Annotated in this window: 48 protein-coding genes and 1 riboswitch (1 of these 49 cut by a window edge); of the genes, 25 read left to right on the top strand and 23 right to left on the bottom strand. The window is 68.5% G+C overall.

What is annotated here, in order from left to right:
* The 5 genes from D893_RS09385 to D893_RS09365 all read left to right on the top strand — a co-directional run.
* Positions 1 to 1259 carry the 3' portion of a pitrilysin family protein gene (locus D893_RS09385; RefSeq protein WP_110619642.1) on the top strand. The gene continues 139 nt to the left of window position 1, outside the view, so only the last 1259 of its 1398 coding nucleotides appear in the window; its start codon lies beyond the left edge, outside the window; its stop codon occupies positions 1257 to 1259.
* 53 nt (positions 1260 to 1312) lie between these two features.
* Positions 1313 to 2554: a pitrilysin family protein gene (locus D893_RS09380; RefSeq protein WP_246863904.1), complete on the top strand. Its 1242-nt coding sequence runs from the start codon at positions 1313 to 1315 to the stop codon at positions 2552 to 2554.
* Complete coding sequence (gene rsmD / locus D893_RS09375; protein ID WP_018947071.1) at positions 2538 to 3188, top strand: 16S rRNA (guanine(966)-N(2))-methyltransferase RsmD; 651 nt, start codon at positions 2538 to 2540, stop codon at positions 3186 to 3188. Before D893_RS09380 ends, rsmD begins: the two co-directional genes overlap by 17 nt.
* Before the next feature lie 96 nt (positions 3189 to 3284).
* A complete protein-coding gene (locus D893_RS09370) occupies positions 3285 to 4907 on the top strand; it encodes a BCCT family transporter (RefSeq protein WP_110619641.1) in 1623 nt (540 codons plus the stop codon).
* 9 nt (positions 4908 to 4916) lie between these two features.
* On the top strand, positions 4917 to 5795 hold the full coding sequence (locus tag D893_RS09365) for an NAD(P)-dependent oxidoreductase (RefSeq protein ID WP_110619640.1): 879 nt from the start codon (positions 4917 to 4919) through the stop codon (positions 5793 to 5795).
* Positions 5796 to 5801: 6 nt separating this feature from the next.
* Here D893_RS09365 and D893_RS09360 read toward each other — a convergent pair whose 3' ends face one another.
* Positions 5802 to 6707 carry a fructosamine kinase family protein gene (locus D893_RS09360; protein ID WP_110619639.1) on the bottom strand — a complete coding sequence of 302 codons (906 nt, stop codon included), beginning with the start codon at positions 6705 to 6707 and terminating at the stop codon, positions 5802 to 5804.
* 71 nt (positions 6708 to 6778) lie between these two features.
* Between D893_RS09360 and D893_RS09355 the strand changes: the two genes are divergently transcribed.
* Positions 6779 to 7162, top strand: a complete 384-nt coding sequence (locus tag D893_RS09355) for a group III truncated hemoglobin (protein WP_018869099.1) — start codon at positions 6779 to 6781, stop codon at positions 7160 to 7162.
* A 7-nt stretch (positions 7163 to 7169) separates the two neighbouring features.
* Here the strand turns inward: D893_RS09355 and D893_RS09350 are convergent, their stop codons facing one another.
* The 8 genes from D893_RS09350 to rpmE all read right to left on the bottom strand — a co-directional run bounded on the left by D893_RS09350 (position 7170) and on the right by rpmE (position 14980).
* Entirely contained in the window at positions 7170 to 9263 is a 2094-nt protein-coding gene (locus D893_RS09350) for a transglycosylase SLT domain-containing protein (protein WP_110619638.1), read from the bottom strand.
* 108 nt (positions 9264 to 9371) lie between these two features.
* Positions 9372 to 9914, bottom strand: coding sequence for a pseudouridine synthase (locus tag D893_RS09345; protein ID WP_110619637.1), 543 nt, complete (start codon positions 9912 to 9914; stop codon positions 9372 to 9374).
* 1 nt (position 9915) lies between these two features.
* A complete protein-coding gene (locus tag D893_RS09340) occupies positions 9916 to 10581 on the bottom strand; it encodes a DUF1007 family protein (RefSeq protein WP_024329233.1) in 666 nt (221 codons plus the stop codon).
* Positions 10578 to 11522, bottom strand: coding sequence for a 5'-3' exonuclease H3TH domain-containing protein (locus D893_RS09335; protein ID WP_110619636.1), 945 nt, complete (start codon positions 11520 to 11522; stop codon positions 10578 to 10580). The genes D893_RS09340 and D893_RS09335 overlap by 4 nt, the downstream gene beginning before the upstream one ends.
* Positions 11506 to 12429 (bottom strand): malate dehydrogenase, encoded by a 924-nt coding sequence (gene mdh / locus D893_RS09330; protein ID WP_018869104.1) that lies wholly within the window; start codon positions 12427 to 12429, stop codon positions 11506 to 11508. Before mdh ends, D893_RS09335 begins: the two co-directional genes overlap by 17 nt.
* A 25-nt stretch (positions 12430 to 12454) precedes the next feature.
* Positions 12455 to 13675 carry a malic enzyme-like NAD(P)-binding protein gene (locus D893_RS09325; protein ID WP_018947063.1) on the bottom strand — a complete coding sequence of 407 codons (1221 nt, stop codon included), beginning with the start codon at positions 13673 to 13675 and terminating at the stop codon, positions 12455 to 12457.
* Between the two features lie 32 nt (positions 13676 to 13707).
* On the bottom strand, positions 13708 to 14565 hold the full coding sequence (locus D893_RS09320) for a M48 family metallopeptidase (RefSeq protein WP_024329235.1): 858 nt from the start codon (positions 14563 to 14565) through the stop codon (positions 13708 to 13710).
* Positions 14566 to 14776: 211 nt separating this feature from the next.
* Complete coding sequence (rpmE, locus tag D893_RS09315) at positions 14777 to 14980, bottom strand: 50S ribosomal protein L31 (protein ID WP_018869107.1); 204 nt, start codon at positions 14978 to 14980, stop codon at positions 14777 to 14779.
* A gap of 359 nt (positions 14981 to 15339) precedes the next feature.
* Here rpmE and rimO point away from each other — a divergent pair, with 359 nt between their 5' ends.
* Positions 15340 to 16695 carry a 30S ribosomal protein S12 methylthiotransferase RimO gene (gene rimO, locus D893_RS09310; RefSeq protein WP_210434092.1) on the top strand — a complete coding sequence of 452 codons (1356 nt, stop codon included), beginning with the start codon at positions 15340 to 15342 and terminating at the stop codon, positions 16693 to 16695.
* Between the two features lie 15 nt (positions 16696 to 16710).
* Here rimO and D893_RS09305 read toward each other — a convergent pair whose 3' ends face one another.
* Genes D893_RS09305 through purH form a run of 3 tightly spaced genes read right to left on the bottom strand, consistent with a single transcriptional unit; the run spans position 16711 to position 22148 of the window.
* The gene (locus D893_RS09305; protein ID WP_110619634.1) at positions 16711 to 19200 is read right to left on the bottom strand and encodes a glycogen/starch/alpha-glucan phosphorylase; all 2490 of its coding nucleotides are present in this window, start codon (positions 19198 to 19200) and stop codon (positions 16711 to 16713) included.
* A 55-nt stretch (positions 19201 to 19255) separates the two neighbouring features.
* Positions 19256 to 20545 (bottom strand): phosphoribosylamine--glycine ligase, encoded by a 1290-nt coding sequence (gene purD, locus D893_RS09300; RefSeq protein ID WP_024329238.1) that lies wholly within the window; start codon positions 20543 to 20545, stop codon positions 19256 to 19258.
* Positions 20546 to 20582: 37 nt separating this feature from the next.
* On the bottom strand, positions 20583 to 22148 hold the full coding sequence (gene purH / locus D893_RS09295; RefSeq protein WP_024329239.1) for a bifunctional phosphoribosylaminoimidazolecarboxamide formyltransferase/IMP cyclohydrolase: 1566 nt from the start codon (positions 22146 to 22148) through the stop codon (positions 20583 to 20585).
* A gap of 489 nt (positions 22149 to 22637) precedes the next feature.
* Here purH and D893_RS09290 point away from each other — a divergent pair, with 489 nt between their 5' ends.
* The gene (locus D893_RS09290) at positions 22638 to 23456 is read left to right on the top strand and encodes a class I SAM-dependent methyltransferase (protein WP_018947057.1); all 819 of its coding nucleotides are present in this window, start codon (positions 22638 to 22640) and stop codon (positions 23454 to 23456) included.
* Complete coding sequence (locus D893_RS09285) at positions 23453 to 24298, top strand: methyltransferase domain-containing protein (protein WP_018947056.1); 846 nt, start codon at positions 23453 to 23455, stop codon at positions 24296 to 24298. The genes D893_RS09290 and D893_RS09285 overlap by 4 nt, the downstream gene beginning before the upstream one ends.
* Here the strand turns inward: D893_RS09285 and D893_RS09280 are convergent.
* On the bottom strand, positions 24295 to 25071 hold the full coding sequence (locus D893_RS09280) for an arginyltransferase (protein ID WP_110619633.1): 777 nt from the start codon (positions 25069 to 25071) through the stop codon (positions 24295 to 24297). The genes D893_RS09285 and D893_RS09280 overlap by 4 nt on opposite strands.
* Before the next feature lie 134 nt (positions 25072 to 25205).
* Between D893_RS09280 and metH the strand changes: the two genes are divergently transcribed.
* The 3 genes from metH to D893_RS09265 all read left to right on the top strand — a co-directional run bounded on the left by metH (position 25206) and on the right by D893_RS09265 (position 32175).
* Complete coding sequence (gene metH, locus D893_RS09275; RefSeq protein ID WP_026288984.1) at positions 25206 to 28997, top strand: methionine synthase; 3792 nt, start codon at positions 25206 to 25208, stop codon at positions 28995 to 28997.
* Positions 28998 to 29171: 174 nt separating this feature from the next.
* Positions 29172 to 30722, top strand: coding sequence for a bifunctional GNAT family N-acetyltransferase/carbon-nitrogen hydrolase family protein (locus D893_RS09270; RefSeq protein WP_018947053.1), 1551 nt, complete (start codon positions 29172 to 29174; stop codon positions 30720 to 30722).
* Between the two features lie 157 nt (positions 30723 to 30879).
* A complete protein-coding gene (locus D893_RS09265; RefSeq protein WP_110619632.1) occupies positions 30880 to 32175 on the top strand; it encodes a response regulator in 1296 nt (431 codons plus the stop codon).
* A 36-nt stretch (positions 32176 to 32211) separates the two neighbouring features.
* Here D893_RS09265 and D893_RS09260 read toward each other — a convergent pair whose 3' ends face one another.
* Complete coding sequence (locus D893_RS09260) at positions 32212 to 33009, bottom strand: dienelactone hydrolase family protein (protein WP_018947051.1); 798 nt, start codon at positions 33007 to 33009, stop codon at positions 32212 to 32214.
* A 156-nt stretch (positions 33010 to 33165) separates the two neighbouring features.
* Here D893_RS09260 and D893_RS09255 point away from each other — a divergent pair, with 156 nt between their 5' ends.
* The 4 genes from D893_RS09255 (at position 33166) to D893_RS09240 (ending at position 36323) form a co-directional block, all read left to right on the top strand.
* Entirely contained in the window at positions 33166 to 34059 is an 894-nt protein-coding gene (locus D893_RS09255; protein WP_018947050.1) for an HDOD domain-containing protein, read from the top strand.
* Positions 34060 to 34176: 117 nt separating this feature from the next.
* Positions 34177 to 34761: a Slp family lipoprotein gene (locus tag D893_RS09250; protein WP_281623685.1), complete on the top strand. Its 585-nt coding sequence runs from the start codon at positions 34177 to 34179 to the stop codon at positions 34759 to 34761.
* Positions 34762 to 34808: 47 nt separating this feature from the next.
* Positions 34809 to 35294, top strand: coding sequence for a Slp/YeaY family lipoprotein (locus D893_RS09245; protein ID WP_018947048.1), 486 nt, complete (start codon positions 34809 to 34811; stop codon positions 35292 to 35294).
* Positions 35295 to 35324: 30 nt separating this feature from the next.
* Positions 35325 to 36323 carry a zinc-binding dehydrogenase gene (locus D893_RS09240; RefSeq protein WP_018947047.1) on the top strand — a complete coding sequence of 333 codons (999 nt, stop codon included), beginning with the start codon at positions 35325 to 35327 and terminating at the stop codon, positions 36321 to 36323.
* A 42-nt stretch (positions 36324 to 36365) separates the two neighbouring features.
* Here D893_RS09240 and D893_RS09235 read toward each other — a convergent pair whose 3' ends face one another.
* The 4 genes from D893_RS09235 to D893_RS09220 form a co-directional block, all read right to left on the bottom strand.
* Complete coding sequence (locus D893_RS09235) at positions 36366 to 37580, bottom strand: TraB/GumN family protein (protein WP_110619631.1); 1215 nt, start codon at positions 37578 to 37580, stop codon at positions 36366 to 36368.
* Between the two features lie 64 nt (positions 37581 to 37644).
* Positions 37645 to 38721, bottom strand: coding sequence for a tetratricopeptide repeat protein (locus D893_RS09230; RefSeq protein ID WP_110619630.1), 1077 nt, complete (start codon positions 38719 to 38721; stop codon positions 37645 to 37647).
* The gene (locus D893_RS09225; protein ID WP_018947044.1) at positions 38718 to 40133 is read right to left on the bottom strand and encodes an adenylate/guanylate cyclase domain-containing protein; all 1416 of its coding nucleotides are present in this window, start codon (positions 40131 to 40133) and stop codon (positions 38718 to 38720) included. Before D893_RS09225 ends, D893_RS09230 begins: the two co-directional genes overlap by 4 nt.
* On the bottom strand, positions 40130 to 40963 hold the full coding sequence (locus D893_RS09220) for an inositol monophosphatase family protein (protein WP_018947043.1): 834 nt from the start codon (positions 40961 to 40963) through the stop codon (positions 40130 to 40132). Before D893_RS09220 ends, D893_RS09225 begins: the two co-directional genes overlap by 4 nt.
* Before the next feature lie 115 nt (positions 40964 to 41078).
* Here D893_RS09220 and D893_RS09215 point away from each other — a divergent pair, with 115 nt between their 5' ends.
* Positions 41079 to 41426: a DUF3301 domain-containing protein gene (locus D893_RS09215; protein ID WP_018947042.1), complete on the top strand. Its 348-nt coding sequence runs from the start codon at positions 41079 to 41081 to the stop codon at positions 41424 to 41426.
* Entirely contained in the window at positions 41413 to 42357 is a 945-nt protein-coding gene (locus tag D893_RS09210; RefSeq protein ID WP_018947041.1) for a hydrogen peroxide-inducible genes activator, read from the top strand. The genes D893_RS09215 and D893_RS09210 overlap by 14 nt, the downstream gene beginning before the upstream one ends.
* 15 nt (positions 42358 to 42372) lie before the next feature.
* On the opposite strand, the gene D893_RS09205 is transcribed toward D893_RS09210, so the two are convergent.
* The gene (locus tag D893_RS09205) at positions 42373 to 43290 is read right to left on the bottom strand and encodes a GGDEF domain-containing protein (protein ID WP_024329249.1); all 918 of its coding nucleotides are present in this window, start codon (positions 43288 to 43290) and stop codon (positions 42373 to 42375) included.
* A gap of 280 nt (positions 43291 to 43570) precedes the next feature.
* Between D893_RS09205 and D893_RS09200 the strand changes: the two genes are divergently transcribed.
* Positions 43571 to 45526 (top strand): ATP-binding cassette domain-containing protein, encoded by a 1956-nt coding sequence (locus tag D893_RS09200; RefSeq protein WP_110619629.1) that lies wholly within the window; start codon positions 43571 to 43573, stop codon positions 45524 to 45526.
* A gap of 74 nt (positions 45527 to 45600) precedes the next feature.
* Complete coding sequence (locus D893_RS09195) at positions 45601 to 45897, top strand: hypothetical protein (RefSeq protein ID WP_024329251.1); 297 nt, start codon at positions 45601 to 45603, stop codon at positions 45895 to 45897.
* 344 nt (positions 45898 to 46241) lie between these two features.
* Here D893_RS09195 and D893_RS09190 read toward each other — a convergent pair whose 3' ends face one another.
* The 4 genes from D893_RS09190 to gshA all read right to left on the bottom strand — a co-directional run bounded on the left by D893_RS09190 (position 46242) and on the right by gshA (position 50438).
* Positions 46242 to 46649, bottom strand: a complete 408-nt coding sequence (locus tag D893_RS09190) for a flagellar basal body-associated FliL family protein (protein ID WP_018947949.1) — start codon at positions 46647 to 46649, stop codon at positions 46242 to 46244.
* A gap of 11 nt (positions 46650 to 46660) precedes the next feature.
* Complete coding sequence (locus D893_RS09185; RefSeq protein WP_244263475.1) at positions 46661 to 47467, bottom strand: M90 family metallopeptidase; 807 nt, start codon at positions 47465 to 47467, stop codon at positions 46661 to 46663.
* Between the two features lie 136 nt (positions 47468 to 47603).
* Complete coding sequence (locus tag D893_RS09180; RefSeq protein WP_018947947.1) at positions 47604 to 48776, bottom strand: aminotransferase class I/II-fold pyridoxal phosphate-dependent enzyme; 1173 nt, start codon at positions 48774 to 48776, stop codon at positions 47604 to 47606.
* A gap of 75 nt (positions 48777 to 48851) precedes the next feature.
* Positions 48852 to 50438 carry a glutamate--cysteine ligase gene (gene gshA, locus D893_RS09175; RefSeq protein ID WP_018947946.1) on the bottom strand — a complete coding sequence of 529 codons (1587 nt, stop codon included), beginning with the start codon at positions 50436 to 50438 and terminating at the stop codon, positions 48852 to 48854.
* 151 nt (positions 50439 to 50589) lie between these two features.
* Here gshA and D893_RS09170 point away from each other — a divergent pair, with 151 nt between their 5' ends.
* From D893_RS09170 to D893_RS09150, 5 genes are all read left to right on the top strand, one after another.
* Positions 50590 to 50997, top strand: coding sequence for a hypothetical protein (locus D893_RS09170; protein WP_024329256.1), 408 nt, complete (start codon positions 50590 to 50592; stop codon positions 50995 to 50997).
* 83 nt (positions 50998 to 51080) lie between these two features.
* A riboswitch (yybP-ykoY riboswitch) is annotated at positions 51081 to 51198 on the top strand.
* 100 nt (positions 51199 to 51298) lie between these two features.
* A complete protein-coding gene (locus D893_RS09165; RefSeq protein ID WP_110619628.1) occupies positions 51299 to 51712 on the top strand; it encodes a TMEM165/GDT1 family protein in 414 nt (137 codons plus the stop codon).
* Positions 51713 to 51832: 120 nt separating this feature from the next.
* Positions 51833 to 52846 carry a glutathione S-transferase family protein gene (locus tag D893_RS09160; RefSeq protein WP_110619627.1) on the top strand — a complete coding sequence of 338 codons (1014 nt, stop codon included), beginning with the start codon at positions 51833 to 51835 and terminating at the stop codon, positions 52844 to 52846.
* Positions 52847 to 52927: 81 nt separating this feature from the next.
* Positions 52928 to 54001, top strand: a complete 1074-nt coding sequence (locus D893_RS09155; RefSeq protein ID WP_110619626.1) for an efflux RND transporter periplasmic adaptor subunit — start codon at positions 52928 to 52930, stop codon at positions 53999 to 54001.
* The gene (locus D893_RS09150; RefSeq protein WP_018947941.1) at positions 53998 to 57129 is read left to right on the top strand and encodes an efflux RND transporter permease subunit; all 3132 of its coding nucleotides are present in this window, start codon (positions 53998 to 54000) and stop codon (positions 57127 to 57129) included. The genes D893_RS09155 and D893_RS09150 overlap by 4 nt, the downstream gene beginning before the upstream one ends.
* The last annotated feature ends 145 nt before the right edge of the window (positions 57130 to 57274 follow it).

Raw genomic sequence — 57274 nt, 5'->3', positions numbered from 1 at the left:
TGGAGGATCGGCGGGCGCCGGTGGTTTCCACCCAGATCTGGTACCGCGTGGGCTCGGCCGACGAATACGGCGGGGTCACCGGCATCTCGCACATGCTGGAACACATGATGTTCCGCGGCTCCGAGGCCTTCGAGCCCGGTGAATTCTCGCGCGTCGTGTCGCGCCTGGGTGGTCGCGAGAACGCGTTCGTCGGGCGCGACTACACTGGCTATCACCAGCTGCTGGGCAGCGACCACTGGGAGACCCTGCTGGAGATGGAGGCCGAGCGCATGCAGCACCTGCGCCTGACCGAGGAGGAATTCCTGCCCGAACGCGAGGTGGTGCGCGAGGAACGCCGCCAGCGCGTGGACGACCGGCCCAACGCGCGTCTGCGCGAGGCGTTCATGGCCGCGGCCTTTCATGCCGATCCCTACGGCCAGCCGGTGATCGGCTGGATGAGCGACATCGACGAGTACAGCGTGGACGCCCTGCAGGACTGGTACGACACCTGGTACACCCCGGACAATGCGGTGGTCGCGGTGGTGGGTGACGTCGACGCCGAGGCGGTGGTGGCCGCCGCCGAACGCCATTTCGGCGATATCCCCGCCGGCCCCGGCGTGGAACGTCCGGCACGCAGTGAACCCCCGCAGACCGGTGAGCGCCGCATCACCGTGCAGGTGCCGGCCGAACTGCCCTACGTGATGATGGGCTGGAAGGCGCCGTCGCTGAACTCGCTGGAAGAGCCGGACGATGCCTATGCCCTGCTGGTGCTGGAGGGGGTGCTGTCCTCCGGCGAGGCCTCCCGGCTCGCCCGCGAGCTGGAGCGCGGGCGCGAGATCGCCGGCTCCGCCGCGGCCAGCTACAGCCCGTTCACCCGCCGTGACGGGCTGTTCATGCTGGGCGGGGTGCCGGCGGCGGACACCGATCCCGGGGAACTGGAGGCCGCCCTGCGCGAGCAGATCGAACGCCTGCGCGAGGAGCCGGTGGGCGAAGATGAGCTGGAGCGCGTGCAGGCACGGGTCGTGGCGTCCGAGGTCTACGGCCGCGACTCGGTGCATGCGCAGGCGTCGCAGCTGGCGATGCTGGAGACGGTCGGCATCGGCTGGCAGGAGCTGGGCGCCTTCGTCGAGCGGGTGCGCGCGGTCACCGCGGAGGATGTGCGCCGCGTCGCGCAGGAATACCTGGTGCCGGAGACCCTGACGGTGGGGATCCTGGATCCGCTGCCGCTGGACGAGCGCGAGTCGGAGGAACCGGCCGCCGAATATGGAGGTGAGCTGTGATTCGCTGGACAGGAGTGGTGCTGGCGGCGCTGTGCGCGGCGCCTGCGGCGGCGATGGAGATCGATCGCTGGGAAACCGACGAGGGCCTGCAGGTGTTGTTCGTCGAGGCCCCGGAATTGCCGATGGTGGACCTGCGCCTGACCTTTGATGCCGGTGCGGCGAGGGACGGCGAATTGCCGGGGCTGGCGCGCATGACCAGCCGGAGCCTGCGTCACGGCACGACGGCGATGGATGCCGATGCGCTGGCCGAGCGCTTCGAGTCCGTGGGTGCCCGTTTCAGTACCAGCTCGCAGCGGGACATGGCCGTGGTCTCGCTGCGCAGTCTCACCGAGACGGACTGGCTCGACACCGCGATGGAAACCCTGACCACGGTGCTCGCGGAACCCGCCTTCCCCGAGGGCGACTTCGACCGGGCGCGGCGCCAGGCCCTGCTGGGACTGCAGCGGGAGCGTCAGGAGCCGGACAGCGTGGCCGCGCGGCGTTTCCACGAGCTGGTTTACGCCGATCATCCGTACGCCAACTGGCCGGCGGGGGATCGCGAGAGCCTGGAGGCGATGAGCCCCGAGGACGCGCGCGGCTTCTTCGAGCGGTATTACACGGCGCGCAACGGCGTGCTGGCGATCACCGGCGGCGTGGATCGCCGGCAGGCCGAAGCTCTGGCGGCGCGGGTCTCGCAGGCCCTGCGGCCCGGTGAACCGGCCGAACCGCTGCCGCCGGTGCCGCCGCTGGAGGGTGCGGTGACGGAGCATGTCCCGTTCCCCTCGGAGCAGGCGCACATCCGCATCGGCGCACCGGCCCTGCGGCGTGGTGACGATGCCTATTACCCGCTGACCCTGGGCAACCACGTCCTGGGCGGAGGTGGCTTCACCTCGCGTCTGTTCCGCGAGCTGCGCAGCGAGCGCGGACTGGCCTATTCCGTCAGCAGCGGGTTCGGGTCGCGCGCCGCGGAGGGACCGTTCAGCGTCTCGATGCAGACCGGCACCGAGCAGACCGCCGAGGCGGTGGAAGCCCTGCACGAGCAGATCCGGCGCTGGCATGCCGAGGGCGTGGAGCCGGCCGAGCTGGAGGCCTCGCGCGCCAACGTGGTCAACGGTTTCCCGCTGCGCCTGGCCTCCAGCTCGGGGATCGTGTCGCATCTGGCCCTGATCGGTTTCTACGATCTCGGCGCGGACTATCTGACGCACTACCCCGCACGGATGGAAGCGGTGACGCTGGACGACGTGCAGCGGGCCATACGGGAACGGGTCGACCCGCAGGCCCTGGTCACGGTGATCGTCGGTGGCGAAGAACCGTAGGCGCGGGGCGGGTTCCGCGGGGCGGCGCGGCCACGAGTCCCGGGTCCGCATCATCGGCGGCGCGTGGCGGCGGCGCTGGCTGTCGGTGGCCGACGTGCAGGGCCTGCGTCCTACCGCCGACGCCCTGCGCGAGACCCTGTTCAACTGGCTGCAGCCGCATCTGCCCGGTGCGCGGGTGCTGGACCTGTACGCCGGTACCGGGGCCCTGGGGTTCGAGGCGGCCTCGCGCGGGGCGCAGTCGGTGTTGATGGTGGAGCGCGACCGGCGTGCCGTCGCGCTGCTGCAGCAGGCCGTCGAAGAGCTGGGCGCCAGCGGCGTGGAGGTGCGCTGTGCCGATGCGGCGCGTCTGCTGGAGGCGGGCCCGGACGTCGCCGCCCCGTTCCACGTGGTGTTCCTCGACCCGCCGTTCGAGCGCGACCTGCTCGCCCCGGCACTGCGCACCCTGGCGGGCGGGGGCTGGCTGGCGCCCGGGGGGCGCGTGTATGTCGAACTGGAAGCCCATCGCGACCCGGCGGAGGTGACGGGGGCGCAGTGGCACATCCTGCGCGAGCGCACCGCAGGGCAGGCCCGCGGGCTGCTGCTGGAGCCGGCGGAGCCGCTTTTTTGCAGTACCCCGGGGCATTCGCTACCGTAGGATCATCCGTTCAAGGCATTTCCATCCGCGTGCGGGGCCGGCGTCAGCGTCCCACGACCCGGCCGCCACGCTACCCATGCAAAAGGGGAGTCATCCATGGATGAATCATCCACTCCCGGTCTGTCCCAGACGCGCGTGCGCGGCTTCGGGGTCATCTGCAGTCCGGTCTTCATCATCGCCAGCATCATCATCGTGGCCTTCGTGCTTTTCGGGGCGGCGTTTTCCGAGACGGCCGAGGGCCTGTTCGTGCAGACGCGCGACGGCATCTCCCGTTACCTCGGCTGGTACTACATGCTGGTGGTGACGATCTTCCTGATCTTTGCCCTGTACCTGATGTTCAGCCGCTACGGCGGGGTGCGTCTGGGCGATCAGTTCGAGGCGCCGCGGTTCAGTTACGCGTCCTGGTTCGCGATGCTGTTCTCCGCCGGCATGGGCATCGGGCTGCTGTTCTTCTCCATCGCCGAGCCGATGTACCACTACATGTCGCCGCCGCATGCCGAGGGTGAATCCAGCGCGGCGGCGATGGAGGCGATGCGCTACACCTTCTTCCACTGGGGGCTGCACGCCTGGGCGATCTACATCATCGTGGGCCTGTCGCTGGCGTATTACGCCTACCGGCACAACCTGCCGCTGCTGATCCGCTCCTCGCTGTACCCGTTCATCGGCGACCGCATCTACGGCCCGTGGGGACACCTGGTCGACATCCTTGCGCTGTTCGGGACGATGTTCGGGGTCGCGACCTCGCTGGGCCTGGGGGTCATGCAGATCAACTCGGGCCTCAACTTCGTCTTCGGCATCGAAGAAAGCACGCTGAACCAGGTCGTGCTGGTCGCGATCATCACCCTGATCGCGGTGGGTTCCGTGGCCCTGGGCGTGGATCGCGGGATCAAGCGGCTGTCAAACTTCAACATCGGCCTGAGCGTGGTGCTGATCGCGCTGCTGCTGGTGCTCGGGCCCACGCTGTTCATCCTGCGGACCCTGGTGGAATCCACCGGCGTCTATGTCCAGAACCTGCCCGCGATGAGCCTGTGGGCCGATACCATCGAGGATTCCGGCTGGGCCACGACCTGGACCATCTTCTACTGGGGCTGGTGGATCTCCTGGGCGCCGTACGTCGGCATGTTCATCGCGCGGGTCTCGCGCGGGCGCACCATCCGCGAGTTCGTGACCGGCGTGCTGCTGGCCCCGACTGCGGCCGGGTTCGTCTGGCTGTCGGTGTTCGGCGGCACGGCCATGGGCTTCCAGCTCGAAGGCGTGGCCGACGTGGCCGGGCAGGTCTCGGAGCAGATGGAGACCGCACTGTTTCTGACCATCGAGGCCCTGCCGATGCTGGACTGGATGGCGATCGTGGTGATGACTGCGGCAACGCTGCTCATCGTCACCTTCTTCGTCACCTCCTCGGACTCCGGTTCGCTGGTGATCGACACCCTGGCCTCGGGTGACGTGCGCAATCCCACCGTGACCCAGCGCGTGTACTGGGCCGTGGCCGAAGGAATCGTGGCCTCGGTGCTGCTGGTGGCCGGGGGGCTGGGCGCGCTGCAGGCGGCGGCGATCAGTGTCGGCCTGCCGTTCTCCATCGTGATGCTGATCATGATGGTGGGGCTGTACCGCTCGCTGCAGCAGACCGAGGCGGTCACGCCCAGCCGCTACCAGCGCGAAGCGCCTCCCCCGCACACGTTGTTCGGCTACACCGAAGACCTCGACGACAAGATCCGCTAGGAGGCATCGATGTCACAGGTGGCACTGCTGGGCTGCGGGCTGATGGGAACCCCCATGGGCCTGCGGCTGCTGGACGCGGGGTTCCCGCTGCAGGCATACAATCGCACCCCGGCACGGGCCGAGGATCTGGCCCGCGCCGGGGCAACCGTGTATTCCACCCCGGACGCCGCGGTCCAGGGCGCGGACTGGGTGATTCTGATGCTCAGCGATGCCCGTGCCATCGAGTCCGTGCTCGCCGATCTGTCCCCGGGAACGCTCGACGGGCGCTGTTTCATCCAGATGGGCACCATCCTGCCGGCCGAGAGCCGGGCCCTGGGCGAGCGCGTGCGGACGGCCGGAGGGTGCTATGTCGAGGCCCCGGTGCTGGGGTCCATCCCGGAGGCCCGCGAGGGCCGGCTGCTGATCATGGCCGGTGCCGAGCATGAGGTGGACGTGGAGCGGGTCGCCCCGGTGCTGGAGGCGCTGGGCAGCACGGTCCGGCATGTGGGCGGCCCGGGGCAGGGCGCCGCGCTTAAACTGGCCTTCAACCAGCTGATCGCCAGCCTTACGGCGGCATTCTCCCTGAGCCTGGGACTGGTGCGGCGCGAGGGTGTGGAGGTCGACACCTTCATGGAGATCCTGCGCGAGAGCGCCCTCTACGCACCCACCTTCGACAAGAAGCTGGACAAGATGTGCACGGGGGACTTCGGCACCGCCAACTTCCCGGTCAAGCACCTGCTCAAGGACGTGCGCCTGACCCATCAGGCAGCCGCCGACGCGGGACTGTCCGACCCCTGGTTGCCATTGCTGGCGGATCTGCTCGAGCAGGCCGCCGATCGGGGGCTGGGCGATGCCGACTACTCGGCCATCTATTCGTCCATCGTGCCGGAGGCCGGCAACCGCGGCTGACCCGCGTCAGCGCACTTCGGCGAGCAGCTGCTGTGCCATGCGCTCGGCCTGCGAGCCGTAGCCGCCGCCGAACAGGTGGTCGTGGTTGAGGATGTGGTACAGGTTGTACAGCGTCCGGCGGGTGGCGTAGCCCGGATCCAGCGGCCGCTGTTCGGCGTAGGCGGCAAAGAAATCCTTCCCGGGGTGGCCGAACAGCTCCATCATCGCCAGGTCGGCCTCCGGGTCGCCGTAATAGGTGGCCGGATCGAACAGCGTCGGCCGCCCGTCGCCGAGGAAGTCCCAGTTGCCGCTCCACAGATCGCCGTGCAGCAGGGACGGCTGCGGGCGGTAGTCCGTAAAGAAGCCGTCCAGGCGTTCCTCCAGCTCGGCCAGCGTGTCCAGGCGCCCGCGCGGGGCCCCGCGGTCGCGGGCCAGGCGGCGCTGGAAGCCCAGGCGCTCCTCGCGATAGAAATCCACCCAGTCCGCATGCGGCCGATTGGACTGCGGCGTGGATCCGATGAAATTGTCCTCGTCGAGGCCGAAGCGGCTGGCGGTGTGCGAGTGCATGTCGGCAATGCCCCACGCCAGCGCGACCGCGTCGCGCGGGCCGCCCAGGTCCAGGTCCTCGATGATCAGGAAACGGGCGCCGGCGGCCTCGCCGGTGCCGATCACCGCGGGGATCTTCAGTACCTCGCAGCGCTGCAGTTCGGTCAGGCCACGGGCCTCGGCGGCGAACATGCCGGCGTGGTCGCCGCGGTTGAGCTTGACGAAGAAGCGGCGGCCGTCGGTGCCCTCCAGACGCAGGGCCTGGTTGATGGAGCCGCCGGAACGTGCGCTGCGGCCTGTCGCCTCGAACGGCACTCCGGTATGGTCCGTGATGCACCGGGCCAGGGCGGCGGTCAGGTCGTCGTCCCGTGCGCTGCTTCGCGTCATGTGTCTGTCTCCCGTGGCGGATGTGGCTGACAGGTTAACCACTACACACCCCGAACGTCAGGAGTCCCGAGATGGCCTTCCGCAAACTGGAACCACTATGCGACAAGATCGGGGCGGAGCAGATCCGCGCCGTGATCGACGAGTTTTACCGCCGGGTGTCGGCCGATCCCCGGATCGGACATCACTTCGAGCGCATCGAGGATTTCGAGGATCACGTGCGCCGGATCAGCGATTTCTGGTACCAGAACCTGGGCGGGCGTCTGGAACAGCCTCCGACCATCGACATGGTGGGCAAGCACGCGCCGCTGAAGCTGACCGAAGACGATCTTCAGGCCTGGATGGAGCACTTCCGCGCGACCACCGACGAGATGCTGGATCCGGCGCACGCGAAGGAATGGCAGCAGCTGGCCGAGGGTATCGCCAGCCGCATGCGTCAGGACATCCTGACCGGCTGAGGCGGCGTCAGCAGGGGTCCGCGCCGCCGCCGGGGAAGCCGCAGTAGCCGCGATTCAGGGCGATGTCGTCCCCGCCGTGCACCTCGCGCAGATGGGCCTGACGGGCCTCGGCCAGGTGCGATTCCGCGGTGACCGGATACAGCAGGCTGGCCATCGACGGCGGTTCCTGGCCGAGACGCACGGCGTACAGGATGCGGTAGGCGTACACCCGGCGGATGTACTTGCGGGTCTCGGAGAACGGGATCAGTTCCGCCCAGATGTCCGCATCCAGGGTCTCGCCGTCTTCCGGCAGCCATTGCCGGACCCGGTGGGCCCCGGCGTTGTAGGCGGCGGTGGACAGCAGCCCGTGGCCGCCGAAGCGCTCCTGATTGCGCCCGAGATAGTAGGTGCCCAGGCGGGCATTGTTCGCGGGCTCGAGGATGTCCCAGTCGGAATTCACCTGCACGCCCGCGGCCGAGGCGATGTTGCGCCCGGTGGCCGGCATGATCTGCATGATGCCCAGCGCGCCCGCGTGTGAACGCACGTCATGCAGGAAGGCGCTCTCCTGGCGTGCGACCGCCATGGCCCAGGCCGGATCAATGCCCTGATCGCGGGCGCCGGCAACGATCAGATCGTCGAAGGCCAGCGGGAAACGCAGTTCGACGTCGTCCCACTGGCGCGCGCGGGCCACGGTGAAGATCGCCCGGTCGTGCCAGCCCCATTCGGCGAACTCGTGTGCCGCGGCCACCCGCTCGTCGTTGTCCATGCGCGCGACCGCGTGCTGCCATTCGCGCCGCGCCTCGGTGTGGCGATCCAGCCGCAGCAGTTCGCGCATCCGCAGCATCGCGGGCTGGTTGCGCACGCGCACCCGCAGGCCGTTGTCCAGATCCGCGCGCCGATGTCCGATACGGTAGGGCTGCCCGATCCGGTCGGCGGCGAGAAACCCGTGGAAATTGCGTTCGGTGGCGGCCCGCTCGTAATGATCGCGGGCGCTGTCCGCATTGCCCAGGGCCTCTTCGGCGCGCGCGAACCAGTAGCGCCACTGGGCCTCTTCGCGGGTTTCGCGCGGCATGGCGCGGACCGCGTCGCGCACGGTTTCCCAGTCCCCCGCCCGCAGGGCCACGCGTACCTGCCACTGGCGCAGCTGGGCGTCGAAGACCTCTTCGTCCAGTCCGGCGAGGAACTCGGGGGCCTCGTCGCGGTAGCGCACCGCCAGGCGCAGGCCCAGGGCGTGGGCCACCGCGTTGCGGCCGTCGCTATCCAGGGTCGCCGGGCCGTTCGCGGCCCGCTCCTGCCAGGCGTCCAGGGCGGCGTCCAGGTCGGAGCGGATCCAGCGTTTCCAGGCGTCCTCGGCCATGGGGCCGGCCTGCGGGTGGTCGCCGGCGTCGAAGTCGGCCCGGGCGACCCGACGCGGCCGTTCCCGGAGGTTGAGCCAGCGCTCGGCCCAGGCTTCGTCGTCACGGTCGAGGTAGCGGCGCAGGTAGCGGGCCAGCCCGGTCTGGCCGGCGTCCATGGCGAGGGCGAAGCGCTGCATCGCCAGTTCACTGGTCAGGCCGTCGGCATCCCGCCAGGCGTCCAGAGCCGGGTCACAGGCCGAGGGCCGCGAATGGCCGTGCAGCCAGATCGACTCGATGTCCTCCAGCGCGGCGTCGTCCTCGCCTCGGTCCAGCAGGGCCTGGCGGCGATGGCAGTCCTGGGTCACCCTCATGGAACGCTGGTCGTCGACCATCTCCAGCAGGGTATCCCATTCGGATTCCTCGCCCAGATGGCGCAGGTAGTTGGCGTACAGGCGGTCGGCCAGCGGGGTATCGCCGTGATGCTCGAGGAATTCCCGCACCGCGTCGGGTTCTGCCCGCCCAAGGTCACGGGCGAGGCGGCGGTAGTCGAGATACGGTGCGAGGGGGTAATCGGCCAGGGTCTCGCGCGCGCGCTCGAACGCCTCGGTGTGGCCCCGGTTGAGCGCCCGTTCGGCGGTGACGAACAGGCCGCGCTCGAAGGCGTAGCGAGTTTCTTCCGCGCCGGAACCGGAGTCCGCGGCAGAAGGGCCGCCGACCAGCAGGGTCAGGGTCATGGCGAGGACCATGCCGGGGGTGCCGGCGATCAGCCGCTGACGAATGCGCATGCCTGTGTCTCCTGAGCCTCCGCGTATTCCACCATCATCCGTCAGGTCCGGCGGGCTGGCAATCCCCGTGCCCGTGTTTTGCGCGGCATGACGCGCAATGCCGCCCGATCAGCCGGAAAGCAGCAGGCTCTCGCCGCGGGCCAGCCCGTCGAGGGTCCAGGAGGCGACCCGGTAGCGCACCAGGCGCAGGGTCGGATGGCCGACCGCGGCGGTCATGCGCCGGACCTGGCGGTTGCGCCCTTCGTAAAGGGTGATCGCAAGCCAGCGGGTGGGGATGTGGCGGCGAAAGCGCACCGGCGGGTCGCGTTCCGGCAGGTCCGGCGGGTCCATACGGTCGACCTTCGCCGGCAGGGTGAGTCCGTCGCGCAGTTCGACCCCGGTGCGCAGGGCCTCCAGCGCGGCCTCGTCGGGCTCGCCTTCCACCTGCACCCAGTAGGTCTTGCCCGCGGAGTCGGGGTCGGGGCGGGTGATGCGGGCGTTCAGAGCGCCATCGTCGGTGAGCACCAGAAGGCCCTCGGAATCGCGGTCCAGACGTCCGGCCGGGTGCACGCCGGGCAGGTCGATGTAATCGGCCAGGGTGGGACGGCCCTCGCGGTCGGTGAACTGGCTGAGCACGCCCCAGGGCTTGTGGAGCAGCAGGATCCGGCTCATGTCAGTCGCAGCGCAGGGTCACCCGGTCGGCGAAATGGCGCCCGAGGTTCTCCTCGGGCTCCGCGCCATAGTCCAGGGCCATGGCGCGGGCGACCATCGCCGGGTCGGGCCGTGGCCGGTCGACCTCGACTTCGCATTCCGGTGCCCCGCGCACCTGCGGAGGGCGTTCGTCAGGGTGCAGGATCTCGATGAAATAGGTGGGATCAAAGACGCGGTAAGCCACCGGCGTCCGCGCCGGGTCGGGCGCACCCTCGAGCGCCAGGGTGAAGCGGTATTCCAGGGTGTCTCCGTCCTTTTCCATCCGCGCCTCGCCCTCCGGCCGCACCTCGATCGCGTGGCCTTCGGCCTCGAAGTGCGTGTACCAGTCGTATTCCTCCAGATTGTCGAGGATCTCGCGCGCCAGCGCGTTCAGGCGCTCGACGTCGCTGTCGCCCTCCTGGTGGGCCAGGGCGTCTTCGTGGAGGTATTCGGAGTACATCGGGTCGAATTGCCACAGGTGATGCATGCGCACCAGCTGGCCGGTGGCGTCGCGCTCGAAATCGACCTCGAGATCGATCCAGGCGTGCGGATGGGCGGCTGCGGTGCCGGGCAGGCCGGCCGTCGCGGCCAGCAGCAGGAATGCGGCAAGGCGCGTCGCCAGGCGCGGTTGAATGCGGACCGGGTTCATGCCGGGATGGCCTCCGGGGTCGGGGCGGCCACATGCAGCAGCCGCTCGTGGTAGTCGGGGTGCACGCCGAGGTCATGCAGCCGGGCGTGTATGTCACTGACCGGTCCGCGCGGCTGCAGTTCGGCGGGCAGATCGGAACCCCGGGGGAGTCCCGGGAGGTCGTTCACCAGACCGGTCAGCCGGCGCGACAGACGCAGGCGTTCGGGATCGGCGGCGATCGCCTGCGCGAGGGCGGTGGCGCGGCGCAGGTTGCAGCGGCGAACCGCGTCGGGATCGGCAAGTACGCTTTCCAGGTCGCCCAGGCGGCGCAGGATGCGGGCCGCTCCGCGGGGGCCCAGGCCGTGGATCCCCGGGATGTTGTCGCTGCGGTCGCCGGCCAGCGCCAGCAGGTCGGCCACCTGGTCGGGGCGCACGCGCAGGCGCTTCTCGAGGGCCCGGCGATCCATGGGCCGGCCGCGTTCCGGGTCGTGCAGGTGGTCCCGGTCGCCGAGGATGGTCTGTGCCAGATCCTTGTCGGCGCTCATCACCGCGACCGGCAGCCCCGCCGTGCGCGCGTTGCGGGCCAGGGTGGCGATCAGATCGTCGGCCTCGTATTCGGGGTGTGAGAAGCGGGCCAGCCCGAGGGCGTCCAGCAGCTCGCCGATCCGCTCGAACTGAGCCCGCAGTTCGGGGGGTGCCGGCGGACGATGGGCCTTGTACCCGGGGTCGAGGCGGTGGCGGAAACCGCGCCGCAGCGAGGTGTCGAAACAGAAGCCCAGCGGCCCCGGGGCACGCCGTGGCAACCACTGGCACAGGGAGTGGACGAAGCCGTGCAGCGCACCGCCGGGCCGGCCCTGCGGGTCGGGGTCGAGGCCGCGCGCGAACCAGGCACGGAACACGAAGATGCTGGTGTCCACGACCGTGCAGGTCGGGCACGGGGCGGGGTCACTGCAGGCGTTCAAGATCCTTCCGGATGCCGGCGATGGAACGCTCGAGATCCGCCTGTTCGTCGGCCTGGAGATCCAGTTCCACGATGCGTTCCATGCCCCCCTGGCCGAGGATGCAGGGGACGCCGGTGGCGACATCGCGCTGGCCGTATTCGCCGTCCAGCAGCGCGACCGTGGGCAGGACCCGGCGCCGGTCGAGGGCGATCGCCTCGACCATCTCGGCGATCGCCGCGGCCGGGGCCGCATAGGCGCTGGAGGTCTGCTTGAGGGCGAGGATCTCGGCGCCGCCGTGGCGGGTGCGCTCGACGATGGAGTCGAGGGTTTCGCGGTCGAGGAACCGGTCCAGCGGGATGCCGTTGACATGCGAGTAGCGCAGCAGCGGGACCATGGCATCGCCATGCCCGCCCAGCACCAAGGCCTGGATGTCGTGCACCGACAGGCCGGTCTCCAGCGCGATGAAGGCGGCCATGCGCGAGGTGTCCAGCACGCCCGCCTGGCCCATGATCCGGTCGCGGCTCCAGCCGGTCTGCTGCGCCGCGCGCCAGGTGAGCACGTCCACCGGATTGGAGACCACCAGCAGGCGACTGTCGGGGGCGTGGCGCCGGACCTGGTCGAGGATTTCGTCGAGGATCGCGACGTTCTTGTCGAGGACATCGGAGCGCGACATGCCCGGCTTGCGTGGCAGCCCGGCGGTGATGATCACCAGTTCCGCACCGGCGATGACGTCCGCCTCGTGGGAACCGGTCAGGCGGGTGTCGAAGCCCAGCAGGGGCGCGGTCTCCTGGATATCCAGTGCGGCCCCGGCGGCGGTCCCTTCATGGACATCCAGCAGCGCGATCTCGCGGGCGAGGTCACGGCGGGCAAGGAACTGCGCGGTGGATTCCCCCACCCGCCCGGCTCCGACGATGGCGATCTTCTGCATGGCCTGCGCTCCTCGGACTGTGTGTTCAGGTTCGCGCCACGCCGCTGTCGCGGGCCGCCCGGGCCACCGCCTCCGGGATGGTCTCGATCAGGCGCGGATCGAACGGCGTGGGCAGGATGTAGTCCGGTCCGAACTCCAGGTGGTCGCGGCCGTAGGCGTCCAGCACGCTCTGCGGCACCGGTTCGCGCGCCAGGTCGGCGATCGCGTGGGTGGCCGCGACCAGCATGGCGTCGTTGATGCGCCGGGCGCGCACGTCCAGCGCCCCGCGGAAGATGAACGGGAATCCGAGCACGTTGTTGACCTGGTTGGGGTAGTCGGAGCGGCCGGTCGCCATGATCAGGTCGTCCCGGGTCTCGCGGGCCAGGTCCGGCTGGATCTCCGGGTCCGGATTGGACAGGGCGAAGATCACCGGGTTCGGCGCCATGCTCCGCAGCATGTCCGGGGTCAGGATGTCCGGGCCGGACAGCCCGATGAACACGTCCGCGTCGCGGCAGGCGTCCTCCAGCGTGCGGTCCTCGGTGTCCACCGCGAAGATCTGCTTGTGTTCATTGAGGTCTTCACGGTGGCTGTGGATCACGCCATTGCGGTCGACCATGTGGATGAGGTGCTTGCTCGCACCCAGGCGCACCAGCAGCTGCATGGATGCGATGCCGGCAGCTCCCGCGCCCACGCAGACGATCCGGGCGTCGGCCAGGTTCTTGCCCTGGATGGACAGGGCGTTGAGCAGGCCGGCGGCGGTGATGATGGCCGTGCCGTGCTGGTCATCGTGGAACACCGGGATGTCCAGGCGTTCGCTCAGGCGGCGTTCGATCTCGAAACAGTGCGGCGCCGCGATGTCCTCGAGGTTGATGCCGCCGAAGCCGCCGGCGATGCGCGCCACGGTATTGATGAAGTCCTCGGGCTGGGCGGCGTCGACCTCGATGTCGAACACGTCGACCCCGGCGAAGGTCTTGAACAGCACGCCCTTGCCCTCCATCACTGGTTTGGAAGCCAGCGCGCCGGTGTTGCCCAGGCCGAGAACCGCGGTGCCGTCGGTGATCACGGCCACCAGGTTGCCCTTGCCGGTATAGCGGTAGACCTCGTCGGGGTTGTCGGCGATGGCGCGCACCGGGGCCGCCACGCCGGGCGAATACGCCAGCGACAGGTCGTCCTGCGTGGCGGTGGGCTTGGTGACGTGGATGGCCAGTTTCCCGGCCGGTTCGCGGGCGTGGTAGTCGAGGGCGCGCTGGTTGAAATCGTCGGACATGATTGCGAACGGGCCTTGTGCGGGCGGTGGGTTCAGTTGACCGGGTGGGTCGGCAGATCATTGCGGTCGCGGGCTGCCTCGTACAGCGGTCGTACCTCGTCGGCCAGCCGGGCGAGCTCGCGCTGGCGCCCTTCCGGCGCCGGGTGGGTGCTGAGGAACACCGGGTGGCGGCTGTCGCCGGACTGCTCGGCCATCTTGCGCCACAGCGCCGGGGCGGCGTCGGGGTCGTAGCCGGCGCGGGCCGCCAGTTCGATGCCGATCTCGTCGGCTTCGGTTTCCATGCGCCGGCTGTGGGGCAGCTGCACCGCCAGCACCGCGCCCAGCGCGGCGCCGGTCAGCGCCAGCTCGGAGCGGTCGCCGGTGATGGCGAAGCCGGTGACCGCCAGATTGGAGGCCATCGCCACCGACATCTTCTCGGCGCTGTGGGCGGACAGGGCATGGCCGATCTCGTGGCCGATGATCTGCGCCAGTTCGTCGTCGGTCAGTTCCAGCTGTTCGATGATGCCCGAGTAGATCGCCATCTTGCCGCCGGCCATGGCGAACGCGTTCAGGGTGTCCGGCGCCTCGATGACCGCGATCTCCCAGTCCCAGTCCGCGGTTTCGGGGCGGTACTCGATGGCCTGTGCCACGACCCGGCCGGTGATGCCGTGGACCCGTTCGGTCATCTCGGGATCGGTGTTGATCCGCCCCTCCTCGCGCGCGCCGGACAGCATTTCGACGTAGGCCTCGCGCGAGGCGTCGATCGCCTGGTTTTCGGAGACCAGCATTAGCTGGGAGCGCCCGGTCACCGGGTTGGTGGTGCAGGCGGGCAGGCCCAGGGCCATGCCCAGCACGGCGATCAGGGCCAGTACCGGCAGACGCCGGCGCAGCGGACGGAACAGCGAGTTCATGCGTGACCAGTTCATGCGGTTTCTGCCTGCAGGACCCGCGGGGTCGCGGGATAATGACACCCCTTCAGCATACACCCTGCGGGCCGCGGAGCGGAGCCCGCACGCAAACGAGGGCACCCCGAAGGATGCCCTCGCCGGATCGGCCACGCCGGCGGGGCCGATGGGCCGCCGCCTGCCTGCGGGGCCGCGTGATGCGACCTCGCGCGGGACTTCAGAACGCGAAGCGGCGCTTGAACTTGTCCACCTGGCCGGCGGTGTCGACGATCTTCTGCTTGCCGGTGTAGAACGGATGGCACTGCGAGCAGACGTCCAGGTGCATCTCGTCCTGACCCAGGGTGGAACGGGTCGTGAACTTCGTGCCACAGGTGCAGATCACGTTGACTTCGCGGTATTGGGGATGGATCTCGGCTTTCATGGTCGACTCACGCGTGTTCGGGCGAAAAGTGCGCTAGCATAGCCGCCTCCTGTGGCCGGGCGCAAGTCGACGGCGGTCTTCGCGGCAGGCGGCCGCCGGTCCGGCCAGGTCGTTGTCCTGCGGGGCGTTGTGCCGGGGCGCGCGAGTTTTCCCCGAAACCTGTGGAAAACTTTGTGGACGAACTGTCACTGGATGGCGCCAGCGGCTTGCTGTGGCGCAGGGCCTTGAGTTGGTCAAGTTTTGTTCATTGTTGGTATGTTCCTGAAAATAAAGAATACTTTTTGTGTCAATGGGGCCGGGCCTGGCGCTGACCGGGGTCGGGGCCGGCGTGAAAGGGCGGGAGTCGCGTTGTGAATAACATGTCCGCATTGTCAAGCGCAGTGCCGCAGGTCGGCTTTGTCAGCCTTGGCTGCCCCAAGGCGCTGGTCGATTCCGAGCGCATCCTGACCCGGCTGCGTGCCGAGGGCTACGGGATCGTCGGGGACTACACCGGCGCCGACCTGGTGGTGGTCAACACCTGCGGGTTCATCGACGAGGCGGTGGAAGAATCGCTGGGGGCGATCGGCGAGGCCCTGGCGGAGAACGGGCAGGTGATCGTGACCGGCTGCCTGGGCAAGGATGCCGAGACCATCCATGAGCGCCACCCGGACGTGCTGGCGGTGACCGGGCCGCACGCCTACGAGGACGTGGTCACGGCGGTGCACGAGCACCTGCCGCCGCCGGCGGGCACCTTCGAGACCCTTGTGCCGCCGGAGGGCATTCGTCTGACCCCGCGCCACTACGCCTATCTGAAGATCTCCGAGGGCTGCAACCACCGCTGCAGCTTCTGCATCATCCCCGGCCTGCGCGGCGATCTGGTCAGCCGCCCGATCGGCGAGGTGCTGGCGGAGGCCGAGCGCCTGGCCGAGGCCGGGGTGCGCGAGATCCTGGTGATCTCGCAGGACACCTCGGCCTTCGGGGTCGACGTGAAATACCGTACCGGCTTTCATGGCGGGCGCCCGATCCGCTCGGATATCGCGCACCTCGCCGAGGCCCTGGGGCGGCTGGGGATCTGGGTGCGGCTGCACTACGTCTATCCCTATCCGCATGTGGACCGGCTGATCCCGCTGATGGGGTCCGGCGAGGAGGGCGGGCTGCTGCCCTATCTGGACATGCCGCTGCAGCACGGCCACCCGCGGGTGCTCAAGGCCATGCGTCGTCCGGCCGCGGCGGAGAAGGTGCTGGAACGGATCGCCGACTGGCGTACGCGACGTCCCGATCTGACGCTGCGTTCGACGTTCATCGTGGGCTTCCCCGGAGAGACCGAGGCCGAGTTCGAGACCCTGCTGGACTTCCTGCGCGAGGCGCAGCTCGACCGCGTCGGGGCCTTTGCCTATTCGCCGGTGGACGGGGCCGAGGCCAATGCCCTGCCGGACCCGGTCCCGGAGGCGGTGCGCGAGGAGCGTCTGGCGCGGTTCATGGAGGTGCAGGCGCAGATCAGTGCCGAGCGCCTGCGCCAGCGGGTGGGCACGCAGCCGGTGGTGCTGGTCGACGGCACCGATGAACACGGCGTCGTGGTCGCGCGTTCGGCCGCAGAGGCGCCGGAGATCGACGGGGTGATCCGTGTGCCGGATGCCGATCCCGACTCGGTGGAGGCGGGGGACTTCATCGAAGTGCGGGTCACCGCCGCCCGCGAGCACGACCTGATCGCCGAGGTCGCCGACCCGGACGAGTGATCGGGTCGGCCCCGATCAGTCGCCGTTGCGGCCCGGGGTTACGGGCTCCGGTTTCACGTCCCAGATCTTCTCCGCGTAGTCGCGCACCGTGCGGTCAATGGAGAAGAAGCCCATGCGCGCGATGTTGGTGAGCGCCGCGGCGTTCCAGCATTCCGGCTGCGCATACAGCGTGTCGGCCCGTTCACATGCCTCGCGGTAGGCGGGGTAGTCGGCGAGCACGAAGAACGGATCCTCGTGACGCAGATAATGTCCCAACTCCCCATGGGTGGCGCTGTCGTCACAGGTGAAATAGCCCTGCTCGATCATCTCCACCGCGCGGCTCAGCGCGGGCCGGCCGGCGAGCATCGCCTCGGGCATCTCGCCGCGGGCGCGGTGCGCAACCACCTCGGATTCGGTCATGCCGAAGATGAAGATGTTTTCTTCACCCACCGCATCGCGGATCTCGATGTTGGCACCGTCCAGCGTGCCGATCGTCAGGGCGCCGTTCAGGGCCAGTTTCATGTTGCCGGTGCCCGAGGCCTCGAAGCCCGCGGTGGAGATCTGCTCCGAGAGGTCCGCCGCGGGGATGATTACGGTCGCGGCGCTGACCTCGTAGTTGGGGATGAACACGCACTTCAGGCGGTCGCCCACCTGCGGGTCGTGGTTGATGACGTCCGCGACCTCGTTGATGACCTGGATGATGTCCTTGGCGCGCTGGTAGCCGGGGGCCGCCTTGCCGCCGAAGATCACCACCCGCGGGGGGACGTTCTCGCCGTCGCGGATGCGGTTGTACAGCTCGATGACGTGCAGCAGCTTGAGCAGCTGGCGCTTGTATTCGTGGATGCGCTTGATCTGCACATCAAAAAGCACGTCGGTGCGGATGCGGATGCCGGTGCGCTCGCGCACCAGCGCGGCCAGGCGCTCCTTGTTCTTGCGCTTGACCTGCTGAAACTTCTGTTGAAGCTCCGGATCCGCGACCCAGGGCTCCAGGGCGCGCAGGCGTTCAAGGTCGTACTGCCAGTCGTGACCGATCTTTTCACCGAGGAACTCGGTCAGCTCCGGATTGGCCTGGATCATCCACAGCCGGGGGGTGACGCCGTTGGTGACATTGACGAAGCGTTCCGGCCACAGCTGGTAGAAATCGGCGAACAGGGTCTGTTTCAGCAGCTCGGTATGCAGGACGGCGACGCCGTTGATCTGGTGTGAACCGACCACCGCCAGATGGGCCATGCGGACGTTGCGCCCGCCTTCCTCGTCGATCAGCGACAGCCGCTTGAGGCGTTCCTCGTCGCCGGGGAAGCGCCGGCGCACCATCTCGAGGAATTCGTGGTTGATGCGGTAGATGATCTGCATGTGCCGCGGCAGCACGCGGGTCATGAGGTCCACCGACCAGGTTTCCAGGGCCTCGGGCATCAGGGTGTGGTTGGTGTAGGCGAATACCTTGCGGCACAGCTCCCAGGCACGGGCCCAGTGCAGCTCATGGCGGTCCATCAGCAGGCGCATCATCTCCGCCACTGCGATCGCCGGGTGGGTGTCGTTCAGCTGGATCGCGACCTGGTGGGGCAGGTCGTCCAGGGTATAGCCCAGCTCCAGGTGGCGATCGAGGATGTCGTGCAGCGAGGCGGCGACAAAGAAGTATTCCTGCTTGAGTCGCAGTTCCTTGCCGATGGCGATGGCGTCGTTGGGGTAGAGCACCATGGAGATGCTCTCCGACTGGCTCTTGTCGGCCACCGCGCGGATGTAGTCGCCCTCGTTGAAATAGCGCAGATCGAAGTCGCGGGTGGCCTTGGCCCCCCACAGGCGCAGGTTGTTGACGTTGCGCCGGCCATAACCCGCGGTGGGGTAGTCATAGGCCATGGCCAGGATCTGTTCGCCGTCTTCCCAGGAGTAATGTACCGATCCGTCGCTCCGGTGGTGTTCTACTACCTCGCCGTAGAAGCGGATCGGGTATTTGCGTTCCGCGCGCGGGAACTCCCAGGGGTTGCCGTAGCGCAGCCAGTTGTCCGGGTGCTCGACCTGACGGTAGGGCTCGAACTGCTGGCGGAACATGCCGTATTCATAGCGGATGCCGTAGCCGAAGCCGGGATAGCCCTGGGTTGCCAGCGATTCGAGGATGCAGGCGGCCAGGCGCCCGAGGCCGCCGTTGCCCAGCGCGGCGTCATCCTCCCAGGCAACGATCTCGTCGTAGTCCTGTCCCAGCTGAGCGAGGGCCTCGCGGGTCTCGTCGAGGATGCCGGTGTTGCGCAGGTTGGCCTCCAGCATGCGCCCGATCAGGTACTCCATCGACAGGTAATAGACCCGCTTGACGTCTTCCGCGTCGAACTGGCGGCGGGTCAGCAGCCGGCGTTCGATCATGCGTTCGCGCACCGCGAACGAGGTGGCATCGAGCCAGTCGCGCTGGGTGGCCTGTTTCGGATCCTTTCCGACGAACCGCACCATGGCATCGCGGATGGACTGTTTCAGGCCCTCGGTATCGTGCGGGAGCGGGCTGAGCGGGGGGGCCGTCGTGTCGGCGCTGGTGGACATCTTTTTTCTCCGGGGGGTTGCGGCCGGACACGCCCGCCATCGACCCCGGCGCCGTTCAGGCGGGGCGGTCGATGGCGCGGTGTCCAATATCGGTACGGAAGTATATACCCTCGAAGCGGATTTCCCCGAGGGCGGTGTAGGTCTTTTTCTGCGCGTCGGCATAATCGGTCCCCAGACCAACCACGCACAGCACGCGGCCTCCGGCGGTGATGACCTGCCCATGGTCGTCGATGGTGGTGCCGGCATGGAACACGCGGGCGTCGGGAAGCGGCTCCACCGCCTCCAGGCCCTCGATCACATCGCCCTTGCGGTATGCGTCCGGGTAGCCCTCGGCGGCGGCGACCACGCCCAGCGCCACGCGCGGGTCCCAGCGGGCTTCCACCCGGTCGAGGCGGCCGTCCAGCGCGGCCTCGACCAGACCCGCCAGGTCGCTTTCCAGGCGCATCAGGATCGGCTGGGTCTCCGGGTCGCCAAAACGGCAGTTGAATTCCAGCACCTTCGGGTTGCCGTCGGCATCGACCATGATCCCGGCATACAGGAACCCGGTATAGGCCTCGCCGTCGGCGGCCATGCCGCGCACCACGGGTTCGATGACCTCGTGCAGGATGCGGTCGTGCAGGGTGTCGGTGACCACCGGGGCCGGCGAATAGGCACCCATGCCCCCGGTGTTGGGGCCACGGTCGCCGTCATCGCGCGCCTTGTGGTCCTGCGAGGAGGCCAGCGGCAGCACGTGCTCGCCGTCCACCATGCAGATGAAGCTGGCCTCCTCGCCCTGCAGGAATTCCTCGACGACCACCCGGTGCCCGGCCTCGCCGAAGGCATTGCCGGCCAGCATGTCGCGTACCGCGGCGCGCGCCTCGTCCGTGGTCTGCGCGAGGATCACGCCCTTGCCGGCGGCCAGGCCGTCGGCCTTCACCACGATGGGCGCGCCGTGGGTGTCGATGAACGCCAGCGCGGCGTCCTCGTCCTCGAAGCTGCCGTACGCCGCCGTGGGGATGCCGTGGCGCTGCATGAAATCCTTGGCGAAGGATTTCGATCCCTCCAGGCGCGCGGCGTCGGCGGTGGGACCGAAGATCGGCTGGCCGGCGGCGCGGAAGGCATCCACCACGCCCGCAACCAGCGGTGCCTCGGGCCCGACCACGGTGAAGGCGACATCCTCGTTCCGGGCCACGGCTAGCAGGCCGTCGATGTCGGTGGCGGCGCAGTCGACGTTCTCGCAGCCGGGTTCGCCGGCGGTGCCGGCATTGCCCGGCGCGACCAGCACCCGCGCGACCCGCGCGGACTGCGCCAGTTTCCAGGCGAGGGCGTGTTCGCGCCCGCCGCCGCCGATCACCAGTACGTTGATGGCCGTTTCGTTCATGAGCGTTCTCCTGCGGCCGCGATCAGTGGCGGAAGTGGCGCATGCCGGTGAAGACCATCGCGATGCCGTGCTCGTCGGCCGCGGCGATGACTTCTTCGTCGCGCATCGAGCCGCCCGGCTGGATCACCGCGGTGATGCCGGCGCTGGCGGCGGCATCGATGCCGTCGCGGAACGGGAAGAAGGCGTCCGAGGCCATCACCGAACCGGCCACCTGCAGACCCTCGTCGGCGGCCTTGATCCCGGCGATGCGCGCGGAATACACCCGGCTCATCTGGCCGGCGCCCACGCCGACGGTCTGCTGGTCGCGGGCATATACGATGGCGTTGGATTTTACGTACTTGCCCACCTGCCAGGCGAAGGCCAGGTCGCGGTTCTCCTGCTCGGTGGGTGCGCGCGCGGTGACGATCTTCAGGTCTGCGTCGGCCAGCGAGCCGCGGTCGGTGTCCTGCACCAGCAGTCCGCCCCCGATGCGCTTGTAGTCCAGCCCCGGGGCGGCGGGGGCGTCCGGGATCTCCAGCACGCGCACGTTCTTCTTCGCGCTCAGCGCGCGCAGGGCGCCGGGAGTGATCTCCGGCGCCATCACCACCTCGACGAACTGGCGACTGATGATGGCCTGCGCGGCGTCACCCTCCAGCGGGCGGTTGAACGCGATGATGCCGCCGAAGGCCGAGGTCGGGTCGGTCTGGAACGCGCGCTCGTAGCTCATCAGCTGGGACGGGGCGACCGCGACCCCGCAGGGATTGGCATGCTTGACGATCACGCAGGCCGCTTCGTCGAATTGGCGCACGCACTCCCAGGCGGCATCGGCATCCGCCAGGTTGTTGTAGGACAGCGACTTGCCCTGGTGCTGGCGGTAGCTGGCGAGGGCCCCCGGAGCCGGCTGCGGGTCGCGATAGAACGCCGCCCGCTGATGCGGGTTTTCGCCGTAGCGCAGGGATTCGACGCGCTCGAAAGTCGCGTTGAGCTGGCCCGGGAAGTCTTCCTGGTGACCGTCGTCATCCAGTGCCGACAGATAATTGCTGATCGCCGCATCGTAGCGGGCGACGTGATCGAACGCCGCCACGGCGAAGCGAAAGCGCAGCGGGGCCGGGATGCCGCCGTGTTCGTCCAGGGCGTCAATGATCGTGCGGTACTGGCCCGGGTCGGTCGCCACGGTCACGTCACGGTAGTTCTTGGCGGCCGCGCGCAGCATGGCCGGGCCGCCGATGTCGATGTTCTCGATCGCATCGTCCAGGGTGGTGTCGGGCCGGGCCACGGTGTTCTCGAAGGGGTACAGATTCACCACCAGAAGATCGATCGGAGGGATGTCATGGGTCTCCATCGCCCCGGCGTCCGTGTCCCGCCGGCCCAGCAGGCCGCCGTGCACCCGCGGATGCAGGGTCTTGACTCGTCCGTCCATGATCTCGGGGAAGCCGGTGTGTTCCGAGACCTCGGTCACCGGGATCCCGTGTTCGCTCAGCAGCCGCGCGGTACCACCGGTGGAGAGCAGTTCGACGCTGCGTTCATGGAGGTGGCGGGCGAGTTCCACCACGCCGGTTTTTTCGGAAACGGACAGCAGCGCGCGGCGCACGGGAGCCTGAGTAGTCATGGGACCTCGAAATCGCGTCAAAACGGCCATTATAGCGAAGGTGCCGGCCTTGTCGCGGCCGTTCGGGCGGGTGGGGTGCCGGACGGTGCGGCCGGTGGCGGGTTTGTAATTTGGGCGCAAAACCTTTAGCGTATAAAAACACTTTCGGACACAACGCCTGCGTTCCGACGCAACGCATGGCACCGTTTGCGATCCCCGAGCCAGGCGAGCGAAAGCCGCCAGACCACGGCTCGGCACCCGGGCAACCACCGAATCCTTCCGGGTGTCAGGAACCGCCGGCCAGGCCGGCGCCGGATGCTGGAAACAACGCATCCGTCTCGGGAGCCCGCGATGACGGGCCGCCCGTACCCGGTCCTCGCAGGAGAAGTTTCATGCCAGCGACCCGGGATGCGAGGTCGTTTTCGGTCATGCAGGTGTTGTAACCCGGTGCGTCCGCGGCCACGAGGGCTGCGGGTGCACTTCATTGCAGCAAAGCCAAGAGGAATCACCATGTCAGCGAACGTGAAGAACGATCAGGACTTCGGCGAGAAGCCGACGGAAACCCGCGATACCGACCATTACCTTGAGGAATACACCACGGGTTTTGTCGACAAGTGGGACGATCTGATCGACTGGGACAGCCGCGCCAAGAGCGAAGGCACGTTCTTCATCGAGGAACTGAAGAAGCGCGGCGCCAAGCGCGTGCTGGACGTCGCGGCCGGTACCGGCTTCCACTCGGTCCAGCTGATCGAGGCGGGCTTTGACGTGGTCACCGCCGACGGCAGCCCCGAGATGCTCGTCAAGGCCTTCGAGAACGGCCGTTCGCGCGGCCACATCCTGCGCACGGTGCAGGCTGACTGGCGCATGCTCAACCGCGACATCCACGGCCACTACGACGCCGTGGTCTGCCTCGGCAACTCGTTCACCCACCTGTTCAACGAGCACGACCGCCGCAAGGCCCTGGCCGAGTTCTATGCCGCGCTGCGCCACGACGGCGTGCTGATCCTCGACCAGCGCAACTACGACACCATCCTGGATCACGGCTACTCGTCCAAGCACACGTACTACTACTGCGGTGACAACGTGCAGGTGGAACCGGCCCACGTCGACGAAGGCCTGGCCCGTTTCCAGTACCGCTTCCCTGACGGTTCCGAGTACTTCCTGAACATGTTCCCGCTGCGCAAGGCCTACGTCCGCCGCCTGATGCGCGAGGTCGGTTTCCAGAAGATCGACACCTACGGGGACTTCCAGGAGACCTATCGCGAGGCCGACCCGGACTTCTTCATTCACGTCGCCGACAAGACCTATATCGAGGGCGAGGATCGATGAGCCAGGAGTATTCTGACGTCGTTGAAACGGCGCGCGACTATTACAACAGTGCGGACGCCGACACCTTCTACAAGATGGTGTGGGGCGGTGAAGACCTGCATATCGGCCTGTACGAGTACCAGGACGAGCCGATCGGTGATGCCAGCCGCCGTACCGTCGCCCACATGGCCGACCTGCTGGGCGAGCCGCAGCCGGAATGGCGCGTGATCGACATGGGCGCGGGCTATGGTGGCGTGGCCCGCTACCTGGTCGAGAACTACGGTTGTGACGTGACCGCGCTGAACCTCTCCGAGAAGGAGAACGAGCGCGATCGCGAGATCAACAAGGCGCGCAAGCTGGACCACAAGATCACCGTGGTCGACGGTTCCTTCGAGAAGGTGGACGAGCCGGACGCGACCTACGACGTGGTGTGGTCCGAGGATTCGTTCCTGCACAGCCCGAACGAGGACAAGTACAAGGTCATCCAGGAGGCGGCGCGGCTGCTCAAGCCGGGTGGCTGGCTGATCTTCACCGATCCGATGCAGACCGATGACTGCCCCGGGGGCGTGCTGGACCCGATCCTTGCGCGGATCCACCTCGATTCGCTGGCTTCCCCGTCCCTGTACCGCGATGCGGCGCAGAAGGCCGGGCTGCGCGAGATCGGTTTCGAGGAGCATTCCGGGCAGATCTCGACGCACTACGGTCGCGTGAAGCAGGAGCTGGAATCCCGCGAGGACGAGCTCAAGCGCTTCATCTCGCAGGACTACATGGACCGCATGAAGCAGGGCCTGCAGCACTGGGTCGACGGGGGCAACTCCGGGTACCTGACCTGGGGCATCTTCCGCTTCCGCAAGCCGGACTAAGAAGGCCCGTTATCGCGGGTCCCGCGGGCGTGCGTCGTCCGGGGCCCGCCCCGCCAGATTCCGCCCCGTCGACCCTCGGCGGGGCGGAAGCGTATCTTGTAGTCCATGCGGGGTGCGTTCGGGATCCAGTACCCGAGATAGACATGCGGCAGGCCCAGGTTCCGCGCATGCTCGATCTGGCACAGGATGCCGAACGTGCCCAGCGCACGGGCCGGAAGATCCGGCTCGTAGAAGGTATACATGGCCGACAGCCCCTGCGGCGTACGATCGGTGATGGCGACGCCGAGCAGTTGTCCGGCGCGGCGGAACTCCAGCAGCTCCACCGGGGCGCTGCGTTCCGTCAGCATGCCGGCGTATTCCTCGCGATTCATCTGCTCCATGCCGCCACCCGCGTGGCGGTTGCGCAGATAGCGCAGGAACAGCGGCATGTGTTCGTCCAGGTCGGCCTCGGTGCGACCGTCCCCCGCCCCCGGCGGGGCGCGATGTTCGATATCGAGGTCGGCGTTGGCGCGCAGGCAGCGGCGCTGGCTGCGGTTCGGCCGGAAGGTGGGCACCGGGATGCGCACCGGCACGCAGGCATCGCAGGCCGGGCAGTGGTGGCGATAGACAAAACGGCCGCTGCGGCGAAAGCCCTCGGCCAGCAGGGCCCCGAAGCCGGCGGCATCCAGCCGGGCCTCGGGGTCGACCAGCAGGGACTGCATCTCGCGCCCGTCCGTGATGTACGGACAGGGCTGCGGGGCGGTCAGATACCAGCGGATCGGGGATTCCTGCATTCCGCTATCGTGACAGCTCCGGCCCGGGGCGCCAATGCGTCCCGGGCCGTGACCCCGCCACCGGCGGGACATGACCGGAGTTCGATGCCCGGCATGCTAAAGTAATGACATTTGAAACCAATGGTGTACCGCACATGACGGCAACGCGACAAGATATCGAGAACGCCCTGAAAGAACGCATCCTGATCCTGGATGGCGGTATGGGCACGACCATCCAGCTGTACGAGCTGGGGGAAGCCGATTATCGCGGCGAGCGCTTCAAGGACTGGGAATCCGACCTGAAGGGCAACAACGACCTGCTCTCCCTGACCCGCCCGGACATCATCGAGCAGATCCACAATGATTACCTCGAGGCCGGCGCCGACATCATCGAGGCGAATACCTTCAACGGTACCCGCATCGCGATGGCGGACTACCACATGGAGGACCTGGTCCCCGAGCTGAACCGCGAATCCGCCAAGCTCGCGCGCAAGGCCGCCGACGCCTGGACCGAGAAGACCCCGGACAAGCCGCGTTTCGTTGCTGGCATCCTTGGCCCGACCAACCGTACGGCCTCGATCTCCCCGGACGTGAACGACCCGGGTGCGCGCAACGTCGATTTCGACACCCTGGTCGCTGCGTACAAGGAGGCCGCCGAGGCCCTGATCGAGGGCGGCGTCGACTTGCTGCTGATCGAGACGGTGTTCGACACCCTGAACGCCAAGGCCGCGATCTTCGCGGTCAAGACCCTGGAAGACGAGCTCGGGAAGGACCTCCCGATCATGATCTCCGGGACCATCACCGATGCCTCCGGGCGCACCCTGTCGGGCCAGACCACCGAGGCCTTCTGGAATTCGGTACGCCACGCGAACCCCGTGTCCATCGGCCTGAACTGCGCCCTGGGTGCGAAGGAAATGCGCCAGTACGTGGAAGAGCTGTCGCGCATCGCCGATACCCACGTCTCCGCGCACCCGAACGCCGGTCTGCCGAACGAATTCGGCGACTACGACGAGAGCCCGGAGCAGATGGCTGCGGATGTCGGCCCGTGGGCCGAACAGGGCATGCTGAACATCATCGGCGGCTGCTGTGGCACCCTGCCCGAGCACATCCGCGCCATGCGCGAGGCGGTCGAGAAATTCCCGCCGCGCAAGGTGCCGGAGGTTTCTCCGGCCTGCCGTCTGTCCGGTCTGGAGCCGTGCAACATCACCGACGACTCGCTGTTCGTGAACGTTGGCGAGCGCACCAACGTGACCGGCTCGCGCAAGTTCCTGCGCCTGATCCAGAACGAGGAATACGACGTCGCGCTGGAAGTCGCGCTGAACCAGGTCGAGGGCGGTGCCCAGATCATCGACGTCAACATGGACGAGGGCATGCTGGAGTCGCAAGATGCGATGGTCCGCTTCCTCAACCTGCTGGCCGGCGAGCCCGACATCGCTCGTGTGCCGGTGATGATCGACTCCTCCAAGTTCGAGATCATCGAGGCGGGCCTGAAGTGCGTGCAGGGCAAGCCGGTGGTCAACTCGATCTCCATGAAGGAGGGCGAGGAGAACTTCATCAAGCAGGCCGAGCTGTGCCGCCGCTACGGGGCCGCGATCGTGGTCATGGCCTTTGACGAGGACGGCCAGGCCGACAACGAGCAGCGCCGCGTCGAGATCTGCACCCGGGCCTACAAGCTGCTGACCGAGAAGGTCGGTTTCCCGGCCGAAGACATCATCTTCGACCCGAACATCTTCGCGGTCGCGACCGGTATCGAGGAGCACAACAACTACGGCGTGGACTTCATCGAGGCCACCCGTCGCATCAAGAATGATCTGCCGCACGCGCTGATCTCCGGCGGCGTGTCGAACGTGTCGTTCTCCTTCCGCGGCAACGAGCCGGTCCGCGAGGCGATCCACGCCGTGTTCCTGTACCACGCCATCAAGGCGGGTATGGACATGGGGATCGTTAACGCCGGTCAGCTGGCGGTGTACGACGACATCGACGAGAAGCTGAAGGAAGCGGTCGAGGACGTGGTCCTGAACCGTCGCGACGACGCGACCGACCGGCTGCTCGAGCTGTCCGAGGAATACAAGGGCCAGGGCGGCGGCAAGAAGGAAGAGAACCTCGAGTGGCGCGAGTGGGAAGTCAGCAAGCGCCTCGAGCACTCCCTGGTCAAGGGTATCGACACCTACGTGGTGGACGACACTGAAGAGGCCCGTCAGGCCTACGACCGCCCGATCCAGGTGATCGAAGGCCCGCTGATGGACGGCATGAACGTGGTCGGCGACCTGTTCGGCGAGGGCAAGATGTTCCTGCCGCAGGTGGTCAAGTCCGCGCGCGTGATGAAGAAGGCCGTGGCCCACCTGATCCCGTACATCGAGGCCGAGAAGACCGGTACCGAGAACAACGGCAAGATCCTGATGGCCACCGTGAAGGGCGACGTCCACGACATCGGCAAGAACATCGTCGGCGTGGTCCTGCAGTGCAACAACTTCGAGGTCATCGACATCGGCGTGATGCAGCCGGGTGCCGAGATCCTGAAGGCCGCCAAGGAGCATGATGTCGACGTCATCGGCCTGTCCGGCCTGATCACGCCCTCGCTGGAGGAGATGGCCAACTTCGCCGCCGATCTCGAGCGCGAGGGCATGACCACGCCGCTGATGATTGGCGGCGCGACCACCTCGCGCGCCCACACCGCGGTCAAGATCGAGCCGAACTACTCCGGCCCGGTGGTTTGGGTGAAGGACGCCTCGCGTGCCGTGGGTGTGGCCCAGAGCCTGATCAGCCCCGAACTGCGCGAGAACTACGCCGCCGAGATCCGCGAGGAATACGAGAAGCTGCGCGTGCAGAACGCCGGGCGCAAGAAGAAGGTCCAGTGGCTGTCGCTGGAGAAGGCGCGCGCCAACAAGCCGGAGATCGACTGGTCCGCCTACGCCCCGGCGAAGCCGAAGGCGCTGGAGACCGAGGACCTGCCGGGCGAGCCGACCGTGCTGCATCCGCACGGCGATGGCTCGGTGCTGCTGCGCTTCGATGACTTCGACCTGAACAAGGTCAAGGAGTATATCGACTGGACGCCGTTCTTCCATTCCTGGCAGCTGCATGCGGCCTATCCGCGCATCCTCGAAGACGAAAAGGTCGGCGAGGAGGCACGCAAGCTGTTCAAGGACGGCCAGGAGATGCTGCAGCGGATGATCGACGAGAAGTGGGTCACCTGCCGCGGCGTGGTCGGCTTCTTCCCGGCGAACAGCGTCGATCACGACGACATCGAGGTCTACACCGACGAGAACCGCAGCCAGGTGCTGAAGAAACTGCACCACCTGCGCCAGCAGACCGAGAAGCGTCGCGGTCAGCCCAGCCACTCGCTGGCGGACTTCGTCATGCCGAAGGAGGCCGGTGGCCCGGACTACATCGGTGCGTTTGCCGTCAGTGCCGGCGGTGACGTGGATGCGAAGGCCGAAGAATATGAAAAGGCCAACGACGACTACCACGCCATCCTTGTGAAGAGCCTGGCGGACCGCCTGGCCGAGGCCTTTGCCGAGTGCATGCACGAATACGTGCGCAAGTACTACTGGGGCTACGTCGCGGACGAGCAGCTCGAGAACGAGGACCTGATCGAAGAGAAGTATCAGGGCATCCGTCCGGCACCCGGTTACCCGGCCTGCCCCGAGCACACCGAGAAGGCCACGCTCTGGGAGCTGCTGCAGGCGGAGGAAAACGCCGACATGACGCTCACCGAGAGCTACGCCATGCTGCCGGTGTCGGCCGTCTCCGGCTGGTACTTCGCGCACCCGGAGTCGCGTTACTTCGGCCTCGGCAAGGTCAACCGCGACCAGGTCGAGGACTATGCGAAGCGCAAGGGCATGTCGTTCGAGGAGGCTGAGCGCTGGCTCGCGCCGAATATCGGCTACGACGACAGCGACGAGGCCAAGGCGGAAGCCGCGGCCGAGCGCGAGGCGCGCAGCGCGTAACCGCAGGGTCCGCCCTGCGACACGAAAAAGGCCCCGCCCCGTGCGGGGCCTTTTTCGTGGGTGGAATACCGTGGAAGACCTGTCCCGGTTTCCGCGCGTCGCCGGATGTTTGTATCCTGCAGGCATGACCCGGCGGGCGCCCGCGCCCGTCGCCCCATACCAACGGAGCCCCGCATGACCTCAGGTCAGGAAAGCGATTCCACCCAGCACGTCCTCACTCTGCGCCAGACCCGACTGGAGGACTACGACGACATCCGCGAAATCATGGAGCGGGTATACCAGGACCTGGACGGGGCCTGGAGCGAGGCGCAGTTCCGCTCCCAGGTGACGCGCTTTCCCGAAGGGCAGATCTGCATCGAGGACAACGGGAAGGTGGTGGCGGCGGCCATCAGCCTGATCGTCGAGTACAAGCGCTTCGGCGATCACCACAACTACTGGCAGATCACCGGCAACGGCTTTCTCACCACTCACGACCCGGACGGGGACACGCTCTACGGCGTGGACATCTTCGTGCACCCCGATTACCGCGGCCTGCGGCTGGGTCGGCGCCTGTACGACGCGCGCAAGGAGCTGTGCGAAAAGCTGAACCTGCGCGCAATCGTGGCCGGCGGACGCATCCCCGGATACGAGGCCCATCGTGAAGAGATGACGCCGCAGCAGTACGTGGAGAAGGTCAAGAACCACGAGGTCACCGATCCGATCCTGACCTTCCAGCTGGCGAACGACTTCCACGTGCGCAAGATCATCACGGACTACCTCCCGGACGACGAAAAGTCCGGGGCGTATGCCACGCTGATCGAATGGCTCAACATCTACTACGAGGAAAAGGAAAAGCTGATCGGCGGAAGCCGCTCGGACGTGCGCATCGGCGTGGTCCAGTGGCAGATGCGGCCTACCGCCGACCTCGATGCCCTGTTCCAGCAGGTCGAGTACTTCGTCGATGCGGTGTCGGGTTATCGGGCCGATTGCGTGCTGTTCCCGGAGTTCTTCAACGGACCGCTGATGGGGGCGTTCAACCAGGACTATCCGGCCGAGGCCGTGCGCCGGCTGGCGGAGTACACCGAGGACATCCGCGAGGAGATGGTGCGCCTGGCGCTGTCCTACAACATCAACATCGTCGCCGGGTCGATGCCCGAGTACCACGACGACGTGCTGCGCAACGTGTCCTACCTGTGCCGCCGCGACGGGACCTGGGACCGCCAGTACAAGCTGCACGTGACCCCCGACGAGATCGGCTACTGGGGCCTGCAGGGCGGTGAGGAGGTGCATGTCTTCGACACCGACTTCGGCAAGATCGGCATCCTCATCTGCTACGACGTGGAGTTTCCCGAACTTCCCCGTGTGATGGCCGATCATGGCCTGCAGATCCTGTTCGTCCCCTACTGGACCGATACCAAGAACGCCTACCTGCGCGTGCGTCGCTGCGCCCAGGCCCGGGCCATCGAGAACGAGTGCTACGTGGTCATGTCCGGTTCGGTGGGCAACCTGCCGCGGGTGGAGAACATGGACATGCAGTATTCGCAGGCTGCGGTGTTCACTCCGTCGGACTTTGCCTTCCCGCATGACGCGGTGGCGGCCGAGGCGACTCCCAACACGGAGATGACCCTGATCGTGGATCTCGACCTGGACAATCTCAAGGAACTGCGCAACCACGGTTCGGTGCGCAACCTGCGCGACCGCCGGCGGGACCTCTACGCAATCGACTGGAAATCCAGCCCCGTATAGTACGGCCTGGATCCAAAACGTGAAGGGCGTCCGGGGGTGTCCGCCCCGACGGGGTGGCTTTGTTCGGCGATCGTCCGTAATCTGAAGCATGGACAGGTCGATCGGTGCGTGCGCGCGGGAGGCCACGGAAAGGCATCGAGGCATTCAGGGGGTAACCATGGCGGAAGCAGTGACGAGCGAAACGCCCGGGGCCGGCGCCGGCAAAGGCGGGCCACGTACGGCCGTTCTGGTCGTGGATGACTCCAAGGTCATCCGCGTGGCCCTGCAGCGCATCCTCCGGGATACCCATACCGTGTACGAGGCCGCGGACGGGGAAGAGGCCTGGGCCCGGTTGCAGGAGCAGAACGACATCGGTCTGGTGCTGACTGACCTCTCCATGCCGAAGCTCGACGGGCAGGACCTCCTGATGCGCATCCGGGACGGCGCCGACGGCGTGCCGGCGGATCTGCCCGTGGGGATCGTTACGGGGCAGGAGAATGACGAACAGTCCGAGGAAGACTGGCGTTCCATGGGTGCGAACGCCGTGCTCAAGAAGCCGTTTGTCCCCGGACGGGTCCGCGAGGTCGTGGCCGAGCTTCTGCCCGAACACGCCGCACCCGATGAAGAGACCGAGGCCGAGCTGCGCCACCTGCGTGACGAGGTCGAGCGGCTGCGCCGGGAACTCATGCTGCGTCAGAGCTCCTCCGGCGACCGCGAGCTGCACAACGAACTGGAGCGGCTGCGCCAGGCCCTGGCGGAATCCCGCGATGATGCCACCGCGGCCTATCAGCGCGCCGACGAATATGAGGAAAAGAGCCGTTCGCTCGAGCAGGAACTGGAGGAGGCGCGTGAGCGCCTGAATCAGGCCAGCGAGGAGCTCGAACACGCGCATGAGGAGCAGGCGGACGAGGCCGCCGGGGCGGCGGCCGACGAGAGCCGCCAGCAGCGCGTGACCGAGCTGGAAGGCGAGGTGATCCGGCTGGAGCACGAGCTGGTCGAGCTGGAGCGCGAACGGGACAAGGCCCGGGAAGAGCGGGATGCGGCAAACAAGACCGCCGAGCGCTTGCGCAGGGAGCGCAATCAGCAGACCGAGCGCGCAGCGGCAGCCGAGACTGCACAGCACGAGCTGAAGACGCAGTGCTCCGATCAGGGGAGTACGCTGGGGCAGCTCCGCGCCAGCCTTGAACAGCGGGAACGCGAGCTGTCCGAGGCGGTGCACAAGAACAAATCCCTGCGCGCGCGCATCCGTGATCTGGAGCTGGAGCTCAACGGGGGGCCGAAGGCCGCGCCGGAGGCCGAGGGGCCTGCCTCGGAGCAGGGCGGGGAGACCGCGGCCGCGACCGGCTCCGGGAAAGCCAGCTTCGATCCCCCCAGCGATCGCCTGTGGTCGCGGCCATGGTTCCGCGGGGTGCTGGTGGCCGCGGTGCTGGCCGTGATCTTCCTGGGCGTACTGATCTACCTCCGGGGGTTCTGAGCCCCCCGGGAGGTTCGTGCAGCGCCCGCGTCGGGTCTACTTCAGGCGACGCTCCAGGGCCCCCAGCAGGTGCTGCCAGGAATCCCGGTCGGCGCGTTCGTCATAGCCCACCGGCATGTCGAAGCGCTCGGCGATGCTGTCGGCGTCGGGGTTGGTAAAGCTGTGCAGCACGCCACCGAAATCCACCAGGGTCCAGTCCGCGTCGGCGTTGTCCATCTCCTCGCGGAAGGCATCCACCTGTTCCTTCGGCACCATCGGGTCGGCCGCGCCATTGAAGACCAGGACTTCGGGCTTCAGGGTGTCGGCCGACGCCGGGTGCTCGGTGGCCAGTGCGCCATGGAAGCTTGCCACCACGGCCAGATCGGCTCCGGCGCGTGCTGCTTCCAGCGCCACCGTGCCGCCAAAGCAGTAGCCCACGGCCGCCACCGGCTGGTCCGCGGTCTGATCGTGGCCGCGCAGGTAGTCATGCGCTGCGCCGAAGCGCTCCAGCATCATGTCCCGGTTTTCGCGCACCTGCCCGGCGAATTCGCCGGCCTCGGACGGATGGTCCGCGGTGCGGCCGTCGCCGTACATGTCCAGCGAGAAGGCGGTGTAGCCTTCCGCGGCCAGCTGCTCGGCGCGGCTGCGGGCGTAGTCGTTGTGTCCCCACCATTCGTGGACCACCAGCACGCCCGGGCGCGGACCGTCGACCGACGGATCCCAGGCGATAAAGCCCTCGAAGGTCTGGCCGTCGTGCTCGTAGGTCACGGATTCGGTGTGCAGGTCGGCCAGCGCCAGGCCGGGGAACAGTGCGGCCAGCGCCACGGCGGCACTCAGGGTTCGCAGTGGTTGCATGGGGTGTCTCCTTGTCGAATCGCCGAATCGGCTTTTCGAGTATGGTCCCGCTCCGGAATGCGAACAAGAGCGCCCGTTCCGGGATGCGTCGGGGCAGCGCAGGGGCTAAGCTTGAGGAGCGGCGCGGAAGGGCAATGCCGCACGGGAGGAGATCCGATGAGCGACGAGACGGGCTTTGCAAGCCTTGAGGCCCGGGTGGAGGCGGCGGACCGGCTGCTGGCCATGCCGCAGGTGGTTTTCGAGGTCTCGCGGCTGCTGGACGACGACGAAAGCACCCAGCCGCAGATCGCTGCGGCGCTCGGGCGGGATCCCGGTCTGGTGGCCCATGTGCTGCGGCTGGCCAACAGCCCCGCCTATGCGCCGGCCCGTGGTGTGGATTCGATCGAGCGGGCGGTGGCGATGCTGGGGCGCGACGTCCTGCAGCGTCTGGTGGTGGCGAGTGCCGTGACGCGCTCCATGAACACCCTCCCCGAGCAGGAGCGTCTGCCGCTGGAGACCTTCTGGCGTCATTCGGCCTACTGCGCCGTCATCGCCCGGCAGCTGGCGCAGGAGGTGGCCCCGCGTGCGGCCGGCGTGGTCTTTCTGGCGGGATTGCTGCACGACCTGGGCAAGCTGCTGCTGTTCTCGCAGTCGCCCGAAGCGGCACACCGCGCCTTCCTGGCGAGCCTGGATACCGCGCAGGGCCCGTCGCCGCAGGCCGCCGAGCGCGAACAGATGGGCTTCGACCATGCCCGTCTGGGCGGGGCGCTGGCCGAGCGCTGGGGGCTGCCCGAGGCCCTGGTGGAGGGTATTGCCTGGCACCATGATCCGCTGTCCGCCAGCGATCGCCATCGACCCTCGGTGGCGCTGGTGCATCTGGCCAACACCGGCGCTCACCTCGCCGAGATCGATTCGCGCGACTGGGCCGATGCGCCGCCGCTGGAAGAACAGGCCTGGGCGATCGCCGGGGTCTCGCCGGAGATGCTGCTGCAGGCGGTGGAAGACGCCCAGCACGAGGTCCTGGCGGTGCAGGCCCTGTCCGATCCGGAGGTGGGTACGCCGGCCGGCTGATGGCCATGCGAGAACCCGGGCGGGGCGTCGGCGGTCTACCGGAATGACTGTGAGGAACTTGCCATGCCCCGTTGCTCCCGCGCTCGCTCTGTTCCCGGAATACCGTGTTCCAGCCGCATGGTCCGGTTGGCACTGCTGCTGATCGTCGGCCTCGGCGTGGCCGGCTGCGCCTCGGTGCCCGAACGGCTGGGGCCGCTTCCCGACCAGCGCCTGGATCTGGCCGCGGTGCGTGCCGATGTGGCTGCCGCCGAAGGTGCGCTCGTGGTCTGGGGCGGGGTGGTCGCAGAGGTCGAGAATACTGACGACGGGACCCGCCTGGAGATCGTCGCGCGCCCTCTGGGACGCGATGCGCGGCCGCGGGAAACCGATGTCTCCCCCGGGCGGTTTCGCGTGTGCGCGGACGACTTCCTCGAACCGCGAGACCATGCCCCGGGGCGCGAGGTGACCGTGCGCGGACGGATTGCGGGCAGCGAAGAAGGCCGCATTGGCGAGCATGCCTACGAGTTCGTGCGGCTGGAGGCCGAGGTCGTGCATCTCTGGGACCGACGTCCGTTTCCGCAGGACCGGCGGTACGATCCCTGGTACGACCCGTGGTATGACCCGTGGTACCACTCGGGCATGCCCCGCGGTTATTACGGGCCCGGCTGGCGTCACCCCCGTCCGCTGCATCACCATCCGTATCACGACGGGCACTTCCGGTGAATCCGATGTACGAATACAGATCCGGTAACCGTTGTTTGTCCCGTCGCGTGTCGGGCGTTGCGCGGGCTCTGCTGGCGGTCCTGCTGGCGCTGGTGCTCGCGGGTTGCGCGGCCACGCCGCTGGAGGCGCCGCGCCCCGCCGAACCGGTGGAGCCGCGCGCGGTTACCGCCGAGCGGCTGCCGCAGACCGACCAGATGTGGGGCGGCGTCATCGCCGAGGTCGACCACGGCCCCGAAACCACCGTGCTCGAGGTTCTGGCCTATCCGTTACGGGGGCAGGAGCCACGCACCGGGGCGGCCAGTCAGGGGCGTTTCCGGGTCGTGGTGGACGGCTTCCTCGATCCGGTGGATTATCGCCCCGGGCGCCGCGTGACGGCCACCGGGCCGGTCACCGCGGTGGAGACTGGCCGGATCGGCGAGGCGGAATATCGCTTCCCGGTGCTGGAAGCCCGGCAGCTGCACCTGTGGCCGGTGGGCGCGCCGTCCGCACCCGGCCGCGTGAACTTCGGCATCGGTATCGGGATCGGACTGTGACGTTTCCAATCGTTCTATTCAGGGAGTGACATGCAAGCCATTCTGTTCAACGAGCCCGGCTCCGCCGACGTTTTATACCTGGGCGAATGCCCCGATCCGGTGATCCGCGAACCCGACGAGGTGCGCGTGCGCCTGCTGGCGGCCGGCGTGAACCCGGTCGACACCAAGGTCCGTGCCGGTGGCATGCTGGTCGAGGGCGCGCCGCACAACACCCCCGGCTGCGACGGGGTGGGTGTTGTCGAGGCCTGCGGCGACGCGGTGAAGCACGTTCGCCCGGGGCAGCGCGTGGCGTTCTGTTTCGGTGGCACCGGCGCCGATCCGGGGACCTGTGCCGAACAGGCGCTGGTGCCCGAGGCTGCCCTGGTGCCCGTCCCCGACGGAGTCTCCGACGCCGAAGCGGCGGCCCTGCCGCTGGCCTGGATTACCGCCCGGGAAGCGCTGTTCGACCGTGGCGGGCTGCAGAAGGGCGACTATGTCCTGGTCCATGCGGCCAGTGGAGGAGTCGGACAGATGGCGGTCCAGCTGGCGCGGGCCGCCGGTGCCCGAGTGCTCGGGCTGGTGCGCAGCGATGCCGGTGTGGAGGTGATGCATGCCCTGGGGGCGGATCACGTGGACATCCGCAGTGACCGAGCCGCGACGGATATCGCCGCCTTCACTGACGGGCGTTATTTCGACCTGGTGCTGGATACCGTCGGCGGTGACACCTTCGTCGAGGGACTGGGGCAGATCCGCTTCGGCGGCCGCCTGGTGACCCTGCTGGCACCCCCCGACGGCATGGACTGGAACCCGGCGCGGCTGCAGAACGCGGCCATCCATCTGGAGCTGATGCTCACCCCGATGCTGCAGCGCAGCCGGACGGGGCTGGCGCGCCAGGCGAAGGTCGTGGCCGATGGCCTCGCGCGACTGGCCGCCGGTACTCTGGAGGTCAATGTCGAGGATGTCCTGCCGCTGGCGCAGACCGCGGAGGCGCACCGGCGGATCGAGGCCGGCGGGCGCCGGGGCAAGCTGGTGCTGCGTATCCCCGATTGAGGCGGGCCCGATTGAGGCGGGCCTGACTGAGAAGCCGGTTGTTCAGCCGCCGAAAAGGTGGCTGAATACCCGCGCACCGCCGATGTAGGTGCCGGCGGCGGAGCCCAGGGTGGTCAGCAGAAACACGAGCAGCACGCGGGAGACGCGGTTTTGCCACCACCCGCGGGCGTGGGTGGTGTCCTGGCGCAGGCGGGCAAAATCGGACACGCGGGGCTTGCGCAGGAAGATCTCCGCGGCGGCGGCGACAAAACCGACACCGATGGTGGGGTTCAGGGAGGTCAGCGGGGCGGCCAGCGCGGCGGTCAGGAGGGTCAGCGGATGGGCCAGGGCGATCGCCGCTCCCACCGCGGCCAGGCCGCCATTGATGACCACCCAGTCGATGATCATCCGGATGCCGATGTCGGGGTTGCGCAGGAATCCGATCACGAAGCCGGTGAGGATCACCCCGACCACGACCCACGGGATGACCTTCGGCCAGCGGGCCTTCGGCGGGGCCTGGTCGAGTTCGTCCAGGATCTCGTCGGGCGGCCGTTGCTGCTGACCGACCTGTTCGGCGATGCCGGCCAGATGCCCGGCGCCGACCACTGCGAGGATGCGCCGGTGCTCACCGCTGGCGGCCATGCGGCGCAGATGCGCGGCCATGTACAGGTCGCGTTCGTGGATCAGCGTGCCGTACAGGGCCTCCGACTGTTCGGCGAACTCGCTGAAGGTGTTTTCCAGCATGTCGCCTTCCTTCAGACGCTCGATCTCGCTCTCGTCGATCTTTTCGCGGCTGAGCACGCTGCCCAGCAGGCCGCCGACCAGGCCCATGCGCTGCCACCACGGCACGGCCCGGTAGGTGCGTCGGAGGGTCAGTCCGAGGTCGCGGTCGATCAGCGCCAGCGGCACGCCCTGATCCAGGGCGCCGTCCATGGCCGCGCGCATTTCCGCCCCCGGCTCAATCCCGTACTGCTCGGCCAGACGCTGCTGATAGGCCCCCAGGGCGAGACTGGCGGCGATCATCGGGGCCTGGCCCTGACGGATCACGCTGAACAGGTCCATCCGGCCCAGCGCATCCGGGTCCAGCATGGCCCGCTGGCGGCTCTCGCACAGCTCGATGGCGACCGCGTCGAAGCTTTCGGTGTCGATCAGGCTGCGTACCCGGTCCGCGCTGGCCCGCGAGACATGGGCGGTGCCCAGCAGCACGACCTCGGTGTCCCCCAGCTGCAGTACGCGATGGGGTTCGCTGGCGATCAGGTCCTCGACGTTCGGAGTCATGTTCGGGCCGGTGGGCTGTTTTCGGGTGATCGAATCCTATCAGGCTCGTTCGCCGCCTGCCGGTTCACGGGGCGGGCCGCAACGGCTCACCCGGGGTCTCCGGCCCGTCCGCCGGGCCGCGCAGGGAGTCCAGACGCTCCAGCACGCGCCGGCCGCGTTCACGGGCGCTGCGCAGCCCGGCGTGTTCGGGATCGAGTTCCAGGGCGCGTTCCCAGGTGTCCAGGGCGTCGTGAATGCGGCCGGCGGCGTAATGCGCGCTACCCTGTTCCAGCAGCTCGGCCGTGTGTGCGTCGCGTTGTTCTTCCCAGCGCTCGCACAGGGCATCGTGGCGGTCGCGAGCGCTGTCACCCAGGCGGTCGGTGGCGATATTGCGGCAATGCTGCCGGGCCGCGATCAGGTCCTCCTCGTCCAGCGCGCGTTCCAGTGCATCCAGCAACGCCGTGCTGTCTTCCTGATTCACTGGTTCGGGGTCCGGCCGGAGCTCGGCTTCCAGCTCGGCGATGCGCCGGTCGCGTTCCGGGTCGGGTTCGAGTTCGCGCGCCAGTCGCAGACGCTCCAGTGCGGTCTCGGGGGCGGCGTCGCGGGCATCGCGGTCGAGCTCGGCGGCGAGGCGGGCGCCACGGCGGCGCAGATCGTCGATGTTTTCGGGCAGGGTGTCGTTGTCACGCGCCAGCGGCTGCATGATGTCCAGCAGTCGCAGGCGTTCGGCCAGGGCCTGCGCCTCCATCACTCGGTGGCGGCGCTCCAGGGCGCTGAGACCGGTTCGGCGGTCACGTTCCAGCTCGGCGATGCGGCGCTGGCGTTCCTCGCTGGCCGGCAGTCGGGCATCGGCCTCCTCAAGGATGTCCAGGGCCCGCCCCACGGCACCTTCGGCCGCCTGGTTCCCGGCCTCGCGCAGGGCGTTCTCGGCGGCCTCGGCCGCGCGGGCCTCGATGGTCTCGCGACGGTCTTTGCGCGCTGCCCGCTCCTCGTCGGGCAGCGCGTCGAGGGTTTCCAGTGCCGCGCGATATTCGCCTTCGGCCACCAGCCGATCGACGCGCGTGTCGGGGTCCTGGAGCGGTTCCAGCAGGGCGCAGCCGTGCAGCGTGGCGAGCGCCAGCAGCACCGCGAGCAGGGTGTAACGGATCCGGCGTCGAATCATGCCGTGGTCCGCGAGGGGTGCACCCGCACCACGTCGACCGGCTCGCTCAGGCCGTGGAGGGCATGCTGGCCGAGGTCTTCCTGCACCAGCTTCCCGGTGTTGTGCTGGCTCATGTGAGGATGCTCCATGAAATCGCGAGTGGTGACGAGGCCCCCGGGGGGCGCGATGGTCACCAGGCGGGCGGCCAGATTGACCGTCTCGCCCACCACCGTGAACTGCATGCGTTCCCGGGCCCCCATGTTGCCTGCCAGCATCTCGCCGGCATACAGGCCGATGCGGAATTCCACCCGCCGTTCGCCGCGTGCTTCGCGCTCCGCATTGATGCCGGCGATGGTGTCCAGCAGCGCCAGGCCGGTACGCAGGGCGGTGATGCGGTGGTCGGGGTCGGGCCGGGCCGCGCCGAAGACCGCCATTGTGCAGTCTCCCATGTACTTGTCCACCGTGCCGCCGTGCTCCGCGATGCACTCGGTCATGGGGCCGAAGAACTCGTTGAGCATGCGTCCGAGTGCCTCCGGGGTGCACTGCTGGGACAGGGCGGTGTAGCCGGTGATGTCGGCGAACAGCACCGAGCCCTCGACCGCGCGGCCGCCCAGCTCCACGCGGTCCAGGTTGTCGAGGATGTCCTCGGCCACGCCGGTGGAGACATAGCGTCGCAGCGCGGCCTCGACCTGGTCCTTGCGCAGCAGATCGTGGGCCATGGTGTTGAACGCCTCGGTCAGCTGGGTGATCTCGTCGCGCCGCAGCACCACCCGCGGGTCGTCCTGGTCGTCCGGGCCGGGCTGCATGCGTTCGCGCATGGATTCCGCCAGGCGTTCCAGCGGGCGCACCAGGCGCTTGGAGATGTCGATGGCGAGGATCAAGCTCAGCAGGAACACGATCGCGGCGGTGATGACGCCCGCATTGACGGTGTTGCGCATCAGTTCCTGCATCGGTGCCGAGTCGATCCGGGCCTCGATGTAACCCACCTGGACGTCCTGGAACCTCACTTCTCGCCGGTAGGGTTCGGCCCCGGCAGTCAGCGGCCACACCCCGTCGGCGGCGTCGTCGGCTGGCGGCGACCCGGCCGCGGCGACCCGGCCGCGGTCGATGGCATAGGCGGCAATGTACTCGACCCGACCGTCCTCGACCAGCGAGTTGAGGAGGGTTTCCAGCGTGAGGTGGTCTTCGGCGAGGATCAGTTCACCCGAGGTGCGGGCCACCGGAGCCACGGTCAGTTCCGCCTGGGCCTGGATCTGGTTGTTCAGCACCGTGCTGACCTGGCTGAGGATTACCCATGCCAGCACGCCGATCCCGGTCAGGGTGAGCCCGGCGATGACCGCGACGATCTTCCAGGCGATCGGCAGATAGCGGGGCGTGAAATCCGCGGCGCGCCACTGTTCCGGTCGGCCCCCGCGACGGAACAGCCGCATCATGCCGACGCTCCGGATCCCGGCGGGTCGAGATGTTCGGTGATCCAGGCATGCCAGACGGCCTGCAGCTGCGGGGTGCGGGCCGCGATCGCCGGGCGGCGGGCCAGATCGCGGCGGAATACCGGTGCGCCGGACAGGTCCGCCATCGCGCCGCCCGCACGTTCCAGCATCAGGGTGCCGGCGGTGCTGTCCCACAGCGCCTGGCCACCGTGCAGGTACAGATCCGCACGCCCGGCCGCCAGCCATGCCCATTCCAGGGCGCAGGCGCCCAGGTTGCGCTGCGAAGCGAACGGGGCCGCGTCCAGCAGCGCCCGTCCCAGGGTGCGGGGAACGCGCTTGTAGTCGACCAGGGCGATGCAGCGCCGGATTTCGGGTGGAGCGGTGGCGGCGGTGTCCGGCTCGCTGCCGTCCAGCAGCAGCGGGCCGTCCTCCGTGACGGAAAACAGTTCGCCGCGCACCGGGTCCAGGGTGGCCCCGTGGGTTACCCGCTGGCCCTCGATGCGTGCCAGGGAGATGGCGAAAAACGGCAGCCCGGTGGCGAAATTGCTGGTGCCGTCCAGGGGGTCCAGCAGCCAGAATGCCGGGGCCTCGTCGAGGACGCGCTGCTGTTCCGGTTCGTCCTGTTCCTCGCTGAGGACCGGTTCGTCGATGCCGCAGTCCCGCAACAGGTGGCGCACCGCGGCATCCGCGGCATGGTCGGCCGGGGTGATCACCGATCCGTCCGCCTTGTAGTCCACCCGTGTGCCGCTGGCGAAACGCGGCAGGAGCTCTTCCCGACCGATGGTCCGCAGGCCTTCCAGAAGGGCGGAGAATGGGATGCTGTTGCCGTTCATGCGGTTTCCTGGACGGGGCCGGGCCTCGTCTGTGCGGCGCCGGGACCCGGGGATGGCGGCACATCCGGCGGATCGGCGGGCGTTTGCGGTGTCAGTATGCGTATCATACCGATCCATGACCGGTGTGTTGATCCTGTTAGCCCTGGCCGCGCTGGTGGCCTACCTGAACGCCAACTGGCGGGCGCACGAGCGCGCGCGGCACATCGCGCGGCAGGCCTGCGACCGCGCCGGCGTGCAGTTCCTCGACAGCAGCGTGGTGCGGCGGCGGTTGCGGCCGGTGCGTCATCGGGGCAATCCGGTGCTGCGGCGCGAATACGTGTTCGAGTTTGCCGGCGACGGCGTGGAACGACGGCGGGGCTGGCTGATCCTGCGCGGGGCGGCGCTGGAGCGCATCACCCTGGACTGGCCCGAAGGCGGGCGAACGGTGGATGAAGTCGGAGGCGGCAGTCATGACTCTGAGTGAGTTGCGCTACGCGGTGGCCGTGGCCGATGCGCGGCATTTCGGCCGGGCGGCGGAGGCCTGTCACGTGTCGCAGCCGTCGCTGTCGGTGGCGGTGCGCAAGCTGGAGGACGAGCTGGGCGTTATGCTGTTCGAACGCGGCCACGGCGAGATCAGCGTGACGCCGGCCGGGGAGCGCGTGATCGCCCAGGCACGGCAGGTGCTTTCCGAGGCGGAGCAGCTGCGCAACGTGGCGGCGCAGAGCCAGGACCCGATGGTGGGGCCGCTGCGGCTCGGGGCGATCTACACTATCGCGCCGTACCTGCTGCCGGAGCTGATCCCGGTGCTGCACGAACGCGCGCCGCAGATGCCGCTGGTGATCGAGGAAAACTACACCAGCCGGCTGCGTGAACGCCTCAAGCAGGGCGATCTGGACGTCATCATCGTGTCGCTGCCGTTCGAGGAACCGGGGATCGTGACCCTGCCGCTGTATGACGAGCCGTTCGTCGGCGTTCTGCCGGGGAGTCATCCGCTGGCGGAGCGGGATACGGTCGAACTGCAGGAGATGGCGCAGGAGACCCTGCTGCTGCTGGGTGCGGGGCACTGTTTCCGCGATCAGGTGCTGGAACGCTGCCCGGAGTGTCAAAAAACCGTCACCGCGGACGGCAGCACCCCGAGCAACCTGGAGGGTTCCTCGCTGGAGACCATCCGCCACATGGTCGCCTCCGGGATGGGCGTGACCATCCTGCCGTGCACCGCCGCCGGGGCCGACCGCTACGCCCAGCGGCTGCTGGCGGTCCGGCGTTTCGAAGAGCCCGTGCCGTCGCGCCGCGTGGCGCTGGCCTGGCGCAGCCGGTTCCCGCGGCCGGAGGCGGTGGAGGCCCTGCGTCAGGCGATCCTGCAGACCCCGCTGACCTGCGTGGACTTCATCCGGCCGGGAGACGGCGACGGCTGACCCGCTGCCGGTCCGTCAGTGTCGGGCCAGCACCCGGTCGCGTCCCGAGGTCTTGGCCGCGTAAAGGGCCTCGTCAGCCGTCTGATAGAGGCTTTGCAGGGTCGTGTGGCGGCCCAGCGCGGCCACGCCGATGGAGGCGGTGACGGCGGCCACCCCGTCGCTTTCGACGGCGGCGTCCTCCTCGCCACGCGCGCAGACCCGCACGCCACCGATCGCCTGCCGGATCCGTTCGGCGCAGTCCATGCCGGCGCGCAGGTCCGCCCCGGGCAGGACCACGAGGAACTCCTCGCCACCCATGCGCACGGACAGGTCTGACTGACGGGTGGATTCGCGCAGGGTACGGGCCACCTCGCGCAGGATCTCGTCGCCCACGGTATGGCCGAAGCGATCGTTGAGCTGCTTGAAGTGGTCCAGATCCACCGCCAGCAGCGACATCGGGCGCTCCTGGCGCAGACAGTCGGCCAGCCACTGCTCGCCCTGGATCTCGAAGGCCCGCCGATTGCCCAGGCCGGTCAGCTCGTCGCGTTCCAGGTTGGCCCGCAGGCGGCGAAAGCGCCAGGCGTTGTGCAGGGCCGGGGCCGCCAGGCCGAGGATGGATTCCACCAGGGCCTGTTCCTGGTCGTCGAAGCGCCGGCCGCGCATCAGCACCAGGGAGCCGAGATCGGTGCCGTTGTAGCTGAGGGCGTATTCGATCCGATGGCGGTCCGCTTCTCCGCCTTCACGGATCTCGCCGTCGTCGGTGGAATAGATCCAGCCGCTGTGCTCCAGGTGGCCGACCAGATGCTCATTGATACGGTCGATCACCGCGCCCAGCTCCAGCGTGGCGGTTACCGTCTGGACGAATCCCAGGGCGTCCAGCGGCGCGTTGCGCTGCGGTCCCCCGCCGTTGCTGGAGACCAGGCGCAGATTGGTGGCGTTGTTGTCGCTGTTCATGGCTGCCTCACGGTGATCGATGATTCCTGTCCGAAGCAGAAGCGAGAACCGTGCCAGGTTCACAAAATGCTGTTTCCGAGTGGCTTTTTGCCAGTCGAGGCGGGCGGGGTGTCGGGTTGCCGGCACTTTTTTCGGGCGGGCCGGAAAAAATCCGCCGGGTCGACCGGCAAAAAGCGGCAGGATTTCGACGCCATTCAGGGTGGCGGCACGCCACGTGCACATCGAACGGCGTTTCCCTATGCTGCCGCACCGTACAGGCCACTGTGGGAGAAGCGCCGCCATGATCCGCATGCACAACGTCGAACTGCGACGCGGACGCCAGATCCTGCTGCAGGGGGCGGAACTCACCGTGCACCCCGGCTGGCGGGTCGGACTGACCGGCGCGAACGGTTCCGGCAAGTCCAGTCTGCTGGCCGCGCTGCAGGGGGAGCTGTCACTGGATGCCGGGTCCATCGAGCAGCCGGACGACTGGGTGGTCGCGCATCTGCCGCAGGAGGTTCCGGGCAGCGCGCGCCCGGCGGTGGAGTACGTGCTGGACGGGGACGCCGAACTGCGCGGGCTGCAGCGGCGCCTCGAGGAAGAACACGACGGGGCGGAGCAGGCGCGGCTGTACGCGCGCCTGGATGCGATCGACGGCTGGACCGCCGAGGCCCGAGCCCGGCGCCTGCTGGCCGGGCTCGGGTTTTCCGACGCGGACGGCGACCGGCCGATGTCGGATTTCTCCGGCGGCTGGCGCATGCGCCTGGGGCTGGCGCGCACCCTGATGACTCGCTCCGACCTGCTGCTGCTGGACGAACCCACCAACCACCTGGACGTGGAGACCATCGTCTGGCTGGAAGGCTGGCTGGCCCGCTATCCCGGCACCGTGATCGTGATCGCCCACGACCGGCGTTTCCTCGACGCCGTGGTCACGCATATCGCCCATATCGAACGCGGCGCCCTGACCCTGTACAGCGGCGGCTACACTCAAGCCGAGGCCCGGCGCGCCGAGGCCATGGCGCAGAGCGAGGCGGCCGCGGCGAAGGTGGCCGCGGAACGCGCCCATCTGGAGCAGTTCGTGCGGCGTTTCCGTGCCAAGGCCAGCAAGGCGCGCCAGGCCCAGAGCCGGCTCAAGCGGCTGGAGGCGCTGGAGGACGTCGCGGTGATCCGCGCGGCGCGCCCGGTGCACCTGCACATCCCGTCGCCCCAGCGGCTGCCCGACCCCCTGCTGGCCCTGGACCACGCGACCGTGGGCCATGGCGAGTCGCGGCGTCTGCATCCGGCCAGCCTGCGGCTGCGCCCGGAGGACCGGGTCGGGATCCTTGGTCCCAACGGTGCCGGAAAATCGACGCTGCTGGCCCTGCTGGCCGGCGAGCTGGAGCCGGATACCGGCGAACGGCAGCCGGCCCCGGACCTGCGCATCGGTTATTTCGCCCAGCATCAGCGCGAGCAGCTGGACCTGGCCGCCTCGCCGCTGGCGCATCTGCAGCGGCAGGATTCGCGCGCTGCGGAACAGGACCTGCGCAATTTCCTCGGTGGGCTGGGGTTTGGCGGCGAGCGGGCCGACCGTCCGGTGGGCGAGTGCTCCGGGGGCGAGCGCGTGCGCCTGGTGCTGGCACAGCTGATGTGGCAGGCGCCATCGCTGCTGCTGCTCGACGAACCCACCAACCACCTGGATCTGGACATGCGCGAGGCGCTGGGCGAGGCGCTGGAGGCCTACGCCGGGGGACTGGTGGTGGTGGCCCACGACCGCGAGCTCCTGGCGCGGGTCTGCGACCGCTTCTGGCGGGTGGAGGACGGTCATCTGAGCGAATTCGACGGCGATCTCGATGACTATGCCCGTGAACTCCAGGAGCGTCGGAGCCGGGATGAAGCGGGACCGGAACCGGCCGGGCCGGGTGGTGCGGCGGTGGCTTCCGGAGATGAAGCCGGGGGTGGCCCGGCGTTGTCGCAGAAGGACCGCCGGCGCGAGGCGGCGCGGGCCCGCGAGGCCCTCAAGCCCCTGCAGCAGCGGGCCGACCGCGCCGAGGCGGAGTGCGCGCGCCTGCAGGAGCGGCTGGACGCGATCGAGGCCGAACTGGCTGACGGCGAGCTGTACACCGGTGATGCCGAGGCCGCAGACCGCCTGGCGGCGCTGACGCGCGAGCAGGGCGAGCTGCGTCGCCGGCTGGAGGACCACGAAGGGGAATGGATGGAGGCCATGGAGGCCCTGGAAGCGGCACGCCCCGATGCCGGAGGCTCCCCGGCGGGGAAGTGAAAGGCCGACCCTTGAACTCGGAAATTTTCGGGTCTATATAAACGGGTGAGTGCAACGAAACGAGGAGTCATGCGATGAACGCACAGGAGCTGAATCGTCGTTGTGTCGAACTCTTCCATCACCCGGACGCGCAGAACCACATGTGGCATCCGCGGATGTTCTGGGAGACGAATCAGGTCGAGAACCCGAAGCCCGAGGACCTGCAGCGGCCGAAGGTGGATCTGCGCGAACTCGAGGTCCTGCTGTCCGAGGTCACGCACCAGCCCTCGGAATGCGCGGACGAGCTGGAAAGGGAAGAGCCGGGTCGCGTGTCGCTGATCCGGCACATGACCGATCGCGGCGACATGCCGTTTCTGCATCGCCCGCATTGAACAACGCCGGGGTTGTCCGGTGCCGGATCGGCTAGGGGCTGGCCTCCTGCATGGTGGGGTGGGTCATGGCCGCAGGAGGCCGGCCCTCCGGCCGATGGCGGCGGTGGGCCGGTCCCCGGCCGTTGGTGCAGCGGTTGGGCCTGATCGGCCAGGGGGCTGGCCTCCTGCGGGGGGGTGTGGATGGGTGCCCGTTCGGTAGGAGGCCGGCCCTCCGGCCGATGGGGGTCCGGCGCCGTGATCGGCCAGGGGGCTGGCCTCCTGCGCGGTGGGCCGGATCATGGCCGTAGGAGGCCGGCCCTCCGGCCGATGGGAGCTGGCGCCGTGATCGGCCAGAGGCTGGCCTCCTACTGGATGATGAAGTTGGAGAAGTACAGGGCGTCGATCAGCGGGGCGCCGGTAAGCTCTTCCATGATCTCGCGCAGCTCCTCCACCGCTTCGTCGCGCAGCGCCTCGCGGCCGTCACTGCGGCGTACCTCAGCAGGGTCGCGCCCGCCCATGACGTGGATCAGCCGGTCGCGGACCGCGGGCATGTGGTGGCGCACCTGGTCCGCGTCTTCCTGCGAGGCGGTCTCCAGCTGGATGTTCGTCTGCAGGTAACGGGCCGCGCCGGGGTCCTCGAGGTTGACCACCAGGCTGTCCAGGGTTACGTAGCGCGAATCGCCGTCTTCCGCTGAGGCCGGGACGGCGGCGAGCGCCAGCAATACAAGCAGGATCAGGGCCGGGAGCCCGGTGCGGGGGACGGGGTGTTTCATGGATCGGGGCATTATGTCGGTCTCGGTTCGGGGATGGATGTCGCGACCGCCGCCGCGCGGCGATGGGGCTGCTGGCGGAAATAACCCGCCATTTCCTCGTAGACTGCGGGCAGGTCCCGCCGCAGGCGGTCGGGCTCGAAGAAGAAGGCCTCGGCGGCCACCGCGAGGAATTCCTCGGGCGCGGTGGCGGCATAGGGATCCAGCGGCAGATCCTCCTCGGAGACGCCCGGGGCGTCGACCCGGGCGTTGAACCATTCCCAGGCCTCGCTGAAGGCGGCGGTCCAGGCGGCCGGGTCGCGGTCGCGCGGCAGCGGCGGGAAGCCGTTCACGTCGCCGTTGCCGCCGTCCAGGATATGCGTCACCTCGTGCACCACCACCGCGCCGTGCTCGAGGACGTCATTCCACGACAGGATCACCGGTCCCCGCTCCCAGGCCTCGCCGGCCTGGGGCATTGCGCCCCGGTGCACGATGCCGTCCTCGTCCACCCATTCGTGATCGGGCACGAAGGTGTCGGGGTAGATGAGCACGGTGTGCCAGTCACGATAGGGCTCGAGACCCAGTTCCAGCACCGGCAGGGCGGCGTAGGCGGCGATCACGTGGCATTGCCAGGGTTCCGGTTCGTGGTCGATCCCGACGAACTCCTTGCTGCCCAGCAGGCCCTCGATGCGTTCGCGCAGGTGTTCGGCCTCCGCGGTGTTCAGGGTGCGGATGAACGGGACCCGCCGACGCAGGTCGGTCCATTCGGTGTCTGCCAGGGTCACGCGCCGCCCGTCGCCCGCCCGGGGCGGGCGGCCCAGGCTGCGCAGCCAGTCTCCCAGGCGTCGGGGCAGGGGCAGGTTCACGATGGATGCGGATCCGAAAGGATGAATGACCAAACTGCCAGAACCCGGGCGCGCTGCAAAGCGCACCCCGGGAAGTGCACGGGAAAACGCGGGTGTCTGCCCGGTCCCGGTGTTACCCCAGGGCCTGGCAGAGGTCGTCGATCAGGTCCTGCGGGTCTTCCAGGCCGACCGACAGGCGCACCATCGAGCCGGTGATCCCGCGGCGTTCGCGTTCCTCCGGCGACACGCCGTGATGGGTGGTGGTGACCGGCTGGGTCACCAGGCTCTCGGTGCCGCCCAGACTGGGCGCGATGGCGAACAGGCGCAGGCGGTCGACCACCGCGCTGGTACCGTCAGTGTCGGCATCCAGTTCGAGGGTGAGCATGCCGCCGAAGCCGTGCATCTGCTCGCACGCGAGTGCATGGCCGGGATCCTCCGGCAGGCCCGGGTAGCGCACGCGCGCGACCTTCGGATGGCCCTGCATCGCCTCGGCGATGGCCCGTGCCGAGGCGTTCTGGTGGCGGACCCGCACCACCAGCGTGTGCAGGCTGCGGGCCAGCTGCGCGCAGGTCTCCGGGGAGGGCGTGGAGCCCAGGTTCTTGCGCCAGCCAGCCACGGTCCCGATGTTCTCCGTCGAGCCCATCAGGGCCCCGGCGGTCAGGTCGGAATGCCCGCCAAGGTACTTGGTGGCGCTGTGGCTGACCAGGTCGGCCCCCAGTGCCAGCGGGTTCTGGTTCACCGGTGAGGCAAAGGTGTTGTCGACCGCGAGCAGCGCGCCATGGGCGTGCGCCCGCTCGGCGATCTTGCCGATCGGGAACACCTCCAGCGCCGGATTGGTCGGGGTCTCCAGGAACACCAGTCCGGCACCCTGTTCCAGGCAGGCGTCCAGATGGTCGAGCTCGTCGCCCAGCAGGAACTGCGTGCGGATGCCGAGTTGCGGCAGCTGCTCCGAGAGCAGTTCCATGGTCCCGCCGTAGGCATCGCCGATGCAGACGACCCCCTCGCGGCCCAGGGCCAGGAACAGCGCGGTCTCCGCCGCCATGCCCGAGCTGAATACCAGCGCGGCCTCGGCCCCCTCGAGACTGGCGAGCTTGGACTCCACGCTGCGGATAGTCGGATTCATGCCGTAGCGGGTGTACAGGCTCCCGCTGGTGCGGCCCTCCACCACGTCCAGGATTGCCGCGGTCGAGCGGTACTTGAAGGTGGTGGTGGGATAAATCGGCGTCAGTGCGCTGCCATGGGCATCGCCGATCTCGCCGGCGTGGACGCAGCGGGTGGACAGGCGGCGGTCGTCGGATTCGGCCATCGACAGGCTCCCGGTCGCGAGGGGTGTGGTTCGGCTCAGGCACGCCTGGCCGCGCCGGGCCATTCTAACCGTCGGTCAGGCGTGGCGCAGGGTGCCGTCGAAATAGCGCTGCAGGAAGGTATCGAAGTCCAGGGTGTCGGCGGCCTCGATCTCGGCCTGTTCGGCCAGGCTCTGGCGCGCCAGGGCCTCCAGCATGTCGGCGCGCGGCAGCGGCCCGTTGGAGCGGAACGCCTCGCGGTGCTGGGCCGACAGGCGCCGGGCGTGCACGTGGAACCCCTCCTCGCGCGCCATCATGTCTTCCAGCATGCGCGCCGACGGGGTCAGGTCGGCCTGCTCGACCTTGCCCCACTGCTCGCTGAGAGCGCGGCGGTAGGGGTCGCCCGGGCGGTCCTGGTCGAGCACGGCGGCCACCGGGCGCATCAGCGCCAGCAGTTCGCGCGCCCAGTCCGCCAGCGCGGTATCGCCCTGCGGACGCTGGAGTTCCAGTCCGGGGCGCCGGCCATAGTGCGCCACCTGCAGCAGATTGGCGTCGATCGCGTCCAGCTCGCCCGGGCCGAACGCGGGGCTGGGCTGCAGCAGGCAGGCCAGCGCAAAGGTCTCGAGAAAGCGCAGCTGGGTCTCGTCCACGCCGAGCGGGTGCTGCGCGTTGATGTCCACCGAGCGCAGTTCCACGTACTCGATCCCGCGCGCCTCCAGCGCGTCGGTGGGCTTTTCGAAGCGCTCCAGCGGCTGTTTGGGCCGCACGGTGGAGTAGTATTCGTTCTCGATCTGCAGGATGTTGGCGTTCAGCTGGCGGTATTCGCCGTCGACCTTGACCCCCAGCGCCTCCCATTCGGGGCTGGGGGTGTTGATCGCGCAGCGCAGCGAATCGACGTACCCGGCCAGCGTGTTGTAGTCCGCCTTGATGCCGGTGTCCGCCTCCTTGCGGTTGGTGTAGCCGATGTCGCCCATGCGCAGGCTGGTGGCATGCGGCAGGTAGCTGGTGTCGTCGTCGAAGTCCTCCAGCGTGGTGCCATGGCCTTCGAGAAACGAATTGCACACGGCCGGCGAGGCACCGAACAGATACGGCACCATCCAGCCAAAGCGCAGCAGGTTGCGGATCATGCCCATCATGCGCGCGTCGCGGAACTCGCGGGTGTCGGTCTCGCCCAGCACCTCGGCCAGCGCCGGCCAGAACTCCTCGCGCGGGGAGTAGTTGAAATGCACCCCGGCGATCACCTGCATCTTGCGCCCGTAGCGATGGCCCAGCCCCAAGCGATAAACCGTCTTCATGCGCCCGGCATTGGAGGGTCCGTAGTCGGCCACCGGGATCGCCGAGTCGTCGGCGGTCACGCAGGGCATGGAGGTGGACCACAGGATCTCGTCGCCCACGCTGGCGGCCGCGAACGCCTGCAGGTCGTGGAGGAAGCCGAGGGTCTCGCGGACATCCTCGAACGGCGGGGTCACGAACTCCAGCAGCGCCTCGGAATAGTCCGTGGTGATGTAGGGATGGGTCAGAGCCGACCCCAGCGCCGGCGGATGCGGCGTCTGCGCCGGGCCGCCCTCCGGACTCACGCGCAGGGTTTCCTTTTCCAGGCCGATGCGGCCGTGCAGGCTGCCGGCGGGCAGTATTTCCGCCAGTCGCCCCACCAGGGCCTGCAGATTGCGTTCGTCGCTTCCCACGTGCGGACCGCCTTGCTGGATCGAACTTGGTGGATGAAGACGCGGAAAATACCGGATTGTTCCTCGCCGGTCACCGGACGACCGGTGGCGGTTCTCTTCGTGCCGCCCGGCCGGTATATTAGAAACGGCTGATGTTAGCATGGAGACCCGCATGAGCAAGCCACCCCCCGAAACCGACCCGCGCGACCTGAGCGACCGCGTCATCGACTTCCTGCGCGCGCCGGCCACCCTGCTGTTCCTGGCCGGACTGGTCATTGGCGGTCTGGGCGTCCACTGGCTCTCGGACCCCGAGGTACCGGAAGGGATGCTGCTGGTCACGGTGCACAACGACACCGACGAGATGATCGAAGCCATCCATTTCAGCTTCAGTCACGACCAGAGCCTGAGCGAGTTGCGCGAAGGGCGCATCCGGCCCGGCGAGCGCCGCGACGTGGCACTCAACCACCCGCCGGCAGCCGGTTTCAACATGGAAGTGCGCTACGCCGATGGCGAGACCCAGTCCTTCTGCGCCAACCGGGGCGTCGAGGGCCGGCGCCAGGCAGTGCGACTCTACCGCTGAGGACCCCCGCGTTCCGGCACCATGGGGCGTCCAGGGACCGGCTAACGCCGTTGATGGACAGCCATCACCCGGCTGTCCTAAAGTCAGGAAGCTCAGGGGAGTAGTCACCCCGTCCTTCGGCGACGGGGGCCTGCGTCAACATCATTGGCCCGCAGGGGCCGTGGCGCAGGCAGCCGCATCCGGCCCGACGAGACCTGTGGCATGGATCTCCGGGCCGCCGTAACGGCGGCGGGCGTGCTCATGGCCGGGCGGCGGAGGTCGATGCCACCGGTCATCGCCCGCCCGGCCCGGATCGCCCGTCATGGAGCTGTTCCTTCTTTCCGTGTTGACCATGGCCGTGGCCGAGATCGGCGACCGGTCGATGTTCCTGGCCGCCTTGTTCGGGCTGCGCTGTCACCGCCTGTGGCCGGTGTTCTGGGGCATGACCGCCGGGCTGTTCGCCAACCAGCTGGTGTCGGCCGTGGCCTCCGGCAGCCTGGTGCCGGTGGTGCTGGGCGCGACCCTGGGGATCCTGCTGATCACCGTGCCCGGGCTGCTGCTGGGGCGGCGCTTTGCCGAGCGCATGCCCGTGCACACGCTGCGCTGGTTCGCCGCGGCGCTGTTCCTGCTGATCGGTCTGTGGAGCCTGCTGGAGGCGCTGGGATGGATGCCCGATCTCGGCCTGCCGGACTTCTCCGGCGCCCTGCTGGAGGCCGCCGGCCGGAGCGCCGAGTGATTCCGGCGAGGAGGGCCGCTACCGTTCGCTTTTGTCGTCGGGTTTTCGCGAAAATCCGCGATTTTCATTCGATTGCCTCGATGGGATCATCATCCGGGTGAACCATCCGGAGGAATGGCCATGAGTCTGCTGATCAACGGTGAGCTGCGCGAAGGCTGGCTGGAGGAGGAATCCGACGAGAACGGCGATTTCGTACGCCAGGATCAGCAGTACCGCAACTACGTGACCGCCGACGGCAGCCCCGGCCCGCTGGGCGAGGGCGGTTTCACCGCGGCTTCCGGGCGCTATCACCTGTACGTGTCGTATGCCTGTCCGTGGGCGCACCGTGCGCTGATCCTGCGCAGGCTGAAGGGCCTGGAGCCGCACATCGGGCTGTCGGTGGTGCACCACTACATGGGCGATGCCGGCTGGTCATTCGATGACTGCGACGGCTGCACCGGGGACCGGGTGCACGGCTCGCGTTACATGCACGAGCTCTACACCCGCACCGATCCGCACTACACCGGCATCGTCACCGTGCCGGTGCTGTTCGATACCGAACGCGACCGCATTGCCAACAACGAGTCGCTGGATCTGGTGCGCATGTTCAACAGCGCCTTCGATCACATCACCGGCAACACCCTGGATTTTTACCCGGAAGATCTGCGCGAGGAGATCCATGCGGTCAACGAGCGGGTGTACGAGAACGTGAACAACGGGGTCTATCGCTGCGGCTTCGCGACCACGCAGAAGGCCTATGATGCCGCCTTCGACCGCTTGTTCGAGACCCTCGACTGGCTGGAGCAGCGCCTCGCGCGCCAGCCGTTCCTGGCCGGCGAACGCCTGACCGAGGCGGACTGGCGACTGTTCACCACGCTGCTGCGTTTCGATCCGGTGTACTACAGCCACTTCAAGTGCAACCGCCAGCGGCTGACGGATTTCCCGAACCTGTCCGCCTATCTGCGCATGCTCTACCAGCGCCCGGGCGTGGCCGAGACCGTGCGCATGGACCACATCAAGGCGCACTATTACGGTTCGCACCCGATGCTGAATCCGTCGGGCATCGTGCCGAAGGGGCCGGTCATCGATCTCGACGCCGTGCACGGGCGGCCGCTGGGCGCCCTGCCGCTGGCCTTGCGGAACCCGGGCGAATGAACCGGGTCGGTTTGTCATGTACAAGCACCCGCCCGCCGGGCGGCCCCGTCCGGCGGGTGGCGTGATGAAAGGAGTCCATTGGTGAAGGCAAGCGGGATCATCGGCGGCATCCTCGCCCTCGCCCTGGCGGCGGGCGGGGCGTGGTGGCTGCAGCAGCAGGACGATGCCGGGGCCGCGCGCGCGACCCTGCCGGCCTCCGGCGAGCGTGACGAACGCACGCCGGTGCGCGTCAGCGAGGTGGCGCCGCGCGAGTTCGAGACCGTGATCGAGGCGCTGGGCACGGTCGCCGCGCGGGAGTCGGTCACGCTGCGTGCGCCGGTGACCGCCCGGGTGGAATCACTGGAGTTCGAGGACGGCGAGCGCGTCGACGCGGGTGATGTCCTGGTGCGACTGCGCGCGGACGAGGAACGCGCGCGCCGTGACGAGGCCCGGGTGCGGGTGGAAGACGCTCGCCGCGAGCTGGCGCGGGTGCGTGACCGGGTACAGGACGGCATCGTGACCCGCCAGGAGGTCGACCAGCAGGCCTCGCGCCTGGCCGAGGCCCGGGCCGCCCTGGCCGCGGCCACCGCGCAGGTGGAGGACCGCACCATCCGGGCGCCCTTCACCGGCACCCTGGGCCTGCGCGAGGTGAGCCCCGGGGCCATGGTCTCGCCGGACACGGCCCTCGTGGAGCTGGACGACATCCGCACCGTGCGCCTCGATTTCCCGGTGCCGGAGCGCTTTGCCGCTTCCATCGAGCTGGGCATGCCGATCACCGGGCACAGTGCGGCCGGCGACTTCGCGGCCGACGTGACCGCGGTGAGCAATCGCATCGACGCGGGCACGCGCACCCTGAACGTGCGCGCGGTGGCCGACAACCCGGACGAACGCCTGCGCCCGGGCATGCTCGCCACGGTGCGCCTGGCGCTGGATCCGCAACAGGCGCCGGCGGTGCCCGAGGGCGCTGTGGTGCAGACCGCCGACCAGCACTTCGTCTTCCGCCTGCAGGAGGACGACACGGTCAGCCGCGACCGGATCCGCGTCGGTCGGCGGTCCCCCGGCTGGGTGGAGGTGCTGGACGGCGTCGAACCCGGCGACACCGTGGTCTCCGAGGGCGTCTCGCGGGTGCGTGACGGCACGACCGTGCGCGTGCTGGAGTCCGGAGACGACGGATGATCCTCTCGGATGTCGCCAATCGCCGGCCGGTACTGGCGATCGTCTTCAACCTGTTGCTGGTGACCTTCGGCCTGATCGCCTGGGATCAGCTGCCGCTGCGCGAATACCCCGACGTCGACCCGCCGGTGGTCACGGTGGATACCAACTATCCCGGCGGCAGCGCGGAGATCATCGAACGCGAGGTGACCCAGCGCCTGGAGGACCGTATCGCCGGGGTGGAGGGCATCCGCTACATGCAGTCCTCCAGCGACGACGGGCGCTCGCGCATCACGGTCGAGTTCGGTCTGGACCGCGATATCGACGCCGCCGCCAACGACGTGCGCGAGGCGGTCAGCCGGGCGCAGCGCAATCTGCCGGACGAGGTCGAGCCGCCACGCATCACCAAGGCCGACTCCGACTCCTCGCCCATCCTCTGGCTCAACCTCTCCAGCGACCGCATGAGCGCGCTGGAGCTGGCGGACTACGCCGACCGCAATCTGGTCGATCGACTGTCGGTGGTGGACGGCGTGGCTCTGGTGCGGCTGGGCGGGGCGCGCAGCTACGCGATGCGCATCTGGATCGACCGCGAGGCGCTGGCAGCGCGGGACCTGACCGTGCTGGAGATCCAGGATGCGCTGGAGCGGGAGAACGTCGAGCTGCCGGCCGGACGGCTGGATTCCGACGAGCGCGAGTTCCGTGTGCGCATCGACCGCAGCTACCGCACGCCCGGAGACTTCGAGAACCTGGTCCTGCGCCGCGGCGAGGACGGTCAGCTGGTACGCCTGGGCGACGTGGCCTCGGTCAACATCGGTGCGGATACCGAGCGCACCGAGTTCCGCGGCAATGGCGAGGACATGATCGGGCTGGGGATCATCCGCCAGTCCAATGCCAACGTGCTGGAGGTCGCCGGTGCGGTGAAGGCACTGGCGGCCGATCTGGAAGGCAGCCTGCCGGAAGGGACCTCGCTGGTTCCGACCTACGATGAATCGGTGTTCATCGAAGGGGCGTTGCAGGAGGTCTACGTGACCCTGGGGGTGGCGACGCTGGCGGTGGTCGCGGTGATCTACCTGTTCCTGGGCAGCTGGCGCGCCACGCTGATCCCGGCGGTGACCGTCCCGGTGGCCCTGACCGCGGCCTTCATCGGCATCAACCTGTTCGGCTTCTCGGTGAACCTGCTGACCCTGCTGGCCCTGGTGCTGGCGGTGGGGCTGGTGGTGGACGACGCCATCGTGATGCTGGAGAACATCCATCGGCGTATCGAGCGCGGGGAGCCGGGGCTGCTGGCCGCCTGGCGCGGGGCACGTCAGGTCGGTTTCGCGATCGTCGCCACCACCTCGGTGCTGGTGGCGGTGTTCGTGCCGCTGGCCTTCCTCGACGGCATGGTCGGGCGGCTGTTCTCCGAGTTCGCGATCGCGATGGCGATCGCCGTGGTGTTTTCCAGCATCGTGGCGCTGACCCTGGCGCCGGTGCTCTCCGGGCGCCTGATGCACAAGGGCGACGACGAGACCGGCGCGGCGCGCATGGTGGGCCGGGTATTTGGCGCTATCGAGGCCGGCTACGGGAAGCTGCTCTCCGGCGGGCTGCGCGTGTCCTGGCTGGTGGTCCCGCTGCTGGGCGGGGTGCTGGTCGGGGCCTGGTACCTGTTCGACAGCCTCCCCGAAGAATTCGCGCCGGAGGAAGATCGCGGCGCGTTCTTCGTGATGGTGGACGGGCCCGAGGGAGCGAGCTTCGACTACATGAGCCGGCAAATGGCCGAGGTGGAAGAGCGTCTGCAGCCGCTGATGAGCGAGGAAGGCGGGCCGATCCGGCGCGCGCTGGTGCGTACCCCGCGCGGGTTCGGCGGGGTGGAGACGGTCAACGACGGCTTCGTCATCGCGATCCTCGAGCACTGGGAGGACCGCGAACCTTCCGGGCGCGAGGTGATGAACTGGATCGAGGACAGCATCGGCGAGATGCCGGGCGTGCAGGCGCGCGCGGTGATGCGCCAGGGACTCAGCACTGGCGCGCCCGGGCCACCGGTGCAGTTCGTGATCTCCGGGCCCGACTTCGAGACCCTGGAAGAATGGGGCAACGCGGTGCTGGACGAGGTGCGCGACGTGGACGGCCTGCGCAACCTGCGCCTGGACTACGAGCCGACCCAGCCGCAGCTGAGCTTGAGCGTGGACCGCGACCGCGCCGGGGACCTGGGCATCTCCATGCGCGACATCGGCCGCACTCTGGACATCCTGCTGGGTGGCCGGGCGGTGACCCGCTGGCAGGACCGCGGTGAGGAATACGACGTGATTCTGGAGGGGCTGACCGATCAGCGGCGCACCACCGAGGCCATCGACAACATCCATCTGCGCGCCGAGTCCGGCGAGCTGGTGCCGCTGTCCAGCGTGGTGCGCTACGAGGAGCGTGCCGGGCCGGCGTCGCTGTCGCGCTACAACCGCGGCCGGGCAGTGACCCTGCAGGGCGGCGTGGGCGGCGAGCTGACGCTGGGCGAGGCGCTGGAGGTCCTGGATGCGGCGGCCGAACGGGTGCTGCCGGAGGAGGCCCGCATCGACTACAAGGGCCAGTCGCTGGATCTGCGCGAGGGCTCGGAGGCGATCCTGTTCGTGTTCGCGCTGGCGCTGCTGGTGGTGTTCCTGGTGCTCGCCGCGCAGTTCGAGAGTTTCGTGCACCCGTTCGTGATCATGCTGACCGTGCCCCTGGCCGTGGTGGGGGCCTTGCTGGGTCTGAGCCTGACCGGACAGACGCTGAATATCTACAGCCAGATCGGCATCGTGATGCTGATCGGACTGGCGGCGAAGAACGGCATCCTGATCGTCGAATTCGCCAACCAGCTGCGCGATCGCGGGCGCGAGTTCCGTGACGCGGTAATCGAGGCCGGTCGCCTGCGCCTGCGCCCGGTGCTGATGACCGCCCTGACCACCGTGGCCGGCTCCATCCCGCTGATCCTGGCCTCCGGCCCGGGCGAGGAGACCCGCTTCGTGATCGGGGTGGCGGTGTTCTCCGGCGTGCTGTTCGCCACCGTGTTCACCCTGTTCGTCATTCCGGCCACCTACTACCTGATCGCCCGCGGCACGACCTCCCCACTGGCCACCACACGGCGGCTGGAGTCCATGGATGAAGAGATCAGGGACGTCGACGGCGAAACCCGCCCGTAGGAGGCCGGCCCTCCGGCCGATGGCAGCGGTAGGCCGGCCCCGGCCGTCGAGGCACCGGACGGGCCTAATCGGCCAGGGGGCTGGCCTCCTACGGGGGGTGTCGATGGGTGCCCGTTGGGTAGGAGGCCGGCCCTCCGGCCGATGT

Origin of the sequence: Thioalkalivibrio sp. ALE21, assembly GCF_003208255.1 — a bacterium.
GTDB lineage: Bacteria > Pseudomonadota > Gammaproteobacteria > Ectothiorhodospirales > Ectothiorhodospiraceae > Thioalkalivibrio > Thioalkalivibrio halophilus.
This window is presented reverse-complemented; position numbering and strand designations above follow the sequence as displayed.

Coding starts and splice junctions, on each gene's coding strand:
- D893_RS09285 (WP_018947056.1), top strand. CDS start 23,453: ATGAGCCAGGAGTATTCTGACGTCGTTGAAACGGCGCGCGACTATTAC.
- D893_RS09250 (WP_281623685.1), top strand. CDS start 34,177: ATGGTCCGGTTGGCACTGCTGCTGATCGTCGGCCTCGGCGTGGCCGGC.
- D893_RS09230 (WP_110619630.1), bottom strand. CDS start 38,721: ATGATTCGACGCCGGATCCGTTACACCCTGCTCGCGGTGCTGCTGGCG.
- D893_RS09190 (WP_018947949.1), bottom strand. CDS start 46,649: ATGAAACACCCCGTCCCCCGCACCGGGCTCCCGGCCCTGATCCTGCTT.
- D893_RS09280 (WP_110619633.1), bottom strand. CDS start 25,071: ATGCAGGAATCCCCGATCCGCTGGTATCTGACCGCCCCGCAGCCCTGT.
- D893_RS09215 (WP_018947042.1), top strand. CDS start 41,079: ATGACCGGTGTGTTGATCCTGTTAGCCCTGGCCGCGCTGGTGGCCTAC.
- D893_RS09225 (WP_018947044.1), bottom strand. CDS start 40,133: ATGATGCGGCTGTTCCGTCGCGGGGGCCGACCGGAACAGTGGCGCGCC.
- D893_RS09325 (WP_018947063.1), bottom strand. CDS start 13,675: ATGTCCGACGATTTCAACCAGCGCGCCCTCGACTACCACGCCCGCGAA.
- D893_RS09370 (WP_110619641.1), top strand. CDS start 3,285: ATGGATGAATCATCCACTCCCGGTCTGTCCCAGACGCGCGTGCGCGGC.
- mdh (WP_018869104.1), bottom strand. CDS start 12,429: ATGCAGAAGATCGCCATCGTCGGAGCCGGGCGGGTGGGGGAATCCACC.
- D893_RS09200 (WP_110619629.1), top strand. CDS start 43,571: ATGATCCGCATGCACAACGTCGAACTGCGACGCGGACGCCAGATCCTG.
- D893_RS09350 (WP_110619638.1), bottom strand. CDS start 9,263: ATGCGCATTCGTCAGCGGCTGATCGCCGGCACCCCCGGCATGGTCCTC.
- D893_RS09345 (WP_110619637.1), bottom strand. CDS start 9,914: ATGAGCCGGATCCTGCTGCTCCACAAGCCCTGGGGCGTGCTCAGCCAG.
- D893_RS09290 (WP_018947057.1), top strand. CDS start 22,638: ATGTCAGCGAACGTGAAGAACGATCAGGACTTCGGCGAGAAGCCGACG.
- D893_RS09340 (WP_024329233.1), bottom strand. CDS start 10,581: ATGAACCCGGTCCGCATTCAACCGCGCCTGGCGACGCGCCTTGCCGCA.
- rpmE (WP_018869107.1), bottom strand. CDS start 14,980: ATGAAAGCCGAGATCCATCCCCAATACCGCGAAGTCAACGTGATCTGC.
- D893_RS09360 (WP_110619639.1), bottom strand. CDS start 6,707: ATGACGCGAAGCAGCGCACGGGACGACGACCTGACCGCCGCCCTGGCC.
- D893_RS09265 (WP_110619632.1), top strand. CDS start 30,880: ATGGCGGAAGCAGTGACGAGCGAAACGCCCGGGGCCGGCGCCGGCAAA.
- D893_RS09305 (WP_110619634.1), bottom strand. CDS start 19,200: ATGTCCACCAGCGCCGACACGACGGCCCCCCCGCTCAGCCCGCTCCCG.
- metH (WP_026288984.1), top strand. CDS start 25,206: ATGACGGCAACGCGACAAGATATCGAGAACGCCCTGAAAGAACGCATC.
- D893_RS09195 (WP_024329251.1), top strand. CDS start 45,601: ATGAACGCACAGGAGCTGAATCGTCGTTGTGTCGAACTCTTCCATCAC.
- rimO (WP_210434092.1), top strand. CDS start 15,340: ATGTCCGCATTGTCAAGCGCAGTGCCGCAGGTCGGCTTTGTCAGCCTT.
- D893_RS09170 (WP_024329256.1), top strand. CDS start 50,590: ATGAGCAAGCCACCCCCCGAAACCGACCCGCGCGACCTGAGCGACCGC.
- D893_RS09365 (WP_110619640.1), top strand. CDS start 4,917: ATGTCACAGGTGGCACTGCTGGGCTGCGGGCTGATGGGAACCCCCATG.
- D893_RS09165 (WP_110619628.1), top strand. CDS start 51,299: ATGGAGCTGTTCCTTCTTTCCGTGTTGACCATGGCCGTGGCCGAGATC.
- D893_RS09180 (WP_018947947.1), bottom strand. CDS start 48,776: ATGGCCGAATCCGACGACCGCCGCCTGTCCACCCGCTGCGTCCACGCC.
- D893_RS09235 (WP_110619631.1), bottom strand. CDS start 37,580: ATGACTCCGAACGTCGAGGACCTGATCGCCAGCGAACCCCATCGCGTA.
- D893_RS09260 (WP_018947051.1), bottom strand. CDS start 33,009: ATGCAACCACTGCGAACCCTGAGTGCCGCCGTGGCGCTGGCCGCACTG.
- D893_RS09210 (WP_018947041.1), top strand. CDS start 41,413: ATGACTCTGAGTGAGTTGCGCTACGCGGTGGCCGTGGCCGATGCGCGG.
- D893_RS09355 (WP_018869099.1), top strand. CDS start 6,779: ATGGCCTTCCGCAAACTGGAACCACTATGCGACAAGATCGGGGCGGAG.
- purH (WP_024329239.1), bottom strand. CDS start 22,148: ATGACTACTCAGGCTCCCGTGCGCCGCGCGCTGCTGTCCGTTTCCGAA.
- D893_RS09220 (WP_018947043.1), bottom strand. CDS start 40,963: ATGAACGGCAACAGCATCCCATTCTCCGCCCTTCTGGAAGGCCTGCGG.
- D893_RS09270 (WP_018947053.1), top strand. CDS start 29,172: ATGACCTCAGGTCAGGAAAGCGATTCCACCCAGCACGTCCTCACTCTG.
- D893_RS09380 (WP_246863904.1), top strand. CDS start 1,313: ATGGAGATCGATCGCTGGGAAACCGACGAGGGCCTGCAGGTGTTGTTC.
- D893_RS09320 (WP_024329235.1), bottom strand. CDS start 14,565: ATGAACTCGCTGTTCCGTCCGCTGCGCCGGCGTCTGCCGGTACTGGCC.
- D893_RS09150 (WP_018947941.1), top strand. CDS start 53,998: ATGATCCTCTCGGATGTCGCCAATCGCCGGCCGGTACTGGCGATCGTC.
- D893_RS09205 (WP_024329249.1), bottom strand. CDS start 43,290: ATGAACAGCGACAACAACGCCACCAATCTGCGCCTGGTCTCCAGCAAC.
- D893_RS09160 (WP_110619627.1), top strand. CDS start 51,833: ATGAGTCTGCTGATCAACGGTGAGCTGCGCGAAGGCTGGCTGGAGGAG.
- D893_RS09240 (WP_018947047.1), top strand. CDS start 35,325: ATGCAAGCCATTCTGTTCAACGAGCCCGGCTCCGCCGACGTTTTATAC.
- D893_RS09255 (WP_018947050.1), top strand. CDS start 33,166: ATGAGCGACGAGACGGGCTTTGCAAGCCTTGAGGCCCGGGTGGAGGCG.